Here is a 54983-nt window from a genome sequence, read left to right as displayed (position 1 = left end):
CGTTCGGGCCGAACATCTTTTCGGGCCGCATCTGGGGCTCAGAGCCGAAGCGCGGCGACGTGGTGGTGTTCAAGTTTCCGCCGGATCCTTCTGTCGATTATATCAAGCGCGTCGTCGGCCTGCCGGGCGACAAGATCCAGGTCAAGGATGGCCAGCTCTTCATCAACGACGTGGGCGTGCCGCGCGTCAAGGTCGGGCAGATCGACAACCGCGACATCACCGAGGAGAACGGGCCGGTCGATGTCTATCGCGAGACGCTGCCGAACGGCGTCAGCTACGACACGCTCGACCTGACGCAGGCTTCGATCGGCGACAATACCAAAGAGTTCAAGGTGCCGCCCGGTCACTATTTCATGATGGGCGACAATCGCGACAACTCGTCGGACAGCCGCTTCACTGTCGGCTTCGTGCCGGACGAGAATTTGGTCGGCCGCGCCAACCTCATCTTCTTCTCGATCGGCGGCAGCGCCAGCCCGCTCGAAATCTGGAAATGGCCGTCGCAGATGCGCGCCTCGCGCCTGTTCCATTTCGTCAATTAGGACCATGGCGGCGACGAAACGGCTGACCGCCGATGCGCTCGCCGAGGCGCTCAAGGAGCGCACCGGCCACAGTTTTGGCGACCACCAGCGCCTGCAGCGGGCGCTGACCCATGCCAGCGCTCGCGGCAGTCATGCCGGCGTCGACTACGAACGTTTCGAATTCCTGGGCGACCGTGTTCTCGGCCTTGTCGTTGCCGATATGCTGCTGGCGGCATTTCCCGACGCTGCCGAGGGTGAGCTGTCGCTCAGATTGAACGCCCTGGTCAACGCCGAGGCCCTGGCGGAAATCGCCGATGAGATCGGCCTGCCGGAACTCATTCGCGCCGGTTCGGACGTACGTGGCCTCGATGGGCGCAAGCGCGTCAATCTGCGCGCCGATGCATTGGAATCGCTGATTGCCGTGCTCTATCTCGACGGCGGGTTGGAAGCGGCCCGCGCGTTCATCCACAGATACTGGCAGCCGCGCTCGCAAGCCATTGACGCCGCCCGTCGCGATGCGAAAACCGAACTTCAGGAATGGGCGCATCAGGCGGCAGGCGCAGTGCCGGTTTACATAATCGACAGCCGCGAGGGACCGGACCACGATCCGCTGTTCACCGTCAGTGTCAAGGTCGGCGCCTATCCGCCGGCGACCGGCAGCGGGCGCTCCAAGCGCGAAGCGGAGCAGGCTGCAGCCGCGGCACTTTTGCAGCGGGAAGGGGTCTGGCTCGATCAAGGGAGTGCCGCATGACCGCCACCGAAGCTCCGGCAACAGAAGCGCCCGCTACCCGCTCCGGCTTCGTCGCGCTGATTGGCGCGCCCAATGCGGGGAAATCGACGCTGGTCAACCAATTGGTCGGCGCCAAGGTGTCGATCGTGACACACAAGGTGCAGACCACGCGCGCCATCGTGCGCGGCATTGCCACCCACAACAACGCGCAGATCGTCTTCGTCGACACGCCGGGCATATTCAAGCCGAAGCGCCGGCTGGACACCGCGATGGTGACCACAGCCTGGGGCGGTGCCAAGGACGCCGATATCGTGCTGCTCTTGATCGATGCCGAGCGCGGCATCCGGGGCGATGCAGATGCCATCCTCGAGCGACTGAAGGATGTCCGGCAGCCGATGGTGTTGATCCTCAACAAGGTCGATCGGGTCAAGCACGAGACGTTGCTTGCATTGTCGGCGGCAGCCAACGAAAGGGTGCCGTTCAAGCGCACCTTCATGGTTTCGGCGCTGACCGGGTCCGGCTGCAAGGACCTGCTCGACTATCTCGCCGAGACCCTGCCGGCCGGACCCTGGTACTACCCTGAAGACCAGATCTCCGATCTTCCGATGCGCCAGCTCGCAGCCGAGATCACCCGCGAAAAGCTCTATCTCAGGCTGCATCAGGAACTGCCTTATTCCTCCCACATAGAGACAGAAAAATGGGAAGAGAAGAAGGACGGGTCGGTGCGCATCGACCAGACAATCTATGTCGAGCGCGACAGCCAGAAGAAGATCGTGCTCGGCCATAAGGGCGAGACGATCCGCGCCATCGGCCAGGCCGCGCGCATGGAGATCGCAGGCATCCTCGAGCAGAAGGTGCACCTCTTCCTGTTCGTCAAGGTGCGCGAGAACTGGGGCGACGATCCCGAGCGCTACCGCGAGATGGGGCTCGAATTTCCGCACTGAGCTATCCAAAGATTTGGCCGATCGGTCGAGCTGTCTGTTGGTCGTCTCAGGATTCTGAGCGGTCCCCAAGTGCCAACGACACACCGTTGGCAAGATGCTCGGCGTCGGACGCGTTTTCGAACGGGATGCCCGTTCTTGCATAGTCGAGCGGTGAGAAATCGGAGCCGTCGGCGTTGATCAGCGCAGCCTGGCGCCTTGCCGCCTGCATGTCGCCGAACTGAGCGTAACAGGCGGCAAGCCGGGTGCGGATCCACGGCGTCGGTCGCGTCGCCAGCTCCAGCGCCTCGGCAGCCGTGCGGTATTCGCCCAGCATGTATAGCGCGAGCGCGCGATCGTACTGATACCAGTGAGGATGCAGCGGGTTGATGCGGATAGCGCGCGCCAGCCAGGCGAGCGCGTCGAGCGGCCGGCCGCGCATCGTCAACAGATGCCCCATCTGCTCGATACAGTCTGCGTCGCCCGGATTGAGCTCGAGCGCGATGCGTAAATGATGCTCGGCCGCCTCGTGGTCGCGCATATTGAGCCGCACCAGCGACTGGATGCGGTGTGCCGTCGCCTGGTCCGGCGACAATGCGATGCCCCGGTCGGCCAGGTCGCGGGCCTTCGTCAGCACGGCGTCGCTGATGGGTCCGAATTCGCTGTTAAGCACATGCGACAGCGCCAGATAGGTGTAGGCGAGGCCATAGGCCGGGTCCCTGACGATAGCAGCCTCGAAAAACGCTGCTGCTTGTTTCAGTTCGCTTTGCGCCGGATCGCGCAGCAAGGCGACGCCGCGCAGCACCAGTTCATGGGCGGCGAGGCTGGTTACCGGCTGCCGCGAGGCACGTTGCAGGCCGGCATTGTTCACCCGAACCAGCAGCCGGCCGACGATCTTTTCGACGATCTCCTGCTGGATGGCGGACAGCCCGGCGTAATCGGCCTGGTAGCGATCGCCCCAGAGCTGGGAAGCGCTGGCTGCGTCAACGAGATTGACCGCACAGACGATGCTGTCTGCCTGCCGCCGCACCGAGCCCTCGACGACATAGTTGGCGCCGATGCACGAACGCACGACAGGCCATTCGCCAGGCGAATAGGACGCAAACGAGAAGCTCGAGTTGCGCGCCAGCACCGTCAACGTGCCGAAGCGGGCGAGGCCATTGATAATGTCTTCGGCAATACCATCGACGATCGGTTCGTCGGCCGGATCGGCGCCGTCATTGCGGAATCTGAGCACCGCCACGATCGGCTGGGCGCCGGGTTCGGGCACCGGCTCGATTTCAGGGATCAGCATGTAGCCGCGCTTCGATACGGTCCGTATCGTTTCCTCGCCGAGCACCTTGCGGATCTCGCGAATCGACTGCGTCAGCGAATCCTCGGTGACGAAAACACCCGGCCAGACCGCATCCATCAATTCCGACTTCGGCACCACACGGCCGATATGGCGGGCGAGATGCGTCAGCAATGCGTAGGCTTTGGGCCGCAGGAAGACCGGCTGTTCGGCCCGACCGAGCGTACCTTTGCCCAGATCGAGCGTGAAACCGCCAAACTGAAAAACCTGGTCAGTGGCCGAACCCGCCATCGAAACGGCCCGCTCCCTGAAGCCGTGCCTGTATTGGCCTACGGCTGGAGGGCTAGGTCAAGATCTGTCGCCGCCGAAAGCGGCGCTTTGGATTTGGACGCCGCAAATTAGACGGCGCCAGCAAGGGCGGGCTGCGTTGCCGGCCTGCGGACGAAGCTCTCGGTGCCGTAGACGGCAACGATCGCGATCGCAGCCACCGCCCAGATCGCAACACCGATCCATTGCTGCTGCACATGGTCGGCGTCGATGAACGCCTTGCCCAGGAAGCGCACGCTGTTCTGATGGGTGACATGCATCAGAATGGCGAGAAGCACACTGCCGGTGTTCTGATAGAGCCAGGTGAACACCACTGCCGCCAGCACGACGTTGATCGTGCCGTAGAGGCTGAGATCGCCGACCAGGCCGAGCGGAAAATGCCAGATCGCCCAGATCGCGCCGAGGATCAGGCTTCCGGCCAGCGCCGAATACTTGGTCAACAGACGCGGTGTCGCAAAGCCGCGCCATCCCGGCTCTTCGCCGAGCGGGCCGCTGAAGACCGCATAGAGCGCGATGATCGGCAGTATCTCAGTGACGGCTGGAATGTTGCCCCAGGCCGGCGTCGCCGAGCCGAACAGCGGATTGACCAGGATCGAGGCAAGCTGCGTGCCCAATGGCAGGCTGAATGCCACCAGATACCATAGCGGAGATACCCGCCACTTCACCATGGAAGCGAGAATGGCCTTGACCGAAGCCCAGCCTCCGGAAAGGGCGGCGATGACGAATCCGGACACCATCGGGCCGAAGGTAAACCAGGGAATGCTATCGCCATTCGACAGGTAGAATGGGATGAAGGCAAACCAGGTCAGGGCAAGCGCCAACGAAAAGAAGGCAGCCAACTGATGCTGCCGCACCAGGCGCAGGAAAGAAGTCATTTCGGGCCTCTCACGGGCAGATGACAATGGGAGGTCGCCGGGCTGCCCAATCGGTCGACTTGCATCTTGAATAGCCGGCCGAATCATTCCGGGACGCTATGCGCCGACCACCTCGGTCGACCCGTTTCTTATTGGCACCGGCGCTACGCGAAATCCTGAGCGGGTTCTGAGAAATTTCCGATATTTCATGCAGAACCGGCCAGTCAGACCGGTTGGAACGCCTGCCGACACTGCGGTCGTCCCGCGTTCCCGTTCGTCTCTCCGTCATACACCCTGCCTCGCGGCGTCAAATACAAGGGCGACTGGGGTGCGATCACCGCGGTCGGCGCCTATAACAGCACGTCGGAAGAATGGGCCGGAAAAGCTCGCCTCGACGTCAAGCCGATTACTGACCTGACCCCGTTCGTGATGGCAGGCTACGGCAGCGACAACGTCGCGAAGAACTTCTATAAGCCTTGGGCGGGCAACTTTGCCGTCTGGGGCGGCGGCAGCTACGCCGTCAACAAGAAGACCTCCTTGAACGCCCAGGTCTCCTATACCGACGACAAAGACTTCGCTGTTGCGGCCAATGTCGCCTACACCATCGTTCCTGGCTACACGATCACCGCCGAAGTCGATTATTACGACAATTTGGAAGCCGACGATGCCGACGCGATCGGCGGCATCTTCCGCTTCCAGCGCTCGTTCTGATCAAACGACGATCTCGCAGAAACGGCCCGTAGCGATACGCTACGGGCCGTTTTGCTTTGCGGCGGACAAGTCGCTCATCTTGATTTCGCCATCCAACCGGTGACAAGCTCTCGTCATGGAATGGCGCGACGAGGGAATCATTCTGGGCACCCGCAAGCATGGCGAAACCAGCGCCATTCTCGAGGTGATGACGCGCGTGCATGGCCGCCATCTCGGCCTCGTGCGCGGCGGCCGTTCGCGCAAACAGCAGCCGGTCTTGCAGCCCGGCAATCGCGTCGACCTGTTGTGGCGGGCGCGGCTCGACGAGCATCTCGGCACCTTCCAGGTCGAGGCGATCGAGATGAACGCCGCCCGGCTGATGGACAGCGCCGTTGCCGTCTACGGCCTGCAGACGATGGCCGCGCATTTGCGTCTTCTGCCCGAGCGTGACGCCCATGGCGGCCTTTACGAGACGCTTGCAGTGATGATCGCTCATCTCGACGATGCCGATGCCGCAGGCGAGCTGGTGGCCCGCTTCGAGCTGCTGGTCCTCGACGAACTCGGTTTCGGCCTCGATCTCAGCCAGTGTGCGGCGACCGGCACCAGGCAGGATCTTGCCTATGTGTCGCCGAAATCCGGCCGCGCCGTGTCGCGGGCGGCGGGCGCGCCCTGGCGCGACAAGATGCTGGCGCTGCCTGCCTTCCTGCAGCGCGGCTCCGGGCTGCGCGCCGATCCGGCGGCGATCGAGGACGCCTTCCGGCTGACCGGCTTCTTTTTGACCCGCCATGTCTACGAACCGCGCGGCATCGAGCCTCCCGGCGCCCGCGCCGGGTTTCTCGCCGCCTTGCGCAAGCATCATTCACCCGGCCATGAATCCGGCAAGGCGAGCGCCGCAGAAACCGCCGGGGAGACCACCAGATGAGCGACGTTGAACCTTATCCCGGCAACGTTTCGCCGCTCGGCCCTGGCACAAGGGCGGCACGCTGGCGGTTTCGGAAGCGGCGCTGAAGGATGTCAACGGCAAGCTGCTGGCTTTGGGCGCTGAAACATGCTCGATGTTTCCGGCGGCCAATCTGGTGGCACGTTGAATGGACCGGCCGTTTGGCCGCCGCATTTGAATGTCACTGAACATTGAATGTCAGTGACAACTGGCCTGGTTTGGGGGAACCGCCATGTTTGAAAGCCTGATTGGCCTCGTCGCCATCATCGCGCTGTTCGTCATCATTTCACGCCAGCAGAGCCGTATCGGCCTGATCGAGCGCGAGCTTGGCGCCTTGCGCAGCCTTGTGCTTTCGGGCATGCCTGCGCTGCCGCCGCAAGCCAAAGAACCGGCAGCAAACGACAGCAAACCGGCGGATGCTGCAATACCGCTTGCGGCCGCAGCCGACCTGGCATCGCCAGGGACCGCAGCGGTCGCATCGGCCACAGAGGCCGAGGCCGATACCGCGGCGCCATCCGCGCCGGAGTCGGCGCTACCGGCGGCCGCGGCGAAGCCAGCTCGCCAGTCCGACGTCGAAACGGCTCTCGGTACTCGCTGGGCGGTCTGGGTCGGCGGCATCGCGCTGGCGCTGGGCGGCCTGTTCCTGATCCGCTACACCATCGAGGCCGGCATTTTCGGGCCGCGCGTGCGGCTCGCCATGGCGGCGGCACTCGGGCTGGTGCTGGTCGCCGGCGGCGAGTTCATCCGGCGCACCGGCTTCAGGGTGCCGGTGCAAGGTGCCGCCGGTGCCTATATCCCGGCAATCCTGACGGCGGCCGGCGCTTTCATCCTGTTCGGTACCGTCTACGCCGCGTACAGCATTTACGGCTTCATCGGCCCGACGCTCGCTTTCACGCTGCTCGGCGCCATCGGGGTGGCGACGATCGCGGCAAGCCTGGTCCACGGTCAGGCGCTGGCCGGCGTCGGCCTGCTCGGTGCCATGGTGACGCCGCTGCTGGTCGCCTCGCAGGCGCCCAATCCGTGGGCGCTGTTCGGCTATCTGGCGATCGTGCTCGTCGCCACCGGCGTCATCGCCCGTATCCGCGACTGGAGGCCTTTGATGGCCGCTGCCTTCGTCGCCACCGGCATCTGGACCATCTTCTACATGACCGAAGCGCCGGGGACGAACCTTTCCGTCATCCTTTTTATCGACGGGGTGACACTGGCCGTGCTCGCCTTCGTCTGGCTTGGCCGCCGCGACGAAACGGTCGCCGGCAGCGGCTTCGATTGGCCGTCGATCGCGCCGGGCTCCTTCGTCGGGCTTTCGGCGCTGGCCCTGTTCGTCGATCCGGCCTTCGCCGCCATCCGCGGTGCATTGCCGGGTGCCGCTCTTGTCGCAGCCCTGGTGGCGGTGGCGCTCTATCGGCCGCGGGCGCTGGCACTGCTGCACGCCGCCGGGCTGGCGACGATACTGGTCTATCTCGGCATCATTCCGCCGACCACGATCGCTTCCGATTTTTCGGGCGGCGCTCTTGGCGTCGACGGCATGCCGGTTGTGGCGTCCGATGCCTTGATGCTCAGGGTCGGCATCGTTCTCGGCCTGGTCTTCATCGGCCTCGGCTTTTGGGCAGCGCGCCGTTTTGCGGCCTATGGCTGGCTGCGCGCCGCCACATGGGCGGCCTGGAGCGCTGTCGCGCCACTGGTCATCCTGCTGGCGCTCTGGTCTACCTTCGGCAATCTCGACCGTGACCTTGCTTATGCGGCGGTCGCAGCCGTTTTGGTCGGCGTCTTCGTCGCCGGCGGCGAGTGGATAGCACGCGGCGAAGCGCCGCCGCTGACCGGCGGCGCTGCCGTCTCCTTCGCGCTCGGCGGCGCGGCGATTGCCGGCCTGCTGATGCTGCACATGGCCTTTGGTTCCGGCTGGACAACCATCCTGCTCGGAGCAGCCGCCGCCGTGCCGGCGCTGGCGACGCGCTGGCGTAGCTATCCGGTGCTTGGCTGGATTTCCGTTGGTGCGGTGATTGCAGTGCTTGGTCGCGCTGCCTTCGACCCGACCATCGTCGGTGCCGAGTTCCTGTCGAAGACGCCGGTGTTCAACTGGCTGCTGCTTGGATATGGCGTGCCGGCGCTCGCTTTCGGCTTTGCCGCCTGGCAGCTTGCCCGAACTACCAACGGCCGACCGCGCTTTGCCATGGAGGCCGGCGCGGCGCTGTTTTGCCTGCTCACCGTCGCCATGCTGGTGCGCCATGCCATGCATGGCGGCGTCATCGATACGGCTGCTGCGACGCTTGCCGAACAGGCGATCTACACGCTGATCGCCATCGGTGCCGGTGCCATCCTGGTCGCTATCGACATGCGCTCGCCAAGTCAGGTGCTGCGTTACGGCTCGATTGCAGCAGGCGTGGTCTCGGTCGCCTTCATCGTCCTCCAGCATTTTCTGGCGCTGAACCCGTTGCTGACGGATGAATCGACCGGCAGCATTCCGGTGTTCAACCTTCTGTTCCTCGCCTACCTCTTGCCGGCGGTCGCGGCAGGCGCACTGGCACTCTATTGCCGTGACAAGCGGCCGCAATGGTATGCGGCGATGCTGGCGGTGGTGGCGGCGGTGCTCGCTTTTGCCTATGCCACGCTGTCGGTCAGGCGCCTGTTCAAGGGTGAGTTCATCGGACTGTGGAGCGGTCTCGGCCAGCTTGAGACCTATACCTATTCGGCACTGTGGCTGGTCATCGGCGTGGTGCTGCTCACCGCCGGTGTCTGGCTGAAGTCCCAGGTGCTGCGCATAGCGTCGGCGGCGCTGATCTCGATCGCCGTGCTCAAAGTCTTCATCTTCGACATGTCGGAACTGGAAGGCGTGTTGCGGGCGCTGTCCTTCATCGGCCTCGGCGCGGTGCTCATCGGCATCGGCCTGTTTTATCAGCGGCTACTGACAAGGGCGGCGAGGGAGGTAAACTAGGTCGTCCACTGCAAGAAGGTTCCAGCCTGGAGGACAGCGCGTTGCTAATAAACGACATAGCTACGATCGGCATCATCACGGCAGGCCCTGGGGGACCAATCGAAGGCTTCAAGGAGGGGCTGAGAGAACTGGGATTTGCCGAAGGCCGGAGCATTCGGTTTGAGCAGCGATCGGCCAATGGTGATTTGGGCAGGCTTCCCACCCTGGCGACGGAACTGGTTAGACTGAACGTCGACCTTATCGCTGTGATCGGGGCGGTAACCGCGCGTGCGGTCCAAAAGGCGACAACGGAGCTCCCCGTCGTTTATTCTGTCGTCGTCGATCCGGTCAGTGATGGCCTCGCCGCAAGCCTGGAGAAGCCCGGCGGCAACATGACAGGAGTAACCAGCTTCGATCCAAACCAGGCGCGGACGCATGTCGAGTTGTTGCGAGCCGTCTTACCAGCGCTCTCCCGCATCGCGATCTTGAGCGATCAGGGGGTGTCCGATTGCCTGTCAGCCTCCAATGCTGGGGCAATACAAGAATTTGGGCTGAACCCGCAGGTTCTCCGCATTATAGGGCCTCAGCCCGATCTTGACGGCGCTTTTGCAGCGATGGATCGCGAGCTGGTCGAAGCGCTCATCGTCCTCGAGGAGCCGATAATTGCAGCACTCCGCGCAAGAATCGCGGAGCTTGCCCTTGCGCGTCGCTTGCCAACCATCTTCGCGCGGGAGCAGATCGATGCGGGAGGTCTGTTCTGCTACGGCACCAGCTTGCGAAGCGCAACATATCACATGGCACTGTGCGCGAAGAAGATTCTTGATGGCAAGAGCCCCCGCGACATACCAATTCAGACTTTGTCCCAGCACGAATTGGTGGTGAACTTGCAGACCGCGAGAAAGCTCGGTCTAACGGTGCCTTCAAATATAGTAAATAGAGCGGTGCGTGTGATTGGATAGTACTGCGGCCGCTGACCCGCAGCAAGGGAGACATAGGATCAAATGCACTCTATATACGAGACCCCGAAGTGGATGCTTTAGCGACTATGTTGCAGCGCCAGACGGACGCTCCAAGCAAAACGGAGGCGGTGCGGAACGCGCTTGGGCACGAACTCGAACGCAATCGCACCAATGTGCCGCTTCGCGACCGGATTGCCAGGCTGCAAGCCGAGGCGGTGAGGATCGGCCTGCCCAATCCTGACTTCGATATGAAGAAATTCACAGACGAGATGTGGGAAGACTGACGTTTGTCGACGCGCCGCTATTCGTCACCACACATTTCTTTCAACTTTCGGATGCAACCCGGGAATAAACCTGCCACCGGCAGCGTTATTCGGTTGCTTGGGTGACCGGGGCGGCGGACCGCTTCGCGCTGGCCGCTTGCGCCGCGCTGCAAAGGCGCGTTCAATCACCACGGACAGGGGCTCCAGAACCAGCGGTCATGGACGAAAAGAAGGCAGCAATCCTGGGTGAAATACCGCGTCTGCGCCGCTATGCACGCTCGCTGTTGCGCGACCGCGATTCCGCCGACGATCTCGTCCAGGATTGTCTCGAGCGGGCGCTTGTGCGGCTCGACAATTGGCAGACAGGAGAAAGCCCCAGGAGGTGGCTGTTTACGATCATGCACCATTTGTTCATCGACCAGATGCGCAAGGTGAACCGGCGCGGCGAGGCGGCGATGCTGCCGCTCGAGACAAGCGAGGCGCAGGCAGCACCCGCCGAGCAGGTCGAGAGCATCGCCTCGCGCGAGATCGTCGACGCGCTGCAGGCGATCAGCCCTGACCGGCGCGCGGCACTTGTGATGGTCGCCATCGAAGGGTTTTCCTATGCCGAAGCCGCCAACATCCTTGGAGTGCCCGCCGGCACTTTGATGTCGCGCATCGCGCGCGGGCGTGACGAACTGCGAGCGCTGCTGGATGATACCGCGCGCCGCCGCTCGATAAGGATCGTTGAGAAATGAGCCGGCGCGATTTCTCCGAACGCGACATCCACATGGCTCTCGATGGCGAGTTGCCGGGCGACGAGCGGACGGCCTATGAGGCATGGCTCGAGGCCAATGCCGAGATGAAGGCCAAGAGCGCACGCTACGCCGCCGACCGGGAAGCGTTGCGCGCAGCCTTTAATGGCGTGCTGGACGAACCCGTGCCGGTGCGGTTGAGCAAGGTGGTGCTTGGCGAGGCGCCGGTGGTCAGAGTATCGCCGTCGCGCTCGCGTTGGTGGCTTGCGGCCGCCGCTGCCGCCATCCTGGCGATTGGCGGTGCTGGCGGCTACCTTGCCGGCATCGGCCGCCTCGGCCTGGAAAATACCGCCGAGGACCAGCTTGCCGAAGAGGCGATCGCCGCCCACGTCATCTATGCCGCCGAAACGCGGCATGCGGTGGAAGTGCCGGCAAGCGACAAGGATCATTTGCAGAGTTGGTTGTCGAACCAGGTGGGTCTGAAGCTCGTCGCGCCGGATCTGGCGGCGCAAGGATTCCAACTGGTCGGTGGCCGGCTGCTGCCCGCCGGCCAGGGCAAGGCCGCGATGCTGCTTTACGAGGACGTCAAGGGCGAGCGCATATCGCTCTTCGTCACCGCCGAATCGGCAGCCAAGGCCAAGGGCACCTATGGGGAGGACGATGGTCCTGAGGCCGTCTATTGGCTGGACAAGGGTTATGGCTGCGCCGTCGTCGGCTCGCTGCCGCGCGAGCAACTGGCCGCAGTGGCCAAGAGCGCCTATGGCCAGCTTTTGGCGGGCTTGCAAAGCTGAGCAGGCTCTCGCTCTTCCGGAGCCGCGCCGTTGCCTAAACACGGAGGTCGTTCAAAGCCTTTGCGCGACCTGCCTGCCGTCAAAACTGTCACAATTCGGCCCTAATCGAGGTGCGATAGCGCTTGCTGAATGCTGGCACTTCGGCTGGTGTGACCGATGTTTAGACTAGGGCCGTTTTCCACAACCCAATCGAGGTTTTCTGAGCCCGCATGCCTGCCGAGATTCGCAAGGCCCGCGCGTCCGACGTCGATGACCTCGCCGCCATCGAAAAAGCCGTTTTCTCGAGCGATCGCATTTCTCGCCGCTCCTTTCGCCAACTGATCGAACGCGACACCGCCGAGCTGCTGGTTGGCGAAAGCGATGGCCGCGTCGCCGGCTACGCAGTCGTGCTGTTTCGCAAGGGCAGTGGCGTCGCGAGGCTTTATTCGATCGCCGTTGGTCCATTTTTCGGCGGCCGTGGCGTTGGCCGGCTGCTGCTGGAAGAGGCCGAGGCCGCCGCTTTCGAGCACGGCCGCATGATGCTTCGTTTGGAAGTCCGCGAGGACAACCCGCGCGCGATCCAGATCTACGAGCAGAGCGGCTACCGCAAGATCGGCCGCGAGCCGGACTATTACGAGGATGGCGCCACGGCGCTGCGCTATGAAAAGACCTTGCGCGGCGACATTCCGGTGGCCACCGAAGTGCCGTTTTATCAGCAAACTTGCGAATTCACTTGCGGACCATGCTGCCTGATGATGGCGATGGCTTACTTCGGCCCCGGATTCGTGCCGGATCCGGTGATGGAAATCAGGCTGTGGCGTGAGGCGACGACCGTTTTCATGATGTCGGGGCCGGGCGGCTGCGAACCGTTCGGGCTTGCCGTCGCCGGCTATGAGAGCGGGCTTGCTGCTGAGATCTATGTCTCCTTCTACGGCGCGCTGTTCCTGCAGTCGGTGCGCAGCGAGGACAAGCGCCGCGTCATGGAGCTGGCGCAGGTCGACTTTCGCCGCCGCGCGGAACTTTACAGCATCCCGGTGAATTACCGTTCATTCGGGCTTGACGACATTCGCACCGCGATCGCAGAGGGAAAACTGGTGCTGGTCCTGATCAGCGGCTTCCTGATGTTCGGCAAGAAGGTTCCGCACTGGGTATTGGCAATCGGTGACGACGGCGATCATATCCTGATCCACGACCCCTGGGTCGAGGACGAGCGGCAGGAGACGATCCTCGATGCTGCCAACATTCCCGTGCCTTACGGCATCTTCATGAACATGGCGCAATTCGGCCGCGACGGATTGCGCGCCGCCATCACTCTCGGAAAGCGCGATAGCCAATGACCTGGGTCATCCTTACCGGCCGGCAGAACGATCTCGACCAAGTGGCGACGCCGCACAAGATCATCACCAATCGCGACTACCTTGCCCATCCGGCACTGTTTCGCGGTCAGCGGCCGAAGGTCATCAACCTGTCGAACAATTATGGCTACCAGAGCCGCGGCTATTACGCGTCGCTGCTTGCAGGTTCGCGTGGCCACAAGGTCATCCCGACGGTCGAAACGATGATCGACCTGTCGGAGCGCAAGCTCTATGAGCACGCGTTGCCGGAACTCGAACTCGCACTCAACAAGTGCCGCAAGGACCTGGGTGGCGCTTTTCCCCAGAAGGTCTGCATCTTCTTCGGCATCGGACCATCCAGGATCTGGGACCGCTTCGCAAAACTTCTGTTCGACTGGTTCCGTGCCCCGGCGCTCGAGGTCCACATCAGGGACAGCGCCGAATGGGCCTCGATCCGCAAGATCGGCTTCCATCCCCTGGCCAGGATGACCGAGGACGAGGAAACGCACTTTCTCCAGTGCCTGGAGACCTACACCAACCGCGAGTGGCGCGACACCAAGGGCCGCACGCCGGCGCGCTACACTTTCGCCACGCTGGTCGACCCGCATGAGGAACTGCCACCGTCGGAGATTTCGTCGCTGCGCCACTGGGCCAAGATCGCTGAAAAGATGGGCGTCGAAATCGAGCCGATCACCAAACGGGATCTGGCCAAGCTCGCCAACTACGACGCGCTGTTCATCCGCGAGACCACTTCGATCTCCAACCACACCTACCGCTTTGCCCGCCGCGCCCAGCAGGAAGGCATGCCGGTCATCGACGATCCGCTGTCGATGATCCGCTGCACCAACAAGGTCTATCTCAACGAGCTGATGACCTACAACAAGGTACCGGTGCCGCCGACGGTGATGATAGCCGGTACCTCGGACTTGGAACTTGCGGCGCAGACGCTGGGCTTCCCCCTGGTGCTGAAGATCCCGGACTCCTCGTTTTCGCGCGGCGTCAAGAAATGCGGCACCTTCGACGAGCTGAAGACGCTCGCAACCGAATGGCTGGAGGATTCCGACCTCCTGATCGCGCAAAAATTCATTCCGACGGAATATGACTGGCGCGTCGGCGTCCTCGGCGGCCAGCCGTTGTTTGCCGTCCATTATCTGATGGCCAAGAAACATTGGCAGATCGTCAATCACAAGGCCAACGGCAAGCCCGACCAGGGCGGCATCAAGACCTTCACCCTGAAGGAAGCGCCGGCCCATGTCGTCGAGACGGCGGTGAGCGCGGCGCGCTGCATTGGCGACGGCCTCTATGGCGTCGACCTCAAGGAAACCAGGGACGGCGTCTTCGTCATCGAGGTCAACGACAACCCCAACCTCGACCACGGCTGGGAAGACTCCGGCGAAAAAGACGAGGTCTGGGTGCGGCTGACGCAGTGGTTCCTGGAGCGGCTGGACCGGCCGGGGCGATAATATCCGAACTGAGGGGAAAAAGATGCTGTTCTTCGTAACCGAGGATTTTCGCGGCTGCGACCGCAAGGAGATCTACCGCCGTTTCCGCGACCAGGGCCGCCTGAAGCCGGACGCGCTTCTCGTGCACCACAGCTGGATCGCAGCGGATATGAGCCGCTGCTTCCTGCTGGTGGAGGCCGATGACATCACGCTCCTGCAGCGGTGGGTCATCGAATGGGCCGATCTGGTCGAATTCGAGATTGTTCCTGTGGCGACGAACAAGGATATGGTTGAGGCATTGAGCGGGCACCTCTGACCCGGCAAGAAACCTCCTGGTTCGCCACACCTGAATTCCGCCTTCTCTATCAAGGAATTAACACGCGAATCGAGCGTCATCTCAAGGAGATCTAAGCCGGTTGCCCGCGCTTCCGCGAGACTGTCGCACTTAGCCGGACTGCCGGATCGTCGCGCTCGACTTCACCAGCCGATTAATGTCCGACGCCTTTGACGGCACGCCGATCAAATAGCCCTGGGCCTCGACACAACCCTCCTTTTGCAGGAATTCAAGCTGCGCTTCGGTCTCGACACCTTCGGCGGTGACGGTGATGCCCAGCTGTGCGCCAAGCCCGATGATGGTGCGCACGATCGCCGCGGTATCGCGACTGTCGATGTCACGGGTGAACGAGCGATCGATCTTGATCTTGTCGACGGGAAAGCGCCTGAGGTAGCCCAGCGAGGAATAACCGGTGCCGAAATCGTCCAGCGCGATGCGGACGCCCAGATCGCGTAGCTGCCTGAGTGTCTTGAGCACCAGATCGCTCTCGTCCATCAGCACCGTTTCGGTGATTTCCAGTTCAAGTCGGTTGGCCGGCACGCCCGAGAACGCCAGTGCCGAAATGACGCTGCGGGCAAAGGTACCGCTTTTGATCTGCACGGCGGAGACATTGACTGCGATGCGCCAAGCCGCCCAGCCTGCCGCGGTCGTGCAGGCTTTTCGCAGCGCCCATTCTCCGAGCGGCACGATCAGCCCGGTCTCCTCGGCGGCCGGAATGAAGTCGTCCGGCCGCACCAGGTCGCGCACCGGCGATCGCCAGCGCATCAAGGCTTCGGCGCCGACGATCTCGCCGGAGGCGATGTTCATGATCGGCTGGAAATCCAGCTCGAATTCGCGGCGCGACAGCGCTGCCCTGAGATCGATTTCGAGCGCCCGGCGTGCCCGCACCATCGCGTCCATGGCCGGTTCGAAAAAGCGGTAGAGGTTGCGCCCTTCGCTCTTTGCCCGATAGAGCGCCATATCGGCATTTTTCAGCAAAGTCTCGGCGTCCTTGCCGTCATTCGGAAACAGCGCGATGCCGAGACTGATGCCGACACGCATGTCGTGTCTCTTGTCGCGAAACGGCTTTCCGATGATCTCGACTATGCGTTTGGCCAGCTTTTCCGCGTCGCCCGGGCTTTTGAGATTGAACAGGATGATGACGAATTCGTCGCCGCCGAAGCGGGAGACAACGTCCGTTTCATTGCGCAGGCACCGTTGCAGCCGTTCGGCCACGCATTTCAGCAGCCAGTCGCCGGCGGGGTGACCCCAAGTATCATTGACTGCCTTGAAGTGATCGAGGTCGAGCGAGAATATCGCCAGCGATCCGTCTCTCGTCTCGCTCAGGGCTTGGTCGAGCCGTTCGCGAAGCATCGAGCGATTGGGCAGGTTGGTCAGTGTGTCGTGGTGCGCAAGATGGGTCATGCGCTCTTCCACACGCCTGCGCTCGGTGACGTCGTCGAACGTCGCGACCCAGCCGCCGCCGCTCATCGGCCGGCGCGCAACCAGCAGCGTCCTGCCGTCGGCGAGATGGCGATGCGTTACGTGTGTTTTCCCCGCCCGCAGGCAGGCTTCGATTTGCGAGATTTCGCTGTCGGGGTCGAGCTTTGTGTAAATGCCCAGTTCCAGCAGCCGCTTGAACGCATCACGGTGGCTCATGCCAAGCGGGAAGTCGGCGGGCCTGACATGATAAAGTTCCAGGAAACGTTCGTTGCGCACGATCAGCTTGCCGTCCGCATCGTACATCAAAAGGCCTTGCGACATGTTGGCAAGTGCTGCGTCAAAACGGCGGTGCTGCTCCTTCAACTCCTGCTCGGCGCGCCGTTGCTCGGTTATGTCCTCGTAGATCGAGACCCAGCCACCTGACGCCAGCGGCCGATGCGAAATGTTGACGATGCGCCCGTCTGCCAGCGTTTCCTCATAGGTGGAAGGTTTTGCCTGGTCGATATAGGGCTTGCGGATGGCATAGAGTTGCTCGGCGCTTTGCGAGGCGATGCCGATATCCACGCTGTGCTGGAGGATGTCGAAAAACCGGATACCGGGCCGCACCACTTCGGCGTCGAGGCGAAAGATGCTGATGTAGTTCCTGTTGCAGATGATCATCCGCTCATCGGCATCGAACATGCACAGGCCATGCGACATGTTCTCGATTGCTGCCGAAAAACGCTCGTTCTGCTCGCGCAGTTCGTCTTCGATCCGTCGCGGCAGACCAACGCCTTTGGCCCTCCGTCGGCGCACGGATGAACCAGCCTTGATACCGGCAACGGGCATGAGGCAAGCCTATGGACCATGGTTAACCACGGCACTGTTGTCCCTGCCGGTTAATTTACCGTTTTCAGCCGGCTGGAACGGCAGTCTGGCGTCGCGACTTTTCGATTGCCGCAAACCGTTTGAGAAAGGCATTCTGCGCCCAGGTCACCGAGCGCGGCGTGACATCGAAGCGCTCGGCGTTGAAACCGCGCGGCCTGCCGAAGAACTCGGTCGCCTCTGCCGTCGAAAAACCCGCAAGCAGCGTTGCTTCGAAATAAGCGGCGATCTGATCCGCTCGCTTGATTTCCTTGCGCAGCCCCGCGTCGAGTTCGGCCGGCAGTGAAAAGCGCAGATGGATGGCGCGCTGCAGCCTGATCTCGCAATCCCTGTAGCTGCCGCCCATCACAGATTTGAACGGCGAAATCATATCGCCGATGACGTATTCCGGCGCGTCGTGCAGCAGCGCCGCCAACCGCGCGTCAGCGTCGGCATCCGGCATCAGTTCGCCGACAAGCGTTTCGACCAGCAGCGAATGCTGGGCGACCGAAAAGGCGTGATCGCCTCTGGTCTGGCCGTTCCAGCGTGCGACGCGGGCAAGGCCATGGGCAATATCGGAGATCTCGATGTCGAGCGGCGAGGGATCGAGCAGGTCGAGCCGGCGGCCGGACAGCATACGTTGCCAGGCACGCGGCGGCGCCCCGGCGCGGTCGGCCGCCATCAGGCGTCCTCCGCGCCGACGGCTTCCTGCGGAAAGCTGAATTTCGCCCAGGACGGAATGGCGAGCGACACGGCGACTTCGCCAGCCAGGATCGGCAGGCCGGCGTCGAGCGCTGCCTTGACCCGGTCGATGCGGGCAATGGCAAGGCCTGTCGTGCCGGCGGTAGAGCCAAGCGTGCCGACTGGTCGCCCCGCCACGGCCAACTCTGCGCGCGAAGTGGGCAGGGGGCGTTCGGCCGAGACGATCAACACTCGGCGCCTGGCAGTGCCGCGATGCTGCATGCGCGAGACGACCTCCTGGCCGACGTAGCAGCCTTTCTTGAAGCCGACGCCGCCGATCTCGTCGAGCAGCACATCATGCGGAAACGCGTCGCCGAGCTGATAGTCGCTGCCGCTTTCGGCAATGCCATTGGCGATGCGAAAGGCTTGCCATGCGGCAAGGTCGCCGCCGTCTGGGGCGCCACCATAGAAGCGCGTGACGGTAGCATCGACAAACCGCGCATCGGCAAACGGTGCAGATTCAAATTGCGAGGCAGTTGAATGGCTTTCCCATATGACGGTCACAACCGACTGATCTGCCTTGGCAATTTCGACTTTGGCGCGCAACTTGTAGAGCGTCAGCCGGCGCATGAAGTCATCGGTGGTCTCAGCACGGCATTCGAGCCGGAAAATATTTTCGTCAGCGCGCGAGATCAGGAAGTCGAAAAGGATCTTGCCTTGCGGCGTCAGCAAGGCGCCGGGCTTTGCTTCGCCGCGGCCGAGCGCGTCTAGGTCGGTGGTCAGGATGTTCTGCAAAAAGTGTTCGGCATCCGGTCCGGATACGGAAACGAGTGCGCGATCTCTGAGCGAGGCAAAGGGCATGGTGGGAAACGAGCCTGATCTTGCAAAACTATCGGTCATTACGTAAGCCGCTGGCACTTCCCCCGCAAGAGACCGGATCCGCATGGCCCCCCTCTACGATCTCATCCTGACAGGCGGCACCGTGGTCAATCACGACGGCGAGGGTTTTCGCGACGTCGGTATCAATGGTGGGCGCATCGCTGCCATCGGCGACCTCCGCCAGGCATCGGCGGGCGAGACGATCGACTGCCACGGGCTCCATATCCTGCCGGGCGTCGTCGACAGTCAGGTGCATTTCCGCGAGCCGGGACTGGAGCACAAGGAAGATTTGGAGACGGGCTCCCGCGCAGCGGTGCTTGGCGGCGTCACCGCCGTCTTCGAGATGCCGAACACCAATCCGCTGACCACCAGCGAGACAACCCTTGTCGACAAGGTGCGGCGTGCCACCGGCCGCATGCATTGCGACTTTGCCTTCTGGGTCGGCGGGACCCGCGACAATGCAAAAGACGTTGGCGATCTCGAGCGGCTGCCGGGTGCGGCCGGCATAAAAGTGTTCATGGGCTCGTCCACCGGCGACCTGCTGGTCGAGGACGACGAAGGCGTTGCCTCGATCCTGAGGAACACACGCCGCCGCGCCGCCTTTCATTCCGAGGACGAGTTCCGGCTGCGCGAGCGGCTTGGCGAGCGTATCGCGGGCGATCCGTCCTCACATCCGGTGTGGCGCGACGAGATCGCTGCATTGCGCTGCACAGAGCGCCTTGTGCGTATCGCGCGCCAGGTTCGCGCCCGGATCCATGTGCTGCACATCTCGACCGCCGAGGAGATAGGCTTCCTCGAACAGCATAAGGATGTCGCGACCTGCGAGGCGACGCCGCATCATTTGACGCTGAGCGCCGATGACTATGCGCAGCTCGGTACGTTGATCCAGATGAACCCGCCGGTGCGCGCCACGCGTCATCGCGAGGGGATCTGGCAGGGCATTGCGCAAGGCGTTGTCGATGTCCTCGGCTCCGACCATGCGCCGCACACGCTGGCCGAGAAGGCAAAACCTTATCCGGCGTCGCCGTCCGGTATGACCGGCGTGCAGACTTTGGTGCCGATCATGCTGGACCATCTCAACGCCGGCCGGCTGACCTTGCAGCGCTTTGTCGACCTGACCAGCCACGGCCCGCAGCGTATTTTCGGCATCGCCAGGAAAGGCCGTATTGCCGCCGGCTACGATGCCGATCTGACCATCGTCGATCTGAAGCGCCGCGAGACCATCGCCAACGCCCAGCAAGGCTCCAAGGCCGGCTGGACGCCTTATGACGGCAGGCAGGTGACCGGCTGGCCGGTCGGCACCATCGTTCGCGGCCGGCGCGTGATGTGGGAAGGCGAGATCGTCGCGCCGAGCCAGGGCAGGGCGGTGGAGTTTTGCGAGGCGTTGGCGGGCTAAGCTCCCTGCCTCATAAGGGCCAGGCTAAACCACTCAATCCCCAGCAACGAAGAACGTCCATTGTCCGGTCGGCGTGATGCCGACTCGGTAAAAGATGTACGCACCGAACTGCTTCATATCGTCATAGTCGCTGGCGGTGACGATCTTGAACAGCTCGACCCGCTGCCTGGCATCGAGTTTGTCCAGCGGCAGGGCGAAGAAATAGGGCCAGACATAGAGATCCTGCGGCGTGCCGGCATCGACATGGACATAACCGGCACTGAGCACCTCTTCCAGGATGGCGAGGATCTCCTGGCCTTCCGTATCGCCCGAAAGGCCCTTCAGGAAGGCGATCGGGTCGCCCTCGATGTCACCCAGCGACAATTGGGTCATCATGTCTCCCGTGCCGATCAGCGGCCGAAGCTTTTCGATGTCGCCGCTTTTGCACGCCTCGACGATCAGATCGTGCATGCGCCTGACCGGTTCCGGCAACTGGGCCAGGTCGTAGACGACTTCGGGCACAGGCGCGTCCGGATCGACATGCGGATTGGCCATCCCGCCATCGTCCGATGGCCCTTTCGGTTCGGTTTGCTCTGGCTCGTCGGACGGAGTCGGCTGGCGGGCTGGAGGTGGTACCGTGCCGAGCGGGCCGGGCATCGGCACGGTACTTCCAGACGGCGACATGTCGCCGTCCGGCGGCGGCGTGACCGGCGAGGGCAGGTCTTCGCGTTTGATCTCGCTGAGGGCGTGAGCGGGACTGCTCGCAAGAAACAGTGCAAGGGGAATTGTGGCGCAGGAAGCACTAAGCCAAATGCCGAGGACCAGGCCGCGTGGCTTGCCTGATATCGAAAAATTCACCGCCTGCTACTCCCTGGTTCCAGCCCATCCATGTGCCCGGACATGATGTCCGGCGGCGCGCCGTCGTCAAAGAGCCGGGATCAGTGCCGCAGTCTTTCGGGCTCGAAGGCCCCGGCAATCACCTTTTCACGCATGCGATCGAGCAGGGCAAGCGCCGAGGTCTCGCCATTGGCGCGCAGCATTTCGCCGAATGCCGTTTCGAGGGCTGCCTCGGCGATGATTTCCGGCTCGATCCCCGCCGACAATCCTTCTGCCCAGGCTTCGCTGTGACTTTCCACGGCAGTCAGGCGCTTTTCTTCCCTGACCAGCGCGTCGATGTCGTTGACGCCATGTTCCATTGCGATGTCCACCCTTTCAAGCGGTGATCCGTTGGACAGGGATCAAGCTTGAGTTGTCCCTTTTACACGCAGGCGCAAGTAAGTATCTGTAAATGCGACATTTTTTTGGTCGCTGTCTACAAATTCCGTCGCGTCTAGCAAACCTGCATCCGATCCGTTTCAAACTTAGCCGATTAGGTCGGCCAAGGGGACGGAAACCTTCAGTTTGAGTTAATTTCACATCTGCGCGCTAACGTTTCGTTAACATAGTTGCAAAAGTGCAACATTAGGTTTGCACCAAGACCTCAGTCGAGGCAAGCGAAGAAGTGTCGAACGCGTCCGCCGCGACGGCGCCGACCCTTGATGCGGCTTTTCCGGAAGGCGGCTGCCGTCGTCAGTTTCCGTAGCGCGAAGCGATGTCGCGAGACAGCGTCTCGCCTTCCTTCATGTAGCGGCTGATGGCTTCCGTCGCCGAGGCCGTGCATTGCGTATAAGTGCCGCCGAACGACCGGTAGCCGCGGTTGAAGCTGGCGATGAAGCGGGCGCGCCGCTCCGGGTTCGGATTTTCCGATGCGATCAGTTTTTCCATCTCGGCTCGCCACCGATCGCCCTTCTCGCCACACAGATTACGCAGGAAATGCAGCGAGCCGAGCACTTCCGCCAGCCGCATCAGCCCGGGCTCGAACGGTGCTTCGGCGGCAATCGCCGGGCGCGCACCGACAACCACACTGACGGCGAGGCATGCGGCGAGAAACGAAGACGTGCGGCTCATGAGGCTTTGTGCTGGAACAATTTGTCGCCTGCAAGGCGATTCTCTGGCTCACGTCTCGCCGTCTTTTTTGGGACCGAGTAGATCGTCGGCAATTTCAAACACTGCATCGGCGAGCGGCATCGCCATCATTTCGGCCAGCGTATAGAAAGCCGCGGTTTCGGCGTCGTCGCTGGCAACCGCCTCGCCGCCGGCATAATCGGCCCCAAACACCGTCAGCCAGTAGTCGACCGGATGTCCGTCCCCGCTGCCGTCGATGTGGATTTCCCGCAGCGGCCGGTAGCTGCGTGCCTGCAATCCGGTCTCTTCCAGCAATTCGCGCCGTGCTGCCTGTTCCAGCGTCTCGCCGGCTTCGACCTTGCCGCCGGGAAAGGCATAGAGGCCTTGCGAGGGCGGCCTGGCCCGCTTGACCAGCAGCACCGTGTTCTCGCGCACGACGCAGGCCGAGACTGCCGGAATGATCTTGCGTGCTTCCATGGCTCCGGATCGCTCGATTGGCACAGGCCGTTGTGGACCGACCGTCGGCGAACAGCTTTAGCGGTTGCGAAAGGCAGGTTCCATGGCCACTTTCATACGCCACCGATCGAAAGCTGAATTTATGTGCGGACGCTTTGCTTTGACAGCCACTCCGGACCAGACCGCCGCCTTTCTCGGCCTGGCGGAACTTGAGGAGTTTCCGGCCCGCTACAATATCGCGCCGACGCAGCCGGTGCTGATGGCGCTCGCCGGATTGACGCAGGCGCCGGGCTCGAACCTGCCCGACCGCCGCTCGATTCTGGTGCGCTGGGGCCTGATCCCTGCTTGGGTGAAGGATACGCGTAACTTCCCGCTGCTGTTCAACGCGCGTTCCGAGGGGGCTTCGGAAAAGGCGTCGTTTCGCGCTGCCATGCGCCATCGCCGCGCCCTGGTGCCGGCTTCGGGATTCTACGAATGGCACCAAACCGGTGGCAGAAGAGGGCAGCCCTATTGGGTGCGGCCAAGACAGGGCGGGCTTGTCGCCTTCGCCGGGCTGATTGAGACCTATGCCGAGCCGGGCGGCTCGGAAATGGACACCGGCGCCATTCTGACCGCCCACGCCAATGCCGATACTGCCAATATCCACGACCGCATGCCGGTAGTGATCCATCCCGAGGATTTCGCACGCTGGCTGGATTGCCGCACGCTCGAGCCGCGCGACGTGGCCGATCTGCTGAGACCTGCCCAGCCCGATTTCTTCGAAGCGATCCCGGTTTCCGACCTCGTCAATAAGGTCGCCAATACCGGGTCGGAGATTCAGGAGAAGGGCGTCATCGAGCCTGAGCCCAAGAAGGTCAAGCGCCAGAACTCCGGCGCGAACGACAGTCAGATGAGTTTATTTTAGCAAAAGCTACTGTTACTGGTTCGCCGTGAGCGCCTCAATCTTCACCCGACCGCATTCTCAGGCAGCGCGCGGCGAGACGATCTTCTGTGCCGGCTTCTTCTTCTTCGCGGTGTGCAGAAGAGCGGCGACGATTGCTGCCGGACCGATCGCTCGGTAATAGCTGGCGAGCGCCGGTTGCTTGGCACGGCTGGATTCCTGCTTGGGCATTCTTCTCTTCCCTAGTAACGTCTTCGTGTCTGCGTTTGCTGGCCGAATCCGACCAAATCGTGACGCTTGCTGATCTAGCCGGCGAATGTTTCATGACAGTGCCGACATGTTTAATAAAATGTTTCAGTGCCGCATTTCCTGTGATCCAACGATATTTTTGGCGAAGGTAGCGACTTGACGGCAACACCGGGCAAGGCGATAAAGCCGGCCATGAAAACGCCTTTCGCCATTTGTGGCATTTGCATTATCGGCTAGCCTCGCGCTGGTCCTGGACGTTTTCGCCTCATCTCCTCCAAGATTGGACAAACGCCCCGGCCAGCAGGCTGGAGCCCGATTTGCGCCTCGGCGTAACTGGCTTCATCCAGAGCACGATCCCAAAGATCATGCTCAACCAAAGTAACGCACCGGGAACGCACGTATGTCTGACGCATCGAAGAGCCTGCGCCTCTACAACACGCTAACGCGGAGCAAGGAGGATTTCTTCCCGATCGATCTGCGCAACGTGCGCATGTATGTCTGCGGCCCGACGGTCTATGACTTCGCCCATATCGGCAATGCGCGGCCGGTGATCGTCTTCGACGTGCTGTTCCGTTTGCTACGCCATCTCTACGGGCAAGCGCACGTCACTTACGTCCGCAACATTACGGACGTCGACGACAAGATCAACGCTCGCGCGCTGCGCGATTTCGGCGGCGAGATTGCATCGGGCAAGCTGTCGCTGAACGAAGCGATCAGGCGGGTCACCGAAAAGACCGCCGGTCAGTTCCACAAGGACGTTGCGGCGCTCGGTTGCCTGGAACCGACGGTCGAGCCGCGCGCCACCGAGTTCGTCGAGCCCAGGCCCGACGGCAAAGTCGACATGATCTTCTTGATTCAACGCTTGATCGAACGCGGCCATGCCTATGTCGCGACTGGAGAAGTCTTGTTCGACACCGCTTCCATGCCGGATTATGGGCAGTTGTCGAAGCGCAATCTCGACGAGCAGCAGGCCGGCGCCCGCGTCGCCGTCGATGCGCATAAGAAGAACCCGCAGGATTTCGTGCTGTGGAAATTGTCTTCGCCCGAGGAGCCGGGCTGGGACAGCCCGTGGGGCAGGGGTCGGCCGGGCTGGCACATCGAGTGCTCGGCGATGTCGGCCGCCTATCTCGGCGAGGTGTTCGACATCCATGGCGGTGGTCTCGACCTGATCTTTCCGCACCACGAGAACGAGATCGCGCAATCGCGTTGCGCCCACGGCACCGAAACGATGGCCAAGGTTTGGATGCACAACGGTTTCCTGCAGGTCGAAGGGCAGAAGATGTCCAAGAGCCTGGGCAATTTCTATTCGATCACCGAATTGCTGGAGGCGGATACCTTTGGCGGCCGCAAATGGCCGGGCGAGGTGCTCAGGCTGGCGATGCTGATGACGCATTATCGCGAGCCGATTGACTTTTCCGTGCGCAAGCTGGAAGAGGCGGAGAATACGTTGCGCAAATGGAAGCGAGCGGCCGATCTGGCGCCGCCGACGGCAAAGCCGGTGCCGGCGGATGTGATCGAAGCGCTGTCGGATGACCTTGCCACCTATGCCGCATTCCAGTTGCTGACGCAGTTGGCTGGCGATGCCGTTGATTTCAACGCTGGTAACGGCAACGCTGCCGCCGAAGACAACGATGCTGCCGCTTCACTGAAGGCATCGCTGTTGTTCCTCGGCTTCGACGTCACAACAGCCAAGGTGGATGAAGACGCCGTTGCCAAGGCGATCGCCCAACGCCTCACGTTGATCGCCGCCAAGAACTGGGCCGACGCCGACCGCATCCGCGACGAGTTGCTGACGCAAGGCATCCAGTTGAAGGACGGCAAGGACCCCGTCACCGGCCAACGCATCATCACCTGGGAGGTAAAGAGATGATCGATCATCTCGGCATCACTGTTTCGGATTTCGATGCCTCGAAGGCTTTTTACGACAGGGCGATGGCGCCGCTCGGCGCCTCGCTGCTTTACATGGTGCCGCAGGAATATACCGGCGGCGCCAAGGTCGGCGGCTACGGCCGCGACCGGCCGGTGTTTTGGCTGCACGCCGGCAAGGACAAGTCGAAGCATCATCAGCATGTCGCTTTCACCGCGCGCAGCCGCGCCGAGGTCGATGCCTTTCACGCCGCGGCAATCGCCGCCGGCGGCAAAGACAATGGCGGGCCTGGCCTGCGCCCGCACTACCATCCGAACTATTATGGCGCCTTCGTCCTCGATCCCGACGGCAACAATGTCGAGGCGGTCTGCCATGCTCCGGAGTAGTGCGCGATGAGCCTCGACAACAGACCGGTGTATACAGGCGGCTGCCAGTGCGGCGCCGTGCGCTTCCGCGTCGAAGGCACGCTCGGCGATGCTTCCGTCTGCCATTGCCGCATGTGCCAGAAGGCGAGCGGCAATTTCTACCTGCCGCTGGTCTCGGTGCGCGGCGCTAGGCTGGACTGGACGCGCGGTGAGCCCAAACGCTTCCGCTCGTCCAACGCGGCTTTGCGCGGTTTCTGCGCCGAATGCGGCACGCCGCTGACCTTCGAACCGCCCGATGGCGTGGCGCTCGCCATCGCCGTATTCGACCACCCCGAGGAGATTGCGCCGACGATCCAATGGGGTGTCGAAGCCAAGCTCCCCTATGTGGACCATGTTCACGAATTGCCCGGTGAGGAAACGATGGCCGACGTCTCGTCTGCCTCCTATCTCGCCGACCTCGTCTCCTACCAACATCCCGACCACGACACCGAACAATGGCCGCCGGAGGAAAAATCATGACCGAAACCGTTCGTACCGGCGGCTGCCAGTGCGGCGCCGTGCGCTTCCGCATCCACGGGGCGCTCGGCCGCCCGTCCATTTGTCATTGCCGCATGTGCCAGAAACAGTTCGGGTCGTTTTTCGGCGCGCTGGTGACAGTGCCGAGTGACGGCGTCGAATGGGTGCGCGAGGAGCCGAGTTACTTTCAGTCGTCGGTCAACATCGATCGCGGCTTCTGCGCCCGCTGCGGCACACCGCTGACCTACCGCCAGCCCGGCGCGCTGGAGATCGCCATCGGCGCCTTCGACGACCGTTCCGATCTGGCGCCGCAGATCCAGGTCAACTACGCCGCTAGGCTGCCTTGGGTCGAGACGATCTTCGACGCGCCGATCCATGACGACCCGGATTTCTACGCGCGACAGGAATCCATCATCTCCTTCCAGCATCCCGATCACGAGACGGCCAACTGGCCGCAGCAGGGCCTGAAATTATGAGCAGCGAATTCCGTACCCTCTATCCCGAGATCGAGGCTTTCGAGTCCGGCATGCTCGACGTTGGCGATGGCCATCAGGTCTATTGGGAGCGCTCCGGCACCAAGGGGGCCAAGCCGGCTGTATTCCTGCATGGCGGGCCGGGCGGCACCATTTCGCCAAAGCACCGGCGGCTGTTCGACCCGAAGCTCTACGACCTCGTTCTGTTCGACCAGCGCGGCTGCGGAAAATCGACGCCCAATGCCTCGCTCGAAGCCAACACCACCTGGCACCTGGTCGCCGACATCGAGCGCCTGCGAAAAATGTGCGGCTTCGACAAATGGCTGGTGTTCGGCGGCTCGTGGGGTTCGACGTTGGCGCTGGCCTATGCCGAGACCCACCCCGAGCAGGTCAGCGAACTGGTCGTGCGCGGCATCTATACGCTGACCCGCGCCGAACTCGAATGGTACTACCAGTTCGGCGTCTCGGAGATGTTCCCCGACAAGTGGGAGCGGTTTTTGGCGCCCATTCCGGAGGCTGAGCGCGGCGACATGATGGCCGCCTACCGCAAACGGCTGGTCGGCAGCGATCCTGTGGCGCGGGTCGAGGCCGCCCGCGCCTGGAGCCTGTGGGAGGGCGAGACGATCACGCTGCTGCCGGAACCGGAAACCAGCGGTCCCTTCGGCCAGGATGATTATGCCCTGGCTTTCGCCCGCATCGAGAACCACTATTTCGTCCATGCCGGCTGGCTGGAAGAGGGACAGCTGCTGCGCGATGCATGGAAGCTTAAGGATATCCCGGGTACCATCGTTCACGGTCGCTACGACATGCCGTGCCCCGCGCGCTATGCCTGGGCGCTGCACAAGGCGTGGCCGAAAGCGGACTTCCATCTGATCGAAGGCGCCGGCCACGCCTACTCGGAGCCGGGCATCCTCGACAGGCTGATCCGCGCAACGGACAAGTTTGCCGGGAAATGACCATGGCTCGCGAGCGCCTTTATCTGTTCGACACCACGCTGCGCGATGGTCAGCAGACGCCGGGTATCGACTTTTCCGTCGAGGACAAGATCGCCATCGCCAAGCTGCTGGACGAGTTCGGCATCGACTACGTCGAGGGCGGCTACCCCGGCGCCAATCCAACCGACACCGCCTTCTTTGCCGAGCGTCGCACGGCCGATGCCAAATTCGTTGCCTTCGGCATGACCAAGCGGGCAGGCGTGTCGGCTTCGAACGACCCCGGCCTCGCGACGCTGATCCAATCCAAATCTGATGCCATCTGCTTCGTCGCCAAGAGCTGGGACTACCACGTCCGCGTCGCGCTCGGCTGCACCAATGAGGAGAACCTCGAGGCGATCAAGACCTCGGTCGAGGCGGCGCTCACTGCCGGCAAGGAGGCGATGGTCGACTGCGAGCATTTCTTCGATGGCTTCAAGGCCAACCCCGATTATGCGCTGGCCTGCGCCAGAACGGCTTATGAAGCCGGCGCGCGCTGGGTGGTTCTGTGCGACACCAATGGCGGCACCCAGCCGTCCGAGGTGCGTGCCATCGTCGAAAAGGTGATCGCCGCCGGCATACCGGGCGACCATCTCGGCATCCACGCCCATGACGACACCGGCCAGGCGGTGGCGAATTCGCTTGCCGCCGTGGAGGCCGGCGTGCGCCAGATCCAGGGCACGCTGAATGGCATCGGCGAGCGCTGCGGCAACGCCAATCTGATCTCGATCGTGCCGACATTGGCGCTGAAGCCGGCCTTTTCGGGCCGCTTTGCTACAGGCATTTCGGCAGAGGCGTTGACCGGTATATCGCGTCTGTCCCGCGCCTTCGACGAGTTGCTGAACCGCGCGCCCGAAGCGCAGGCGCCCTATGTCGGCGCCTCCGCTTTCGCCACCAAGGCCGGCATCCATGCCTCGGCGCTGGCCAAGGAGCCGGCGACCTACGAGCATGTGCCGCCAGAGACTGTCGGCAACCGCCGCCGCGTCATGGTTTCGGACCAAGGTGGGAAGGCCAATTTCCTCGCCGAGCTGAAGCGGCGCGGCATCGACGTGCCCCGGGATGACCATCGCCTCGACGCTCTGATCGCCGTGGTCAAGGAACGTGAGGCGGAGGGTTACGCTTACGAAGGCGCCGACGCCAGCTTCGAGCTTCTGGCGCGCAAGATGCTGCATGGCCTGCCGGAATTCTTCCGCGTCACCTCGTTCCGCTGCATGGTCGAGCGCCGCTTCGACGCCAACGGCCAGCTGAAGACGGTCTCGGAGGCGATTGTGAAAGTGCTGGTCGAGGGCGAGGAGAAGATGTCGGTCGCCGAAGGCCATGGCCCGGTCAACGCGCTCGACATTGCACTGCGCAAGGATCTCGGCAAATTCCAGAGCGAGATCGCCGATCTCGAGCTGGCCGACTTCAAGGTGCGCATCCTCAATGGCGGCACCGAGGCGATCACCCGCGTGCTGATCGAATCGCATGACGGCACCGGCGCGCGCTGGTGGACGGTCGGCGTCTCCGAAAACATCATCGATGCTTCGTTCCAGGCGCTGATGGATTCGATCGTCTACAAGCTGATGAAGAACCGCGACATGGCGGGATTGGCGGCGGCGGAGTAAAGAAATGGGCTACTCGATAAGCTGGGTCGCATTCAAAGGTCTGCCACTCGCGAAGGCAGCGCTGGCTTTCGGTCTGGCTCAGAGCGGACAATCGGACGAAGCTTTTGATTTTGCTTACAATGGCGCGACGGTTGGTCAAAATTGGTCGGTCGTCCTTTTTAATGACGTGAACATACATCTGGTGGACGAGAAGCGCCTAGCCAACCTTTCGACGGGCAGGGATATGGTCGTTGTTCACAATATCGATGCGGTCATGCTGCAATGGGCCGAACAGTGGCGCGACGGGCACGAAGTCTGGAGCATACAACACACCAGCGCAGACGGTGCACGCAACTTGGAAGCGACAGGAAACCTTCCAACCTGTTTCGAGGAGATCCGCCGCGCCCGCTTCGCAGATCAGGATCGTGAGGACGCAGGTGCTGCCGCCATAGACTTTATCGCAGATATTCCGCTCGAGGTGGCAGAATGCGTGACCGGCTTTCGTCACAACACCGTTGGAGTGGAATTCATGGAACTAGTGCCTGCGCCCGGCGAAACCAAATGAGTGCGGGCTTCGCGCATTTCAATGAAATGGTGAAAAACGCCGGGTTCTTGAACCATCAGCGAGACTCCATTGATCCATCAGAAATTTGCGATGGTTTTGACAGGGCGGCTGGCGCATAGCGTTGGGCCATGACCGCCCAAGCAATGCAAATCGAAGCCGACACCAAAGCTCGTCGCGGTTTTCTGCTGGCGCTTGGCGCCTACCTCCTTTGGGGGCTGCTGCCCTTCTACATGAAGGCTGTCGCGCATCTGCCGCTGGCCGAAGTCATCGCCCACCGCATCGTCTGGTCGGTGCCGATCGCGGCCGCTGTCCTGGTCTGGGCCGGTCGCACTGCCGATTTCAAAGCGGCAGTTCGTTCGCCGCGCATCATTTCGATGGCGGTGCTGACGGCGGCGCTGATCTCGGTCAACTGGGGCATCTATGTCTGGGCGATCGCGGTCGGCCGCACCATCGAGACCGCGCTTGGCTACTACATAAATCCGCTGGTCAGCGTCGTTGTCGGCGCGCTGCTGCTCGGCGAACGGCTCGACCGCCTGCAGGTCGTGGCGGTGGTGCTCGCGGCAATCGCCGTCGCGGTGCTGACCATCGACGCCGGCAAGCTGCCTTGGGTGTCGCTGGTGCTGGCCTTTTCCTTTGCCGCCTATGCCTTCTTCCGCAAGACGCTGCCAATCGGCCCGAGCCAGGGCTTCCTGCTTGAAGTGCTGCTGCTGTCGGTGCCGGCGCTCGGCTACATCATCTTCCTGATCGCCACAGGACAGGATCATTTCGTCTCCAGCTCGTTGAACGACACCGCCTTGCTGATCGGCTGCGGGCCGGTCACCGCCGTGCCGCTGCTGTTGTTTGCGTTCGGCGCCAGGCTGCTGCGCCTCTCCACCATCGGCATCATGCAATATATCGCGCCGACCATCGTCTTTTTGATCGCGGTGCTGATTTTCGGCGAACCCTTCGGCACTGTGCAGGCCATAGCCTTCGGGCTGATCTGGGCGGCGCTGGCGATGTACTCCTGGTCGATGTTTTCGTCGGTGCGCAAGACCGTCGCCGCATCCGCTCGAGCCGTGTAACGAAGAAAGGCGGCTGGCCGGTCATTGCGGATTTAAGGAAGGCAGTAGGGAAGTGGATAGACAGGCGCGGTCTGGAACGTCTTGTGTTTCACTATTCACTATTCACTATTCACTCTACATCTTATCAATCACCGACTGTACGCCCTCCGTCGGAGCGTCGACGGACGATCCCGCCACCATGATGGCGGCGACGATTGCTTCCGGATCCTCGACCACCAGCGGCTTCACCCGTTGCGCCGTGTGGATGAAGCCTTCCGTTGCCATGTGGTCGAGCAGCGCTAGCATCGGATCCCAGAACCCCCCGACGTTACCGAAGACGATCGGCTTGCGGTGGTGGCCGAGTTGCGCCCAAGTCATGATCTCGACGATCTCCTCGACCGTGCCGATGCCGCCGGGCAACGCCACAAAGGCGTCGGATTTCTCGAACATCCTATGTTTGCGCTCATGCATATTGTCGGTGATGACGAGCTCGTCGAGCCGGTTAAGCGCGGTTTCGGTCGCCTCCCGGTTGATCAGAAAACGTGGAATTATTCCGGTTACCTTGCCGCCGGCCTTTAATGCCCCTTCAGCGACGGCACCCATGATCCCTTTAGTGCCACCGCCATAAATCAGACGCAGGCCGGACTTGGCGATCGAGCGGCCAAGCAGATGTCCGGCCTTGATATAAGTTTCATCTCGGCCCGGGGACGAGCCGCAATAGACGCAGACAGATCGAATCGTGTTCATGTTATGATTGGTGATAGGGACTATTGGCATGGTCAAGCCCTGGGGCGGGCTTTTTCTTGTCGGATTTGGTAAAACAGGCTAGACCGAATTAGGTGGCTAAGGGGCAGGGAAACATGGCAATTAATCCGTTGAAGGCGTTTTTGTTCGCGGCTGGCGGCTCTGTCGCCGCGGCGGGAACCGCCTATCTATCGGGCGCGCTCGACCCGTATCTCAATTCTACCCGGCCTGCGGAGGTCGCGGCGCTGACGCCGCCGGCTTCGAAACCGGTCGCTCCGGCGACCGAGGGGCGGCTGCCGCCTGCGCCCGCGGCGTCCACCGATGCGGCAGCGCCCGCTGCGGCGACCGCAGCAGGTGCAATCGTGCCGACCTTCGACATCGTGCGCGTCGAAAGCAACGGCTCGATCGTCGTCGCCGGCAATGCGGCGCCCAACGCCAAGGTCGAGATTCTCAACGGTTCGACTGTGCTCGGCTCGACGGTCGCCGGTCCCGACCGCGCCTTTGCCATTATTCTCGACGATCCGCTGAAGCCCGGCGACTACACGATCACGCTGCGCTCGACGGCTGGCAATATCGTGACCGCCTCGGCGCAGACCGCCGTCGTTTCGATCCCCCGGAATTCCACCGGCCAGGTGCTGGCAATGGTCGAGGAGCCGGGCAAGCCGTCCGAACTGCTCACTGTTCCGGCCCCTGAGGCAAAATCTGATGCCGCGCTGCCTGCCACTGGCACCGAACTGCCGGCCGCCGCCGCGCCGGCCGCCATTGAAGCCGCACCGGCTCCGGTGGCGCCCGCCACACCAGCAGCGCCTGCTGCTCCCGCGGCGGAGCCCAAGATCGTCGTCGAAGCCGTCGAAATCGACGGCAACAAGATTTTCATTGCCGGCGTCACTGATCCCGGCCGCAAGGTGCGCGCCTATGCCAACGATATCCTGCTCGGCGACGCGAAGACCTCGCCCGACCGCCACTTCCTGGTCGAAGCGACACGTGACATCCCGGTCGGCACCTACACCATCCATGTCGACGCGCTCGACGCCGACGGCGTGAGGGTGGTGGCCCGTGCCGCCGTGCCGTTCGAGCGCGAGCCAGGCGAGGCGGTTGCCGCCGTGGCACCGGCCGGGCCGAAGCCTGCCGGGATAAAACCGGCCGAGCCGAATGCGCCGGCGACCGAAGCCGCGCCGACTACACCGGCAACAGCCGCCGAAACGCCGGCAACCACCCCCACTCCTGCCACCGAGGCTCCGGCCGAAATGGCCGCGACAACGCCTTCGGGCGAAACTCCCGAGACCGTCGCTCCTAAGCTCGAACATGCCGATGGCGCAGTCATTATCCGCCGCCATGACACGCTGTGGCGGATTTCGCGGCGAGTCTATGGCCAAGGCATGCGCTACTCGACCATCTATCTCGCCAACCAGGACCAGATCAGCAATCCGAACCGCATCTGGCCGGGACAGGTGTTCAAGGTGCCGGAGAAATCGAAGGAAGGCGAACCCGCCGATCTCAAGGCAATGGGCGACCAGATGACGACGGCGCCAGCCAAGACCGAGTAGCCGTTCTGCCCATCAGGATAGCTTGCGGCAGGGCCAGTCATCGTTTATCGCCGATGCACGATGATCGAATCTCCCCCCGTAATGGACCGACGCCGGGCGGCAGATGAACGCGCGCCGGCCAACTGCACGCCGGCCAACTGCACGCCGGATAGCCGCGCTGTCGCTGTCCTGCTCGCGGCCCTTTCGCATCCGGCGCGGATCGAAATTCTCAAACACCTTTCCGCCAGCCGTTCCTGCTGCTGTCGCGAGGTCGTCGAGCATCTCGATCTGGCGCAGTCCACCGTTTCCCAGCATTTGAAGATCCTGGTCGAGGCCGGGCTGATCCGCTTCGAGCCTGACCGCCAGCGCTCGCGCTATGAGCTCGACCGCGCCGCGCTCGCCGATGTTTCGGCATCGCTGGCCGCGCTGGTCGATTCCTGCTGCTCCGGCCGCTAAGACATAAAAGGTAAACAAGAATGGCCGAGAAAACCGTTTCCGCCGATTCCGGCTCGACCTTCAGAACGTTGCGCAATCTCTGGCCCTATATGTGGCCGGCCGACCGCGCCGACCTGAGGGCCCGGGTGGTGTGGGCCACCGTGCTGCTGGTCGTCGCCAAGCTGACCCTGGTGGCCGGACCCTATTTCTTCAAATGGGCGACCGACGCTCTGGCCGGCGATAGCAAATCGCCGCCGCCGCTGCCGGCCTTTCTGCTGGCGCCGGTCATGCTGGTCGTCGCCTACAATGCCGTGCGGCTGGTGCAGCTCGGCTTCAACCAGCTGCGCGACGCCCTGTTTGCACGGGTCGCCCAGCATGCCGTGCGTCGGCTCGCCTTCCGTACCTTCGTGCACATGCACGAATTGTCGCTGCGCTTCCACCTCGAACGGCGCACCGGCGGACTGTCGCGCGTCATCGAGCGCGGCACTAAAGGCATCGAGACGATCGTCCGGTTCACCATGCTGGCGACTGCGCCGACGATCGTCGAATTCGCGCTCACCGCCGGCATCTTCGCCGTCACCTATGGCTGGCTGTACGTCTTGGTGATCGCGGTCACGGTCTGGCTCTATGTCTGGTTCACCGTCAGGGCGAGCGATTGGCGTATTTCGATCCGCCGCGAGATGAACGACAGCGACAATGAAGCCAGCACTAAGGCGATCGATTCGCTGCTCAACTACGAAACAGTCAAATATTTCAACAACGAAGCCATGGAGGCCGAACGCTTCGACCGTTCCACGGCGCGCTATGAGGTGGCTGCGACCAGGACCTGGACCTCGCTTGGTTGGCTGAACTTCGGCCAAGGCGTGATCTTCGGCATCGGCATGACCGTCGTCATGGTGCTGTCGGCACTCGAGGTGAAGGCAGGCACACAGAGCGTCGGCGACTTCGTCTTCGTCAACGCCATGCTCATGCAGCTTTCGGTGCCGCTGAATTTCATCGGCATGATCTACCGCGAAATCCGCCAAGGCCTGACCGACATCGAAAACATGTTCGATCTGCTCGACGTCAAGCGCGAGATCGTCGATCGGCCAGGCGCCAAGCCACTGGTCGTCAGCGCCGGCAATGTCGAGTTCCGTGACGTGCATTTTTCCTACGACGCCAACCGCAAGATCCTGAAGGGTATCAGCTTCGAGGTGCCAGCAGGCAAGACGGTGGCCATTGTCGGTCCCTCCGGAGCCGGAAAGTCGACCATTTCGCGGCTTTTGTTTCGTTTCTACGATATCCAACGCGGCAAGGTTCTGATCGACGGCCAGGACATTCGCGACGTGACGCAGGAGAGCTTACGCGCCGCCATCGGGATGGTGCCGCAGGACACGGTGCTGTTCAACGATACCATCGCCTACAACATCCGCTACGGCCGCATCGGCGCCAGCGAAGAGGATGTGCGCAAGGCGGCAGAACTGGCCCAGATTGGACCGTTCATCGAGCGGCTGCCCGACGGCTATCGCTCAATGGTGGGCGAGCGCGGGCTGAAACTCTCCGGCGGCGAGAAGCAGCGGGTGGCGATTGCCCGCACCATCTTGAAGGCCCCGCCGATCCTGATGCTCGACGAGGCGACTTCGGCGCTGGACAGCCACACCGAGCAGGAGATCCAGGCGGCACTCGACCTGGTCAGCCAGGGCCGCACCACCCTCGTCATCGCCCATCGGCTGTCTACAGTGATTTCCGCCGACGAAATCATCGTCCTGCAGGACGGCCGGATCGCCGAGCGCGGCACCCATGCCGCCTTGATGGCCAAGCGCGGCCTTTATGCATCGATGTGGGACCGCCAGCGCGAGGCAAGCGAGGCCGAGGAGCGGCTACGCATTGCCCGCGAAAGCGACGAGTTCGGCGTCGTCGTCCGCCGCCGCACCTCGGAGGTGAGCTGAAAATTTGTGCTTGACCTCAACTTAAGTTGAGATCGTAGGCCGTTTTGGATCGCAGCAAGATGCGTCGTTCAAAAACGGAGACAATCGACATGAATGGGATAAATCAGGCAGGTAGCGGCGGCAGCGTATTCCGGGTGGACAAGTTTGTCGTTCCAGCCAACGCCCGCGAGGAGATTCTTGCCAAGGTCCGAATGACGCATGAATTGCTGCGCCAGCAGCAAGGGTTCGTCCAGGATTTCCTGCTTGAGCAATTCTCGGGGCCGGGCGAGTTCAACCTCGTGACCATTGTCGAATGGGAAGGGCAGGCCGCTGTCGACAAGGTCGTGCCGATCATCAAGGCTGCGCATGAGCGCAGCGGCTTCAATCCTCAGGAGACCATTGCGCGACTTGGCGTCAAGGCCGATATTGCCAACTATCAGCGGATTCCCGGGATGTAAGCTCTCTACGGCCAGCCGGCGCCCGGCGCAGTAGCGTCGACGCTGAGCACTTGGCCGGTACGGGCATCGCTGATCATATGTTCGAAGCCGCGCCATTCGGCGGCGACGATGAACAGCGTTTTTCCCTCGCTGCCGCCGAGCATGCAGGCAAAGCAGCCGCGGTCGACATCGACGCTTTCGAGCATCGCGCCGCCCTCGCGCACCCGCACGCAATGCCGGTTCGGAACATCGGCATACCACGCCGCACCTTCGGCATCGAGGCAGATGCCGTCGGGAAAACCGTTGCCGAGATTGGCCCAGACCCTGCGGTTGGAAAGGCCACCATCGGCAGCGATGTCGAAGGCGGTCAGCCGGTTGGCGTGGGATTCGGCAACGATAAGCGTCTTGTTGTCAGGCGTCACCGCCATGCCATTGGCGAAGGCGAGGTTCTCAGCCACCTGCTGAACCGAGCCGTCAGGCGCGACCAGCACGATGGCGCCGGGGCCGAAATGCTGGCCGGGACCCGGAGCAGGCCCACCACCATTGACATAAATGTTGCCGCGTCCATCGACGACGATCTCGTTCCACGGGCTCTTTGATAGTTGTCTCAGATCGGCATGGGTGACCAATGTCCCGTCTGCCTCCTGCCTGAGGATCAGCCCTTCGCGGCCGGAGACGACAAGCAGGCGCCCGTCCGGCAGCCAGTCAATGGAATAGGGCAGGGTGGCCGGCACGGTGAGCACGATCTCACTGTTGCCTAGGGCTTCAACGGCGATGATCTGGCCCGTACCCCAGTTGCAGAACCACAGCCGGCCATCATGCCAGCGCGGCGACTCGCCGAAGGCCAAGCCGTTCATCACCACTTGCACTTGCCTAGCTGCTGATTCCTGCATGGGCCGAGAACCTCCGGGTTTGCGCAAATCGTCATGGCCGAAAAGGCCGATGAGAGGCGCTGTCTTGCCAAGGACGGGCGAGAGTGCTGCGTTCCGACAATGAGGATGGCGACGGCGTCGTTTATATTTGACCTGAGTAGCCGCACGGAACCGCGCGATGCGCCGTGCGCCTTCAGTCATTCTTCTTCAAAAAGTATAACCGGCCGGTGCTTGCGGACGGGAAAGTCAAATGCAAGAATCACGTTGGCCCGCAGAAATCCTGTTGTGGCAAGCAGGAAGGGCGTTTGGCGTGTTTGAAAGATTTTCCAGCTGGGCTAAGAAGAAATTTCAGCGATCAGCGACCATTTCACCGACTCGGTCCAAGCAGTCATTCCCAGGCAAGCCATCATCTTCGGTGATCGTGCCGCGCTCAGTCGTGGAAGACGCGGCCGACAATCCTTTCGGTCTCATTGTAGCCGTCAGAGAATTCGTCGAAGCCATGGTCTCGCAAGGCCTTTACCGTTCCACGGAAATCAGCCACAAGGCAATGCAGGCCTGTCATGCCGATGACTATTTGGCTGAGGTCAACAATGGCGGCCATAGCCAGTTCATCTATAATTCTGGCGAAGAACTCGACACCGTCATTGCCGACGCACGCACCGCCCTCGCTGAGATGGGCGCGCACGGACAACTGGCGACTTTGGACCAAATGGCTGCCTGGGTCGCGGAGCACCCCGAGGAGACTGAGGAACAGACAGGCTTCGAAGGAGGTACTGACGATAAGCTCAGTACTCTCGACCGTCTATTCTACCAAGCCGATCAGGCCGCATCGATGCTCGCTTTATCGGCGCGCTGGATAAACTCGTGGCCTGAACTCGCAATCGTTGAGGATGCCGACTACCGAGAAGCCATTCATCAGCTGGCCGTGACCAATCCCCGGCGCCAGCCGAGGCTACTCCATCGTTCTGTTGGCAAGCTGGTCAATCAAATGACGGGCTGGCGTGATGTCGGCGTCGGCCTTGCATGCGCCGAGGCGCCTAGGCCCGAGGTCAAGCTGGCGCTCGGCATGGCAAGGGTGCTGGACGTCGAGGGCGAAAAACTGTTGGCTTTTCAGCTGCGCACCAATGCCAAGGAGCCGCGTCTAGCCGTCGCCACGCCCACGCATGCGGCCGTCTATGAATATATCGCCCCGAAGGATCCGTCCGTCGCGCGTCCAGGCGAGAATCCATTCGCTGCCGGCGCCCCGCGCGTCGGCAAGAGACTTGCCCGTGTTGAAGCGCAGGCAATAGAAACGGTGCTCGAATTGGCCGCAGCCTATCATGCGCCGGTCGCTGTCGACCTCTTGCTACGCAGGGCCGGGTTCGATCCGACCGAAGCAATTGTCTCGGCGAACTCGGTCGTGGCCAGGGAAGGCGACACGGTTGTGAACTGGGTGGTTATGGCCGACGGGCACGTATTCTTCCTCCAGTCGACCCCGAACGGCGCCGAGCTGCGCGGCAGCCACGAAGAGAGCCTGGCGGAGGCCGATCGGCGCGAGCTCGACGAGTATTTCGACCAAGCGGCGGCAGCGGGTGCCTGAGTGGATTTCGCTTGGTCGTTCTGAGAGACGGCGGCGCGACCGCCAAACCCTCAACCGCCCCCATTGTCGCGTTGCGACCGCGGGGTGTTTCCGCTATTGAGGCCGGACTTGGAACCAAGGTTGTCCTGATCCCATGAGCCTCGTTGACACGATCAAGAATGCGTTCGTTCCGATCCATCGCGAGGGTTATCCCTTTATCGCTGCGTTCGGCGCGGCGACGCTCTTTCTTGGCTATTTCTCCTCGACCCTGTTCTGGATCGGTCTCATCCTGACAGCCTGGTGCGCCTATTTCTTCCGCGATCCCGAGCGTGTCACGCCGATCGACGACCGGCTGGTTGTCAGCCCGGCCGACGGCATCGTCTCGGCGGTTGGCCCGGCCGTGCCGCCGCGCGAGCTTGGCCTCGGCGGCGGCGAAATGACCCGCATCTCGGTATTCATGAATGTCTTTTCCTGCCACGTTAACCGCTCTCCGGTGCGTGGCCGCATTTCCAGGATCGAGCATCGGCCAGGAAAATTCCTCAACGCCGAACTCGACAAGGCAAGCACCGAGAACGAGCGCAACGGGTTGGTCATCGAAAGCCCCAATGGAACGGTCGCCGCAGTGCAGATTGCCGGCCTGGTGGCGCGGCGCATCGTCTGCTGGGCCGAGGCCGGCGGCGCCATCGGCACCGGCGAGCGCTTCGGGCTGATCCGCTTTGGCTCGCGCGTCGATGTATTCCTGCCCTCCACCGCGACGCCGCGTGTTGCCGTCGGCCAGACCGCGGTTGGCGGTGAGACGGTGCTGGCGGAATTCGGCGGCGTTGCTGCAACGCCGCTCGTGCGGGTGTCCTGACCGGTGGCGCCGCCGTTCAAGAAATTCGAGGCGCATGGCGGCGGTGGCCCGCGCATTCGCGAAATCCCGATGCGCATGGTGCTGCCCAATCTGGTCACGGTGCTTGCCATCTGCGCTGGCCTGTCCGGTATTCGCTTCGGCTTCGAGGGCCGCTTCGAGCCAGCGGTGGTGATGGTGCTGCTCGCCGCCTTCCTCGATGGTATCGACGGCCGTCTGGCGCGAATGCTGAAGGCGACTTCCAAATTCGGCGCCCAAATGGATTCGCTGGCCGATATCGTCAATTTCGGCGTGGCACCGGCGCTGGTGCTCTATGCCTTTCTACTCGACAGGGCAGGTTCACCGGGCTGGATCGCCGCACTGCTGTTCACCATCGCCTGTGGGATGAGGCTTGCCCGTTTCAACGTGCTCGACGAAGAGCTCGACCGTCCGCAGTGGCAGACCGAATATTTCGTCGGCGTGCCGGCGCCGGCGGGTGCGGTGTTGGTGATGCTGCCGCTCTATCTGTTCTTCCTCAGGCTTGGGCTTGAACCCAGCCGCCTGGCGGCCTTCATTGCCACCGGCTTTACAATATTGGTGGCGTTCCTGCTGGTCAGCAGATTGCCCGTCTATTCCGGCAAGAGCGTCAGGATACCGGGCGACAGGGTGCTGCCGATCATTCTCGCAGTCGTTCTCTACGTCCTGCTTTTGATGACTTATCCCTGGTATACGCTGACGGCCTCGGTTGCCGGCTATCTGGTCTTCTTGCCGTTCAGCGTGCGCGCCTATTCGAGACGCGCCAAGCGCGAAGGCGAGAAGGTGCTGTCGTCGGACATTGGCTGACGGATTTTGACTTGGGAGCGGCTCGCAGAGCACGCGGCGCTGTGGAACGCACCTCAAAAACCCGTTTTCGGAACTTGCTGGGCGGCCAGACCGTTTGTGTTGGTAGGTCCGTTTGAGCGGCTGGTCGTGATACGTCGTCAACGTCGCGCAAGCTGCCGCATCGGGCAGAACCATCGGAAACGAGGAGAAATGGCTGTTATCCTCATCGGCGCGTTACTGACTGTCGCCGGCCTCGTCTATATGGCGGTTGCGGCCATCTTGCGCGGGCGGCTCAGTGAGCCGGCCGCTGTCTCCACCGCGCCGGATAGTCCGACGCCCAATCTCGCAACACCAGGTCCGACGCTGGAGCCGCGGCAGCGCGGGCTCCGTTTTCTCGGCCTGTCGCAGAACTGGCCGGGCCTGCTGATGATGGCCGTCGGCGTCATTCTGCTGTTGTCGGTGGTGGTCCTCTAGAGTTTTCGACAGCAAACCTCAGGCGGCTGCGCTCAGTCCCAGCCTCTCGAGCGCCAGCTTTCTAGTCGAGACATAGTCGGTCTTGCCGGAGCCCAGCACCGGGATCTCTTCGACCTTGACGATGTCGTTCGGCACCATCAGTTCGGCCGCCCCGGCTTTTTTGCCGAATTCGCGCAATTCGTCGGGATCCGCATTGTCGGCGGTGGTGACCAGAACGAGGCGCTCGCCGCGCCGCTTGTCCGGCACTGCCACCACGGCGTGATGCTCTTCCGGCCACAGCGACTGCACCAGCATCTCGACCGCACCAAGTGATACCATCTCGCCGGCTATCTTGGCGAAGCGCTTGGCGCGGCCGCGAATGGTGATGAAGCCTTCGCGATCGACCGAAACGATATCGCCGGTGTCGTGCCAGCCTGCGAGCGGCTGCAGCTCGCCCGGCCTATCGGCGGTCATGTAGCCCATCATCAGGTTCGGCCCGTCGAGCCACAGCCGGCCGGCGTCGCTGATGCCTTCGACCGGTTCGAGTTTCATGCGCATGGCCGGCAGCAGCCGCCCGACCGTTCCGTCGCGGCCGTGGATGGCAGTGTTGACGGCAACCACCGGTGCGGCCTCGGTCAAGCCAAAACCTTCGATAATCTCGGCCTGGAAGCGCCCGCGGTAAACCCGGCGCGTCTCCGGTTTCACCGCCTCGGCACCGGCGACGACGAAGCGCAGGCTGGAAAAATCGTCGTCCTTGGCGGTGCGGGCATAGTTGGCGAGGAACGTGTCGGTGCCGAACATCACCGTTGGCCGGACCTTGCGCGCCACCTCCGGAATAATTTTGTAGTGGAGCGGTGACGGGTAGAGGAACAGCTTTACTCCGGTGACCAGCGGCAGGATAGTGCCGCCGGTCAACCCGAACGAGTGGAACACCGGCAGCACGTTGAGCAGGATGTCGGCCGGCGAGATGGTAATGCGGGCTTCCGCCTGCATCGCATTGGCAAGAAGGTTCCGGTGCGACAGCACCACGGCCTTGGGCGTGCCTTCCGAGCCGGAGGTGAACAGGATCACCGCCGGCTTGGCCGCATCCTGGCGCTGCAGCGGCCAGCGCCACAGCAAGGCGGCTGCGGCCTTGTCCAGCACGGTCACGCTTGCGCGAAGATCCTCCAGCCACAACAGTTTCGCCCCGCCTTTTTCCACCGCCTCGACGATGTCGGCGAGATTGGCCTTTTCGACAAAGGCGCGTGAGGAGACCACGGTGCGGATCATCGCCGTGCGGACGGCGGCGGTGACGCTGGCCGGGCCGGCGGTATAGTTGATCATTGCTGGCACCCGCGCAGCCGACAAAAGTCCGACGAACGACAGCACGACGCCATTGGCGTTGGGCAGGAGCAGCCCAACCGCTTCGCCCGGCGCTGTTATTGCCTCGAAGCGGTGGCCCAAAACCCTGGCGCCGATGAACATTTTCCGGTAGCTCAGCGCGCCACCAATGACGTCCTCGACAATTGGATGGGAAGCGCCAACCCGGTCGGCGGCATCGCGCATGGCAAGAAACAGGCCGCGATCGAGATCGTTGCCGAAAAGCCTGGCCTCAGCGAAGCGATCGAACAACGCATTTGTGTTGGAGGCCTGATCGGGATTCCGCGCCACCAGCTCGGCAATGGTCATCGGCTCCAGCACGCTGATCGACAGCTGCGGAAACCAGTGGCGGGGCGCCTTGTCCGCTGGCGTCAGTGAAGCCGGCAGGCTGCGTGCGCCGGCAACGAAGATCGGCACGATGCGCGCGTCGGCCTGCATGGCGATACGGGTGATGGCGCGAAACAACCGAAACGACTTGACGTCGGGCTCGACCGCATCCGGCAGGTAAACGGCGAGCCGGCCCTTGCCCTTCAGCACCCGCACCAATCTGCGGCTGACGAAGACATGCTCGGCGTTGAAGGCGATGGTGCGGCCGAGCTCACGCCACGGCTCCAGCCACGGCGACCTGGCCGAAGCCTGGTCGAGGATGTGCAGCGTGTCCTCCGGCAGCAGCGACAGCATCAGCGCCGGCTCGATGCGTGACTGATGCCAAACGACGTAGATGACCGGGGCCGCCGACTTGCGGGCAATCTTGATGCGCTCGTCGCTGATCCGGTAGGCGAGCTTGAACGGCACGTAGAGCAGCGCCTGGCTCAAACGCAGGCCGAGGCGGAACGTCTCCACCACGCCGATCAGCAGCCAGGCCGCGACAAGACCCGCAAGCAGCGCCAGTGTCAGGATCATCGCCGCATCTCCCAACAATCTCACGTCACGGCTCTTCAGTGGCCGCTTCGGGTGAGAACCTAGCCGAAGTTGGATCAACGTCAATGCGGCTCCATTTTCCTTTTTCTCCTGTCATCACTGGATTCGGCTGCCTATCGCAGCTACGCCGCTTTCATCCTTCCGCTGATGAAGCGGAATTCCTGCGTTTTGCCGCCAAAGCCATAGGCCGCCGCAGGTACTTCATGCACGAGGGCGTAGCTTTCCTCATGCACCTTGCCCAGAAGCCGGCCGAATGCGGCAAAAATTGCCTGCAGATACGCCTCCAGCTCGAGCTTGGTGTTGGTGCCGTCGACAACCTTGATGTCGAGCCAAGCCGTGTTGGCGCCATGCTCGGCCAGCGACTTGCCGCCGGCGAACCAGTGCTCGGGGTCGTGATAGGAAATGGCAACAGCTGTAATCGTTGCGTCTTTGCGCAGATGCATGGCCGTCAGTTCAGTTACCTCCTTGGCAATGGCGGCTGACAAACCGGTGTCGGGTTTGCCGGTAACGCTGACATTGATGATCGGCATGTTTCTTCTCCTCGGCTTCAAGCGGCGTCTCTTCGCCGTCGAGAAAATCATGCCATCGTCCTTTGATCAGAAAAATCGAATTGTTTTTGATAAACACTTTGATATTATCGAATTATGCAGGTGTTCGATCCCGACCTCCTCAAGACTTTCCTCGCTTTCGTCGATGGCGGTTCCCTGGCGCGGGCCGCGTCGATCGTCGGTCGCTCGCCGTCCGCAGTGACCGCGCAGATGCAGCGGCTGGAGGATGTTGTCGGCGAAGCGCTGCTGGTGCCGCAGGGGCGAGGACGCGGTCTGACGCCGGCAGGCGAGGATCTGGTCGGCCACGCGCGTCGCATCCTTGCCGCGCACCGCGAGGCGTGGCTGGCCCTCAAAGGGGCGCGTGCCGACGGGCGCGTCGCCATCGGTACCACGCAGGACTTCGCCGACAGCGGCTTGCCGCAGCTTCTCAGGGCTTTCGCTGTCAGCCATCCGCGCGTCAGGATCGAATTGCGCGTCGGCCGTTCCGCCGAACTGGCGCAGGCTTTGCAGGCCGGCACCCTTGATCTGGCCATTGCCATGCGGCAGGTGCCGACACGCGACGAAATCGGCGTGCTCAAGGAACCAATGATCTGGCTTTGCTCACAGAATGGGCTGACCACCCGCCACGACGAACTGCCCTTGGCACTGCTCGATCCTCATTGCGGGTTTCGCGAAGCGGCGACCAGTACACTCGATGCGGCCGGCCGTCGCTACCGTATTGCTGCCGGCAGTGCCAGCCTCGCCGGCCTGCGCACGGCAGTGCACGCCGGCATCGCCTTGACGTTGAGGACGGCGCGCTTCGCCCATTCCGGCATCGTCGAGGCGCCGCGCGATCTTGATCTGCCGCCAGTGCCGGTCGCCGAATTCGCCATCCGCTTGCGTGAGGATGCCGATCGGCCAGCGCAGGATCTGGCCGCGTTGTTCAGCGGCAACCTAGCCTTGGCCAACTGAGCCAGCAAAGAAAAAGCCGACCTTGCGGTCGGCTCTGAGTAGGACGGGCCGAGGGGTTTGGGGGGACTTGGGGTGGCCCGTCGCAGCCATAATGACTGAGCCCTATGATGGTTCCATGACTTTTCAAATTTATTTTGAGGAACGGACTTCTCGTGATCGGACCGCCAACTCGCCCTCGGACGCGGCGAGGATTGGTCATGCATCCGCTGCGCGCTGCCTGGCCATCAGCCAGTCTCGGCCGGCGTGAGCGAACACCGCGCAAAGCACGATGGCCCCGCCGAGCATGCTGGCTGCCGGCGGGATCTCCGCGAGGAACAGGAAGGCAAACAGGATCGCGAATGGCACTTCGGCCGAGCCCAGCAATCCTGACTCGGCCGCCGGAATAAGCCGGGTGCCCTCCGTCCACAGGATCGAGGCCAGCGCGAACGAGGCGCCGAAGGTGGCTAGAAGCACAGCGTCCCTGGCCGAGACGGCCAGCGGCTCGGCGATGAGCCAGCCGAGCACGAACAGGAGGAACGCCGACACGGCACCCGCCCACACCACCGGCGTGTCGCGGAAGGCCCGCACCATGATCATGTAGAGCGCGCTGCCGATCGTCATCAGCAGCGCCAACCCGTCGCCGAACAGATGGCCGGTGCCGAAGCCGGACCAGACCATGATCGCCACACCGCACAGTGACACGGCGGCGGCGGCAAGCGTCTGCAGCCGGAACGGCTCGCGGACCAGCATGAAGGCAAGCAGCGCGGTGACGAAGGGTGCGGTGGCGTAGATGATCGCGACATTGGCGACGAAGGTGAACTTGAACGCCGAGATGAAGGCGATGCTGGCGAGCGCGCCCTCGATCGCCAGCAGCCAGCCGCGCCAGCCGAGCCGCAGGCTGTCGCGACCGCCGGAGCGCTGGCGACGCCATAGCACATAAAGGCTGATCAGGATCGAGCCGACGAAGCCGCGCCAGCAGGTGATGGTCAGCGGGTCGGCATGGATCGATTTGGTCAGCACGCCGGTGAGGCCGAAGACGGCCGCCGATGCCGAGACCAGGATGATGCCGAGGGTACGTTCGCGGGCGCTTTCCACTGTGCCTGACATGTCCAGCGATTCCGTCATTTTACCAGCTTACGCTGCCCCGTCCTGACACCATAGTGTCAGCTTGATCGAGGCGTCGTGCATCGAAACAGCAGACGGCAGCGCCGTTGAACAGGATGCCCGCAAGAACCCTTTCGCGGGTTTCCAGGGTGGCGATATCGGCCATATGTCCGGCGGCCTTACGAATGTGTTGCGAGAGAGGGTGTGAAGGCGTTGGATGTCGGGCATCCGTATCGTCAGGCTATACGGGCGAAACCCTGCCAAGCGCTACGCCAGCGGGGACTTGCGTTTGGGGCAGGCGACACCGCCGTTAAGCGGCGAAGCCAGACAACTATGGGAGAGAAATGAAATGGACGCGATCGCATTGAAGGCCATGCAGGCGCCGCTGAAGGAGGCCTATCGCGACGACGCCTCGCGCGCGCTGATTACCCTCAAGGCCAAGGGCTCGATCGACGACCAATCGATCGCCTGCAAGGTCGAGACGGGCAGGGCGATTGCCATTGCCGGGCTGCATCCGGCGACCGGCGGCACCGGGCTCGAACTCTGCTCCGGCGACATGCTGCTGGAGGCGCTGGTGGCTTGCGCCGGTGTCACGCTGAAGGCAGTGGCGACGGCGCTGGAATTCAAGCTTGGGGCCGCCACGGTGGAAGCCGAAGGCGATCTCGACTTTCGCGGCACGCTTGGCGTGGCGAGGGATGCGCCGGTTGGCTTCCGCGCCATCCGGCTGACATTTGGGCTCGACACCGACGAACCGCAGGAGCGCATCGATGCGCTGCTCAAGCTGACTGAGCGCTACTGCGTGGTGTTTCAGACCATCAGCCAGAAGCCGGAGCTGACGGTCAGCGCGCGACGCTGACGATCTCCCCCTTGAGGGTCCCTCAGGGGGAGATGTCGCCGAAGGCGACAGAGGGGTTGTCTCGCGTGAAGTGCCAACCGCTGCAGCAGGCCGAGCGCGGTCGGACCAGCCTGGCCTGTCGGCCATGTCCCCCCAAGGGTCCCTCAAGGGGGAGATCACGTTCTCCTACTGCGCCGACGGCTCCTCGGCGTCGCCCTCGTCGGCGAAGGGCGAGGCGCTCGGCACGCACTGCACCGACCAGCCGGCCGGCGTCGGTTGCTTCTGGTATTCGGTTATGGCGAAGGCGCACTGTTCGCGGGTGTCGAATGTGCTGGGCAGCACGACCATGCCGCCTTGCGGGCCGGCGATCACCAGATACCAGACTAACGCTACGCTCGGTGCCGCCATGAGTATTTCCTCGCTCTGCTTGTTTGGGAGTCGCACGATCCTAGCAACTCCGGCCCAGCGGCGAAAGCTGGGCCAAAGCGCGGCGTTAAGCCACGGCATCACAGCCGCGTGATGTCGGTCGTTTTCCGGCTTTGGTTCAGTTCACCGCAAAACAATAGAACAGGCCGTCGCCGCCGGTGCCCTTCAGCGCCTCCTGGCTGCAGCCACCGCGTGACGCATGCGAGGAATTCCACGATTTGGCGGCTGCCGAATCATCGAGGCCGGTACGATCATGATGACCCATCATCGCCACACCTTCTGCTCCGCTCAGCGTCCAGTCGCCGCAGGTCTGGTCGGCTATTTTCGTGCCGTCCGGCTTGGAGCCGGTCAAAACGTCGTGCCGGTTGGGCGTGTCGCCGCGGCCGTTGACCATTTGGCCCTTTTCGTCGAGTGCCGTCTGTTTGGTGATGGCGTTGGCATCGCTATGCAGGGAAGCGACATCATCGGCGATCTTGACGCCCTTGGCGTTGAACCACGGGCCTTTGCCGATACGGTCGCGTGCATCGGTATCGCTGGTCGAGAGATAAGCGCGCCATGTCTTGCCGGTAACGCCCGCGGCTTCGGCCAGTGAACTACAATGGGCGTCGGCGCCGGCCACACCGCCGAGATCGGCGCCTTTGCCGGAGCCGACGCTGGTGACGAAAAAGCTCATCGTTGCCTCCTGCGACGACGTGGCGCCGATAACTGCAAGCAGCGCGGTGGCAGTCAAGAGAAGCAGTCTCCGCATATGGTCCTCCGTTCCTCGAATTGTGGCACCCGAACAACGTTGGTGCCGGCGCAATTCTTCCGGCAAAATGCGATGTGTGGCTACTCCGGCTGCCGGTAGGCGACAAAGCGATTGTGCTTGGCCTGGAAGATCAGCCCGGTCTCCTTGAGCATAGGGCTGGCCAGCGGCACGATACGCTTGGCGATCTCCGAAGGGTGCGGCAGTGTTTCAGGATCCTCGCCGGGTACGGCCTGCGCCCGCATCGCGGTGCGCGTTGCCCCGGGATCGGCGGCATTGACCCTGAGCGGCAGGTTTTCGGTCTCATGCGCCCATGAACGCGTCATGGCCTCGACCGCCGCCTTCGACGCCGCATAAGGCGCCCAGAAGGCGCGTGCGGAGTGGGCAAGGCTGGAACTCAGCACGATAGCACGGCCGGCATCGGAAAGCCTGAGCAGCGGGTCGACCGAGCGGATCAGCCGCCATGTTGCGGTGACGTTGATGGTCATCACCTTCTCGAAGGTCTTGGCCTCGACATGGCCGATCGGGGCGATGACGCCGAGCACAGCGGCGTTGGCGACCAGTATATCGAGCTTGCCCCAGCGCTCGTGGATGGCGCCGCCCAGCCGGTCGATCCCCGCCATGTCGGCAAGATCGAGCGGGACCAGCGTCGCCTGTCCGCCACCTGCCTTGATCTGGTCGTCGAGTTCTTCCAACCCGCCGACGGTGCGAGCAACCGCAATCACATGCGCACCGGCAGCGGCAAGCTCCCTGGCGATGAAATAGCCGATACCGCGCGAGGCGCCGGTGACGACCGCGACGCGGCCGGAGAGGTCAAGGCTCATACGATGGATTCCGACAGGCAAGGTGAAACCGCCGTGAGGGGCCAAGGGAGGGAGACAAACGGACCGGCAAGGCCTACGACCCGCCGGCCGCTAACAGCGACAGCGTGCGCACATTGTCGGAGCCTTCGAAATCGGCAAGCCGGGTCGGATACTGGCCGGTGAAGCAGGCGTCGCAGAATTGCGGCTGCTCGTTGTCGCGGCCGGCTTCGCCGACGGCGCGATAGAGCCCGTCTATCGAGAGGAAGCCGAGCGAATCGACGCGGATGAACTCGGCCATCTCCTCCACCGACATGCGCGATGCCAGCAGCTTCGATTTCTCCGGCGTGTCGACGCCGTAAAAGCAGGAGGCGCGCGTCGGCGGCGAGGCAATGCGCATATGCACTTCCTTCGCGCCGGCATCGCGCACCATCTGCACGATCTTCTGGCTGGTGGTGCCGCGCACAATGGAATCGTCGACCAACACCACACGCTTACCTTCGATCATGCGGCGATTGGCGTTGTGCTTCAGCTTGACGCCCATGTGGCGGATCGAATCGCCGGGCTGAATGAAGGTACGGCCGACATAGTGGTTGCGGATGATGCCGAGCTCGAACGGAATGCCCGCGGCCTGCGAGAAGCCGATCGCCGCCGGCGTGCCCGAATCCGGCACCGGCACGACGATGTCCGCCTCGACCGGGCTTTCCAGCGCCAGCTCGGCGCCGATGCGCTTGCGTACTTCGTAGACATTGCGGCCTTCGACAGACGAATCCGGCCGCGCGAAATAGACATATTCGAAAATGCAGAAGCGGGTCTTCTGCGGCTCGAACGGGAACAGGCTTTCGATCCCCTTGCTGGTGACGACGACCATTTCGCCGGGCTTCAAGTCACGCACGAAACGCGCCCCGATGATATCGAGCGCACAGGTTTCCGAGGCGAGGATCCAGGCACCGTCGAGATCGCCGAGTACCAGCGGGCGGATGCCGAGCGGGTCGCGGCAGCCGATCATCTTCTTGGACGTCATCGCCACCAGCGAGAAGGCGCCTTCGACCTGGCGCACCGCATCGATAAAGCGCGAATTCAGGTCGCGCTCCTTGCTGGTGGCAACCAGATGCAAAAGCGTCTCGGTATCGGAGGTGGAAGAGAAGATGGCGCCTTGCTTCTGCAGCGCGCGCTGCACGGTCATGGCGTTGGTGAGATTGCCGTTGTGGGCGACGGCAAAGCCGCCATCGGCAAGTTCGGCGAAGAAAGGCTGGATGTTGCGCAGGCCGGAGCCGCCGGTGGTGGCGTAGCGCGTGTGGCCGATGGCACGGTTGCCTTGCAGGCTGTCGATGACACGCTGCTTGGTGAAGGTGTCGCCGATCAGGCCGACATGGCGTTCGACATGGAATTGGGTGCCGTCGTAGGAAACGATGCCGGCCGCTTCCTGGCCTCGATGCTGCAACGCATGCAGGCCGAGGGTTACGATGGCTGCGGCGTCCTGCCGGCCGAAAATGCCGAACACGCCGCATTCGTCGTGGAAATGGTCGTCGGCTTCGGCGGAAAGCACGTCGTCTGCGTCTGCCATTGGGGGCTCAAGCTCCGCTAAAGTCGCCATATAAGGTCATAGCGCATCGAAAGCAACGCACGTGGTGCGGCGTTCACATGATCGTCAGTCTTGATGCCTCGCCAAGTCTGCAGATTGGCAAGTCTGTCGAAATCAGTTTGCCGGCGCCGGGTTTGCAGGTGCCGGCGTCGCGGGCGCATTGTCGGCCGGTGGCGCGTCGCTGTCATCGGGTGCCGGAGCGGTGGCGTCGTCGCCGGCGGCAGGTGCTTCCGCTGCAGGCGCGTCTGGGGCCAGAGGCGTCTCGGTGGCTGGCTGATTCGGATTGAGCTTGTTGAGGATAGCGTTTTCCGGATCCTCGGGCAGCAGGCTTTCGAGCTTGGCGCCGATCGATTCGAGCAGCGGCTTTGACTTGGCGTTGGCAATCCAGCCTGGGGCCTTGGCGCCGGCCAGCCAATTGAAGAAAAGCAGCGCAACAGCGACGACCAGGATACCGCGCGCCGCGCCATAGAGGAAGCCAAGTGTACGATCGAGCGCGCCGATCCTGGAATCGATGATCCAGTCGGCGAGCTTCATGGTGATGACCGAAACGACGATCAGCGCGACAATGAAGACGATACCGGCGGCCGCTGCCATGGCGGCCTTTTCGTTGTCGATATAGGGCTGAATGTAAGGCAGCACCGGCTTGTAGAAGAAGAAGGCGGCCGCTGCAGCGGCTGCCCAGGAGATGATCGACAGGATCTCGCGCGAAAAGCCTCGAACCATGGCGAGCATCGCCGAGACCAGGGTGAAGCCGACGAGAATTCCGTCAAGCAGCGTAATCGGCATGTTTTCGCCCCACTCCGATCTCTTTTTCGCGGCTCGACGAGCCGCATCACTCTCGCTCGTCGACGCGGCTGCGCCGTGAGCCGGCTATGCGCGCCACGAGATCGGCAAGCTCGGTGGGCTGGAAAGCGCCGGCTCCGATCCCCCCGACCCCATTACCACCGACAAGTTCCTCGCTGCCCAAGGGCAGAACCGCGCTTCCGAAACCCAGCTTTTCGGCTTCCTTGAGGCGCTGCTGCGCGTGCGCAACCGGCCTCACCGCACCCGAAAGGCTGATTTCGCCGAAATAGACGCAATCGGCGGGAAGGGCAAGACCGGTGAGCGAGGAAACCAGTGCCGCCGCCACTGCCAGGTCGGCCGCCGGCTCCGAAATGCGGTAGCCGCCGGCAACGTTGAGATAGACGTCGTGGGTGCCGAAGCGGACGCCGCAATGAGCTTCCAGAACCGCCAGGATCATCGATAGCCGGGCACCGTCCCAGCCGACGACGGCGCGGCGCGGCGTGCCCAGCGTCGACGGCGCCACCAGCGCCTGGATCTCGACCAGCACCGGCCGTGTGCCCTCCATGCCGGCGAAAACCGCGGCACCCGGCGACTTCGCATGGCGCTCGCCGAGGAAAAGCTCGGACGGGTTGGCGACTTCCCGCAAGCCCTTGTCCGACATTTCGAAGACGCCGATCTCGTCGGTTGGCCCGAATCGATTCTTGACCGTGCGCAGGATACGGAAGTGGTGGCCGCCTTCGCCCTCGAAATAGAGCACCGCGTCGACCATGTGCTCGACGACGCGTGGGCCGGCGATCTGGCCCTCCTTGGTGACATGGCCGACCAGAACGATCGCCGCCCCTGTGGATTTTGCGTAGCGGATCATCGCCTGGGCCGCAGCACGCACCTGGGTCACCGTGCCGGGCGCCGAATCGGCCATGTCGGTCCACAGCGTCTGGATCGAATCGAGAATGACCAGATCCGGCCGCTTGCCATCGGCGATGGTGGCGAGGATGTCCTCGACATTGGTCTCGGCGGCGAGCTCGACCGGGGTGTCGGCGACGCCGAGCCGCTGGGCGCGCAGCCTGATCTGGGCGACCGCCTCTTCACCCGAGACGTAGACGATGCGGTGGCCCTTTGCCGCCAGCGCGGCCGCGGCCTGGGTGAGCAGCGTCGACTTGCCGATGCCGGGATCGCCGCCGACCAGCAGCGCCGAGCCGCGCACGAAGCCGCCGCCTGTGGCGCGGTCGAGCTCGCCGATGCCGGAGACAATGCGCGGCGCATCCTCGATGTCGCCGGACAGCGTCGTCAGCACCACGGCGCGGCCCTTGCGCGCATTGCGGGTGTTGGCCGGACCCGAGCCTATGCCGCCGGACGTGCCTTCCTCGACCAGCGTATTCCACTCGCCGCACGCATCGCATTTGCCGGCCCAGCGCTGATGCACCGAACCACAATTCTGGCAGATGAACTGGACGCGCGATTTGGCCATCAGCGTCGCGTCGCTTGCCAATTGCCGAGGCTCGGCGATCCGGCCCACCCCCCTCTGTCCTGCCGGACATCTCCCCCGCAAGGGGGGAGATTGGCTGTCATCGACGCTGTCGCCAATCTCTGATGTCGCAGGAAGAGAGCCGGCGGCAAAACTGCCGATCTCCCCCCTTGCGGGGGAGATGGCCGGCAGGCCAGAGGGGGGTGTGACGGAGCGCGACGGTTGGTCAAAAAGCTACTCGAACCGATCCGGCAAATGATGCTCCTCGGCAAGGTCCGAGAAGCGGGTGAATTCGCCCTGGAAGGCGAGGCTGACCGATCCCGTTGGACCGTGGCGCTGCTTGGCGACGATGACCTCGGCCTTGCCGCGCATCTCGTTCATCTCGTGTTCCCATTTGATGTATTCGTCGGTGCCCGGCTTCGGCTCGCGGTTCTTCAGGTAGTATTCCTCGCGGTAGACGAACAGCACCACGTCGGCGTCCTGTTCGATGGAGCCCGATTCGCGCAGATCCGAAAGCTGCGGGCGCTTGTCGTCGCGGCTCTCGACCTGGCGCGACAGCTGCGACAGCGCAATGATCGGCACCGCCAGCTCCTTGGCCAGCGCCTTGAGCCCGGTGGTGATCTCGGTGATCTCCTGGACGCGGTTTTGCGATGATTTCGCGCTCGATCCCTGCATCAGCTGGATATAGTCGATGACGATGACGTCGAGGCCGCGCTGGCGCTTCAGGCGACGTGCGCGGGCGGACAGCTGAGCAATGGAAATGCCGCCGGTCTGGTCGATGAACAGCGGGATTTTCTGCATGGTCTGCGAGCAGGCGACGAGCTTTTCGAAATCCATCTCGCTGATCTCGCCGCGGCGGATTTTCGACGACGGGATTTCGGTCTGTTCGGAGATGATGCGGGTGGCCAGCTGTTCGGACGACATTTCGAGCGAAAAGAAGCCGACGACGCCGCCGTTGGCCGCTTTGAACGAGCCGTCGGCCTGCTGCGCCGGGACGTAGGCCTCGGCGATATTGAAGGCGATATTGGTGGCGAGCGAGGTCTTGCCCATGCCGGGGCGCCCCGCAATGATGATCAGGTCGGACGACTGCAGGCCGCCCATGCGGCGGTCGAGGTCGCGCAAGCCGGTGGCGACGCCCGACAGATGCCCGTCGCGCATATAGGCGGCATTGGCCATGTCGACGGCGGTCTTGACGGCGTCGGTGAAGCTCTCGAAGCCGCCATCATAGCGGCCGGTCTCGGCCAACTCGAACAGGCGCCGCTCGGCATCCTCGATCTGGTCGGAGGGCGACATGTCGACCGGCGCGTCATAGGCGATGTTGACCATGTCCTCGCCGACGGTGATCAGCGCGCGCCGCGTGGCCAGATCGTAGATGGCGCGGCCATAGTCGGTGGCGTTGACGACCGTGACGGCCTCGACCGCCAACCGCACGATATATTGCGCCACCGTCATGTCGCCGACCTTCTCGTCGGCCGGCAGGAAGGTCTTCAGCGTGATTGGCGTCGCGATCTTGCCCATGCGGATGAGCTCGGCCGCGACCTCGAAGATCTTTCTATGCAGCGGCTCGTAGAAATGGCCGGGCTTCAGGAAGTCGGAGACGCGGTAGAAGGCATCGTTGTTGACCAGTATGGCGCCGAGCAGCGCCTGCTCGGCCTCGATGTTGTTCGGCGCCTCGCGATAGAGCGGTGTTTCCGCCACGCCGAATTTTCGTGCTGCCTCTGCCATGATGTCCCCGGTCCTGATCCCCGGTCTCTCGATATCAGAACGAGACAAGTCGGTGATGACTTATCTGCATCAGTCCCCAACCAACCAACTTTGATGCCCGCGATTCACAGCCAGGTTCTTTCGGTGGAAAGAATCTCAATTGACTCGAATCAAGATGGCGAGCCTAGCCGTTCTTGGGCGAGAACAAAACAGGAAAATAGCTGCCGGTCATTCCGGCAAGGCATCACCCCAGTCCAGTCGCCGTGCGGCCTTGAACGCCCCTCCATCGCGCCTGGTGAACAGTCGCTCGGCAGCACTCCCATCCTGTTGGCAAAGCTTCAGCAAGGCCTTGCCGGAGCCCGACTTCGGCGGTGCGATCACTCGCGCTCGAGGCGGAGCGGCCGGATGGCGGGAAGCCGCGACAAAGATGAATTTCTCGTCCTCCCACGGCACCTCGGCATCCTTGGCCAGACGGTGCAGGCGCGAGCGGGCGACGCGGCGGGCGAAATGGCACCAGTCGGGAGCGACGAGCGGGCAGGGCGCCTCATGCGGGCAGGGCGCAAGCACGTGCGCCCCCGTATCGATCAGCTGCCGCCGCACGGCAAGAATACGCTGCCAGCCGGCCGGCGTGCCCGGCTCGACCACCAGCAGCGTGTCGGCGGTGAGCTGCCAGAGCCGGTCGACGAGTTTTGCCAGCGATGCCGGCGCGATCTCATCCAGCACATAGGCTGAAGTCACAAGCTCGGCCGGCTCCAGATCGACCAGGTCGACGGTGACGTCGCCGGTCCGCCAGGCGGTCCTGGCCGTGATCGCATCCGCGGCAAGTGCTTCGCCGACCCTTCGCACGGCGGCGCCGGCCTCGAGCAGCACCGCCTGTTGGAGATCCGGCCAGAGATTGATTGTGGCCCAAAGCACCGTGCCAGGGCCGGCGCCGACATCGAGCAGCGTTCTCGGAGCATAATCGGGCCGCGCCTCGCTTACCGCGTCGAGGCTGGCGCGGATGGCAGCATAAGTCGCCGGCAGCCGCGTTGCCAGATAGGCCTTCACCGCCATGTCTTCGGCCATGTGC

General features: G+C 63.0%; 56 protein-coding genes (2 of these 56 cut by a window edge). 33 read left to right on the top strand and 23 right to left on the bottom strand.

The window, feature by feature from the left end:
• The 3 genes in view from lepB to era are tightly spaced (at most 4 nt apart) and all read left to right on the top strand, a layout consistent with a single transcriptional unit that may run on beyond the window.
• Window positions 1–539: the 3' portion of a signal peptidase I gene (gene lepB, locus NKH98_RS22165; RefSeq protein WP_352508500.1), read on the top strand. It extends 211 nt beyond the left edge of the window; only the last 539 of its 750 coding nucleotides appear in the window; its start codon lies off the left edge, out of view; the stop codon is at window positions 537–539.
• 4 nt (window positions 540–543) lie between these two features.
• Entirely contained in the window at window positions 544–1269 is a 726-nt protein-coding gene (gene rnc / locus NKH98_RS22160) for a ribonuclease III (protein WP_352802396.1), read from the top strand.
• Entirely contained in the window at window positions 1266–2192 is a 927-nt protein-coding gene (gene era / locus NKH98_RS22155; RefSeq protein WP_023677765.1) for a GTPase Era, read from the top strand. The genes rnc and era overlap by 4 nt, the downstream gene beginning before the upstream one ends.
• 46 nt (window positions 2193–2238) lie before the next feature.
• On the opposite strand, the gene NKH98_RS22150 is transcribed toward era, so the two are convergent.
• On the bottom strand, window positions 2239–3750 hold the full coding sequence (locus tag NKH98_RS22150) for a winged helix-turn-helix domain-containing tetratricopeptide repeat protein (RefSeq protein ID WP_352901657.1): 1512 nt from the start codon (window positions 3748–3750) through the stop codon (window positions 2239–2241).
• A 107-nt stretch (window positions 3751–3857) separates the two neighbouring features.
• Window positions 3858–4661, bottom strand: coding sequence for a CPBP family intramembrane glutamic endopeptidase (locus tag NKH98_RS22145; RefSeq protein ID WP_352901654.1), 804 nt, complete (start codon window positions 4659–4661; stop codon window positions 3858–3860).
• A gap of 180 nt (window positions 4662–4841) precedes the next feature.
• Between NKH98_RS22145 and NKH98_RS22140 the strand changes: the two genes are divergently transcribed.
• The 10 genes from NKH98_RS22140 (at window position 4842) to NKH98_RS22095 (ending at window position 14999) form a co-directional block, all read left to right on the top strand.
• Window positions 4842–5351: a porin gene (locus tag NKH98_RS22140; RefSeq protein WP_352901686.1), complete on the top strand. Its 510-nt coding sequence runs from the start codon at window positions 4842–4844 to the stop codon at window positions 5349–5351.
• 115 nt (window positions 5352–5466) lie between these two features.
• Window positions 5467–6252, top strand: coding sequence for a DNA repair protein RecO (gene recO / locus NKH98_RS22135; RefSeq protein ID WP_254820197.1), 786 nt, complete (start codon window positions 5467–5469; stop codon window positions 6250–6252).
• Between the two features lie 250 nt (window positions 6253–6502).
• Window positions 6503–9202 (top strand): DUF2339 domain-containing protein, encoded by a 2700-nt coding sequence (locus NKH98_RS22130; protein WP_352901651.1) that lies wholly within the window; start codon window positions 6503–6505, stop codon window positions 9200–9202.
• A gap of 41 nt (window positions 9203–9243) precedes the next feature.
• Window positions 9244–10140 carry an ABC transporter substrate-binding protein gene (locus NKH98_RS22125; RefSeq protein ID WP_352901648.1) on the top strand — a complete coding sequence of 299 codons (897 nt, stop codon included), beginning with the start codon at window positions 9244–9246 and terminating at the stop codon, window positions 10138–10140.
• Between the two features lie 32 nt (window positions 10141–10172).
• Window positions 10173–10424 (top strand): type II toxin-antitoxin system VapB family antitoxin, encoded by a 252-nt coding sequence (locus NKH98_RS22120; RefSeq protein WP_352901683.1) that lies wholly within the window; start codon window positions 10173–10175, stop codon window positions 10422–10424.
• Between the two features lie 197 nt (window positions 10425–10621).
• Window positions 10622–11140 carry a sigma-70 family RNA polymerase sigma factor gene (locus NKH98_RS22115; RefSeq protein ID WP_254820200.1) on the top strand — a complete coding sequence of 173 codons (519 nt, stop codon included), beginning with the start codon at window positions 10622–10624 and terminating at the stop codon, window positions 11138–11140.
• Window positions 11137–11928, top strand: coding sequence for an anti-sigma factor family protein (locus NKH98_RS22110; protein ID WP_352508511.1), 792 nt, complete (start codon window positions 11137–11139; stop codon window positions 11926–11928). The genes NKH98_RS22115 and NKH98_RS22110 overlap by 4 nt, the downstream gene beginning before the upstream one ends.
• 209 nt (window positions 11929–12137) lie before the next feature.
• Window positions 12138–13244 (top strand): peptidase C39 family protein, encoded by a 1107-nt coding sequence (locus tag NKH98_RS22105; protein ID WP_254820202.1) that lies wholly within the window; start codon window positions 12138–12140, stop codon window positions 13242–13244.
• Entirely contained in the window at window positions 13241–14704 is a 1464-nt protein-coding gene (locus NKH98_RS22100; RefSeq protein WP_352508512.1) for a RimK family ATP-grasp domain-containing protein, read from the top strand. The genes NKH98_RS22105 and NKH98_RS22100 overlap by 4 nt, the downstream gene beginning before the upstream one ends.
• A 22-nt stretch (window positions 14705–14726) precedes the next feature.
• Complete coding sequence (locus NKH98_RS22095; protein WP_254820204.1) at window positions 14727–14999, top strand: DUF3303 domain-containing protein; 273 nt, start codon at window positions 14727–14729, stop codon at window positions 14997–14999.
• Window positions 15000–15128: 129 nt separating this feature from the next.
• Here NKH98_RS22095 and NKH98_RS22090 read toward each other — a convergent pair whose 3' ends face one another.
• From NKH98_RS22090 to ygfZ, 3 genes are all read right to left on the bottom strand, one after another.
• The gene (locus NKH98_RS22090) at window positions 15129–17267 is read right to left on the bottom strand and encodes a putative bifunctional diguanylate cyclase/phosphodiesterase (protein WP_352901645.1); all 2139 of its coding nucleotides are present in this window, start codon (window positions 17265–17267) and stop codon (window positions 15129–15131) included.
• A 64-nt stretch (window positions 17268–17331) separates the two neighbouring features.
• Window positions 17332–17964 (bottom strand): HD domain-containing protein, encoded by a 633-nt coding sequence (locus tag NKH98_RS22085; protein WP_023677753.1) that lies wholly within the window; start codon window positions 17962–17964, stop codon window positions 17332–17334.
• Complete coding sequence (ygfZ, locus tag NKH98_RS22080; protein ID WP_352901681.1) at window positions 17964–18824, bottom strand: CAF17-like 4Fe-4S cluster assembly/insertion protein YgfZ; 861 nt, start codon at window positions 18822–18824, stop codon at window positions 17964–17966. The genes NKH98_RS22085 and ygfZ overlap by 1 nt, the downstream gene beginning before the upstream one ends.
• A gap of 82 nt (window positions 18825–18906) precedes the next feature.
• Between ygfZ and NKH98_RS22075 the strand changes: the two genes are divergently transcribed.
• Window positions 18907–20238: a dihydroorotase gene (locus tag NKH98_RS22075; RefSeq protein WP_352480333.1), complete on the top strand. Its 1332-nt coding sequence runs from the start codon at window positions 18907–18909 to the stop codon at window positions 20236–20238.
• A gap of 33 nt (window positions 20239–20271) precedes the next feature.
• Here the strand turns inward: NKH98_RS22075 and NKH98_RS22070 are convergent, their stop codons facing one another.
• The 4 genes from NKH98_RS22070 to NKH98_RS22055 all read right to left on the bottom strand — a co-directional run bounded on the left by NKH98_RS22070 (window position 20272) and on the right by NKH98_RS22055 (window position 22638).
• Window positions 20272–21075, bottom strand: coding sequence for a hypothetical protein (locus NKH98_RS22070; protein ID WP_352901642.1), 804 nt, complete (start codon window positions 21073–21075; stop codon window positions 20272–20274).
• 80 nt (window positions 21076–21155) lie between these two features.
• The gene (locus NKH98_RS22065) at window positions 21156–21413 is read right to left on the bottom strand and encodes a hypothetical protein (RefSeq protein ID WP_008874920.1); all 258 of its coding nucleotides are present in this window, start codon (window positions 21411–21413) and stop codon (window positions 21156–21158) included.
• Between the two features lie 373 nt (window positions 21414–21786).
• Window positions 21787–22164, bottom strand: a complete 378-nt coding sequence (locus NKH98_RS22060) for a TIGR02301 family protein (RefSeq protein WP_023677748.1) — start codon at window positions 22162–22164, stop codon at window positions 21787–21789.
• A gap of 48 nt (window positions 22165–22212) precedes the next feature.
• Window positions 22213–22638 carry an NUDIX hydrolase gene (locus NKH98_RS22055; RefSeq protein WP_254820209.1) on the bottom strand — a complete coding sequence of 142 codons (426 nt, stop codon included), beginning with the start codon at window positions 22636–22638 and terminating at the stop codon, window positions 22213–22215.
• Between the two features lie 121 nt (window positions 22639–22759).
• Between NKH98_RS22055 and NKH98_RS22050 the strand changes: the two genes are divergently transcribed.
• Window positions 22760–23521, top strand: a complete 762-nt coding sequence (locus NKH98_RS22050; protein ID WP_352901679.1) for an SOS response-associated peptidase — start codon at window positions 22760–22762, stop codon at window positions 23519–23521.
• Window positions 23522–23578: 57 nt separating this feature from the next.
• On the opposite strand, the gene NKH98_RS22045 is transcribed toward NKH98_RS22050, so the two are convergent.
• Entirely contained in the window at window positions 23579–23728 is a 150-nt protein-coding gene (locus NKH98_RS22045) for a hypothetical protein (RefSeq protein WP_352901639.1), read from the bottom strand.
• 418 nt (window positions 23729–24146) lie between these two features.
• Here NKH98_RS22045 and cysS point away from each other — a divergent pair, with 418 nt between their 5' ends.
• The 8 genes from cysS (at window position 24147) to rarD (ending at window position 31147) form a co-directional block, all read left to right on the top strand.
• Window positions 24147–25616: a cysteine--tRNA ligase gene (gene cysS / locus NKH98_RS22040; protein WP_352901637.1), complete on the top strand. Its 1470-nt coding sequence runs from the start codon at window positions 24147–24149 to the stop codon at window positions 25614–25616.
• Window positions 25613–25999, top strand: a complete 387-nt coding sequence (locus tag NKH98_RS22035; RefSeq protein ID WP_254820212.1) for a VOC family protein — start codon at window positions 25613–25615, stop codon at window positions 25997–25999. The genes cysS and NKH98_RS22035 overlap by 4 nt, the downstream gene beginning before the upstream one ends.
• 6 nt (window positions 26000–26005) lie before the next feature.
• Window positions 26006–26497, top strand: a complete 492-nt coding sequence (locus tag NKH98_RS22030) for a GFA family protein (protein WP_352901634.1) — start codon at window positions 26006–26008, stop codon at window positions 26495–26497.
• Window positions 26494–26970 carry a GFA family protein gene (locus NKH98_RS22025; protein ID WP_352448982.1) on the top strand — a complete coding sequence of 159 codons (477 nt, stop codon included), beginning with the start codon at window positions 26494–26496 and terminating at the stop codon, window positions 26968–26970. The genes NKH98_RS22030 and NKH98_RS22025 overlap by 4 nt, the downstream gene beginning before the upstream one ends.
• A complete protein-coding gene (gene pip, locus NKH98_RS22020) occupies window positions 26967–27923 on the top strand; it encodes a prolyl aminopeptidase (protein WP_352901632.1) in 957 nt (318 codons plus the stop codon). Before NKH98_RS22025 ends, pip begins: the two co-directional genes overlap by 4 nt.
• Entirely contained in the window at window positions 27920–29542 is a 1623-nt protein-coding gene (gene cimA, locus NKH98_RS22015; protein WP_352901629.1) for a citramalate synthase, read from the top strand. The genes pip and cimA overlap by 4 nt, the downstream gene beginning before the upstream one ends.
• A gap of 4 nt (window positions 29543–29546) precedes the next feature.
• Window positions 29547–30086 carry a hypothetical protein gene (locus NKH98_RS22010; protein WP_352901626.1) on the top strand — a complete coding sequence of 180 codons (540 nt, stop codon included), beginning with the start codon at window positions 29547–29549 and terminating at the stop codon, window positions 30084–30086.
• 128 nt (window positions 30087–30214) lie between these two features.
• Entirely contained in the window at window positions 30215–31147 is a 933-nt protein-coding gene (gene rarD / locus NKH98_RS22005; RefSeq protein ID WP_352901623.1) for an EamA family transporter RarD, read from the top strand.
• Window positions 31148–31261: 114 nt separating this feature from the next.
• On the opposite strand, the gene NKH98_RS22000 is transcribed toward rarD, so the two are convergent.
• Window positions 31262–31873, bottom strand: a complete 612-nt coding sequence (locus NKH98_RS22000; protein WP_254820219.1) for an LOG family protein — start codon at window positions 31871–31873, stop codon at window positions 31262–31264.
• Window positions 31874–31986: 113 nt separating this feature from the next.
• Here NKH98_RS22000 and NKH98_RS21995 point away from each other — a divergent pair, with 113 nt between their 5' ends.
• The 4 genes from NKH98_RS21995 (at window position 31987) to NKH98_RS21980 (ending at window position 36196) form a co-directional block, all read left to right on the top strand.
• Window positions 31987–33417 carry a LysM peptidoglycan-binding domain-containing protein gene (locus NKH98_RS21995; protein WP_352901621.1) on the top strand — a complete coding sequence of 477 codons (1431 nt, stop codon included), beginning with the start codon at window positions 31987–31989 and terminating at the stop codon, window positions 33415–33417.
• A gap of 81 nt (window positions 33418–33498) precedes the next feature.
• The gene (locus NKH98_RS21990) at window positions 33499–33852 is read left to right on the top strand and encodes an ArsR/SmtB family transcription factor (protein WP_502894292.1); all 354 of its coding nucleotides are present in this window, start codon (window positions 33499–33501) and stop codon (window positions 33850–33852) included.
• Window positions 33853–33872: 20 nt separating this feature from the next.
• Window positions 33873–35759: an ABCB family ABC transporter ATP-binding protein/permease gene (locus tag NKH98_RS21985; RefSeq protein WP_352901615.1), complete on the top strand. Its 1887-nt coding sequence runs from the start codon at window positions 33873–33875 to the stop codon at window positions 35757–35759.
• Between the two features lie 89 nt (window positions 35760–35848).
• A complete protein-coding gene (locus NKH98_RS21980; protein ID WP_352647426.1) occupies window positions 35849–36196 on the top strand; it encodes an antibiotic biosynthesis monooxygenase in 348 nt (115 codons plus the stop codon).
• A 5-nt stretch (window positions 36197–36201) separates the two neighbouring features.
• On the opposite strand, the gene NKH98_RS21975 is transcribed toward NKH98_RS21980, so the two are convergent.
• Window positions 36202–37068 carry an SMP-30/gluconolactonase/LRE family protein gene (locus NKH98_RS21975; RefSeq protein WP_352705374.1) on the bottom strand — a complete coding sequence of 289 codons (867 nt, stop codon included), beginning with the start codon at window positions 37066–37068 and terminating at the stop codon, window positions 36202–36204.
• A 400-nt stretch (window positions 37069–37468) separates the two neighbouring features.
• Between NKH98_RS21975 and NKH98_RS21970 the strand changes: the two genes are divergently transcribed.
• From NKH98_RS21970 to NKH98_RS21955, 4 genes are all read left to right on the top strand, one after another.
• Window positions 37469–38626 carry a DMP19 family protein gene (locus NKH98_RS21970; RefSeq protein ID WP_352901611.1) on the top strand — a complete coding sequence of 386 codons (1158 nt, stop codon included), beginning with the start codon at window positions 37469–37471 and terminating at the stop codon, window positions 38624–38626.
• Window positions 38627–38759: 133 nt separating this feature from the next.
• Window positions 38760–39458 (top strand): phosphatidylserine decarboxylase, encoded by a 699-nt coding sequence (locus tag NKH98_RS21965; RefSeq protein ID WP_352705371.1) that lies wholly within the window; start codon window positions 38760–38762, stop codon window positions 39456–39458.
• A 3-nt stretch (window positions 39459–39461) separates the two neighbouring features.
• The gene (locus NKH98_RS21960; protein WP_352705369.1) at window positions 39462–40277 is read left to right on the top strand and encodes a CDP-alcohol phosphatidyltransferase family protein; all 816 of its coding nucleotides are present in this window, start codon (window positions 39462–39464) and stop codon (window positions 40275–40277) included.
• A 189-nt stretch (window positions 40278–40466) separates the two neighbouring features.
• Window positions 40467–40730 carry a hypothetical protein gene (locus NKH98_RS21955; RefSeq protein WP_254820228.1) on the top strand — a complete coding sequence of 88 codons (264 nt, stop codon included), beginning with the start codon at window positions 40467–40469 and terminating at the stop codon, window positions 40728–40730.
• 18 nt (window positions 40731–40748) lie between these two features.
• On the opposite strand, the gene NKH98_RS21950 is transcribed toward NKH98_RS21955, so the two are convergent.
• Both NKH98_RS21950 and NKH98_RS21945 read right to left on the bottom strand, forming a co-directional pair.
• On the bottom strand, window positions 40749–42971 hold the full coding sequence (locus NKH98_RS21950) for an AMP-binding protein (protein WP_352901607.1): 2223 nt from the start codon (window positions 42969–42971) through the stop codon (window positions 40749–40751).
• Between the two features lie 140 nt (window positions 42972–43111).
• Window positions 43112–43519 carry a tautomerase family protein gene (locus NKH98_RS21945; RefSeq protein WP_254820229.1) on the bottom strand — a complete coding sequence of 136 codons (408 nt, stop codon included), beginning with the start codon at window positions 43517–43519 and terminating at the stop codon, window positions 43112–43114.
• Window positions 43520–43633: 114 nt separating this feature from the next.
• Between NKH98_RS21945 and NKH98_RS21940 the strand changes: the two genes are divergently transcribed.
• Window positions 43634–44488: a LysR substrate-binding domain-containing protein gene (locus tag NKH98_RS21940; RefSeq protein WP_352901602.1), complete on the top strand. Its 855-nt coding sequence runs from the start codon at window positions 43634–43636 to the stop codon at window positions 44486–44488.
• Window positions 44489–44683: 195 nt separating this feature from the next.
• Here the strand turns inward: NKH98_RS21940 and NKH98_RS21935 are convergent, their stop codons facing one another.
• Window positions 44684–45574 carry a DMT family transporter gene (locus NKH98_RS21935; protein WP_352901600.1) on the bottom strand — a complete coding sequence of 297 codons (891 nt, stop codon included), beginning with the start codon at window positions 45572–45574 and terminating at the stop codon, window positions 44684–44686.
• A 346-nt stretch (window positions 45575–45920) separates the two neighbouring features.
• Between NKH98_RS21935 and NKH98_RS21930 the strand changes: the two genes are divergently transcribed.
• Window positions 45921–46427 (top strand): OsmC family protein, encoded by a 507-nt coding sequence (locus NKH98_RS21930; RefSeq protein WP_352479222.1) that lies wholly within the window; start codon window positions 45921–45923, stop codon window positions 46425–46427.
• Window positions 46428–46592: 165 nt separating this feature from the next.
• Here NKH98_RS21930 and NKH98_RS21925 read toward each other — a convergent pair whose 3' ends face one another.
• From NKH98_RS21925 to NKH98_RS21890, 8 genes are all read right to left on the bottom strand, one after another.
• On the bottom strand, window positions 46593–46814 hold the full coding sequence (locus NKH98_RS21925; protein WP_254820234.1) for a hypothetical protein: 222 nt from the start codon (window positions 46812–46814) through the stop codon (window positions 46593–46595).
• 136 nt (window positions 46815–46950) lie between these two features.
• Window positions 46951–47580, bottom strand: coding sequence for a hypothetical protein (locus tag NKH98_RS21920; protein ID WP_352705359.1), 630 nt, complete (start codon window positions 47578–47580; stop codon window positions 46951–46953).
• 80 nt (window positions 47581–47660) lie between these two features.
• Entirely contained in the window at window positions 47661–48401 is a 741-nt protein-coding gene (locus NKH98_RS21915) for an SDR family NAD(P)-dependent oxidoreductase (RefSeq protein ID WP_352901596.1), read from the bottom strand.
• A 73-nt stretch (window positions 48402–48474) separates the two neighbouring features.
• A complete protein-coding gene (gene purF, locus NKH98_RS21910) occupies window positions 48475–49944 on the bottom strand; it encodes an amidophosphoribosyltransferase (protein ID WP_352479226.1) in 1470 nt (489 codons plus the stop codon).
• A gap of 132 nt (window positions 49945–50076) precedes the next feature.
• Window positions 50077–50748, bottom strand: coding sequence for a CvpA family protein (locus tag NKH98_RS21905; RefSeq protein ID WP_254820238.1), 672 nt, complete (start codon window positions 50746–50748; stop codon window positions 50077–50079).
• A 46-nt stretch (window positions 50749–50794) separates the two neighbouring features.
• Window positions 50795–52213 (bottom strand): DNA repair protein RadA, encoded by a 1419-nt coding sequence (gene radA / locus NKH98_RS21900; protein ID WP_254820239.1) that lies wholly within the window; start codon window positions 52211–52213, stop codon window positions 50795–50797.
• 231 nt (window positions 52214–52444) lie between these two features.
• Window positions 52445–53935, bottom strand: a complete 1491-nt coding sequence (locus NKH98_RS21895; protein WP_352901593.1) for a replicative DNA helicase — start codon at window positions 53933–53935, stop codon at window positions 52445–52447.
• Window positions 53936–54142: 207 nt separating this feature from the next.
• Window positions 54143–54983, bottom strand: the 3' portion of a protein-coding gene (locus tag NKH98_RS21890) for a small ribosomal subunit Rsm22 family protein (protein WP_352901591.1). 128 nt of this gene lie beyond the right edge of the window; 841 of the gene's 969 nt are visible here — the last part of the coding sequence; its start codon lies off the right edge, out of view; its stop codon occupies window positions 54143–54145.

The organism is Mesorhizobium sp. M0833 (genome assembly GCF_040319905.1).
GTDB lineage: Bacteria > Pseudomonadota > Alphaproteobacteria > Rhizobiales > Rhizobiaceae > Mesorhizobium.
This window is presented reverse-complemented; position numbering and strand designations above follow the sequence as displayed.

Excerpts from the sequence above, each read along its gene's own strand:
- NKH98_RS22030 (WP_352901634.1), top strand. The coding sequence starts at position 26,006 with ATGAGCCTCGACAACAGACCGGTGTATACAGGCGGCTGCCAGTGCGGC.
- ygfZ (WP_352901681.1), bottom strand. The coding sequence starts at position 18,824 with ATGCCCTTTGCCTCGCTCAGAGATCGCGCACTCGTTTCCGTATCCGGA.
- NKH98_RS22110 (WP_352508511.1), top strand. The coding sequence starts at position 11,137 with ATGAGCCGGCGCGATTTCTCCGAACGCGACATCCACATGGCTCTCGAT.
- NKH98_RS22115 (WP_254820200.1), top strand. The coding sequence starts at position 10,622 with ATGGACGAAAAGAAGGCAGCAATCCTGGGTGAAATACCGCGTCTGCGC.
- NKH98_RS22000 (WP_254820219.1), bottom strand. The coding sequence starts at position 31,873 with ATGAACACGATTCGATCTGTCTGCGTCTATTGCGGCTCGTCCCCGGGC.
- NKH98_RS21945 (WP_254820229.1), bottom strand. The coding sequence starts at position 43,519 with ATGCCGATCATCAATGTCAGCGTTACCGGCAAACCCGACACCGGTTTG.
- NKH98_RS22105 (WP_254820202.1), top strand. The coding sequence starts at position 12,138 with ATGCCTGCCGAGATTCGCAAGGCCCGCGCGTCCGACGTCGATGACCTC.
- NKH98_RS22145 (WP_352901654.1), bottom strand. The coding sequence starts at position 4,661 with ATGACTTCTTTCCTGCGCCTGGTGCGGCAGCATCAGTTGGCTGCCTTC.
- NKH98_RS21995 (WP_352901621.1), top strand. The coding sequence starts at position 31,987 with ATGGCAATTAATCCGTTGAAGGCGTTTTTGTTCGCGGCTGGCGGCTCT.
- NKH98_RS21935 (WP_352901600.1), bottom strand. The coding sequence starts at position 45,574 with ATGTCAGGCACAGTGGAAAGCGCCCGCGAACGTACCCTCGGCATCATC.
- NKH98_RS21915 (WP_352901596.1), bottom strand. The coding sequence starts at position 48,401 with ATGAGCCTTGACCTCTCCGGCCGCGTCGCGGTCGTCACCGGCGCCTCG.
- NKH98_RS21980 (WP_352647426.1), top strand. The coding sequence starts at position 35,849 with ATGAATGGGATAAATCAGGCAGGTAGCGGCGGCAGCGTATTCCGGGTG.
- rnc (WP_352802396.1), top strand. The coding sequence starts at position 544 with ATGGCGGCGACGAAACGGCTGACCGCCGATGCGCTCGCCGAGGCGCTC.
- cysS (WP_352901637.1), top strand. The coding sequence starts at position 24,147 with ATGTCTGACGCATCGAAGAGCCTGCGCCTCTACAACACGCTAACGCGG.
- purF (WP_352479226.1), bottom strand. The coding sequence starts at position 49,944 with ATGGCAGACGCAGACGACGTGCTTTCCGCCGAAGCCGACGACCATTTC.
- NKH98_RS21955 (WP_254820228.1), top strand. The coding sequence starts at position 40,467 with ATGGCTGTTATCCTCATCGGCGCGTTACTGACTGTCGCCGGCCTCGTC.
- NKH98_RS22010 (WP_352901626.1), top strand. The coding sequence starts at position 29,547 with ATGGGCTACTCGATAAGCTGGGTCGCATTCAAAGGTCTGCCACTCGCG.
- NKH98_RS21990 (WP_502894292.1), top strand. The coding sequence starts at position 33,499 with ATGGACCGACGCCGGGCGGCAGATGAACGCGCGCCGGCCAACTGCACG.
- radA (WP_254820239.1), bottom strand. The coding sequence starts at position 52,213 with ATGGCCAAATCGCGCGTCCAGTTCATCTGCCAGAATTGTGGTTCGGTG.
- cimA (WP_352901629.1), top strand. The coding sequence starts at position 27,920 with ATGACCATGGCTCGCGAGCGCCTTTATCTGTTCGACACCACGCTGCGC.
- NKH98_RS21975 (WP_352705374.1), bottom strand. The coding sequence starts at position 37,068 with ATGCAGGAATCAGCAGCTAGGCAAGTGCAAGTGGTGATGAACGGCTTG.
- NKH98_RS22025 (WP_352448982.1), top strand. The coding sequence starts at position 26,494 with ATGACCGAAACCGTTCGTACCGGCGGCTGCCAGTGCGGCGCCGTGCGC.
- NKH98_RS22045 (WP_352901639.1), bottom strand. The coding sequence starts at position 23,728 with ATGCCCAAGCAGGAATCCAGCCGTGCCAAGCAACCGGCGCTCGCCAGC.
- NKH98_RS22150 (WP_352901657.1), bottom strand. The coding sequence starts at position 3,750 with ATGGCGGGTTCGGCCACTGACCAGGTTTTTCAGTTTGGCGGTTTCACG.
- recO (WP_254820197.1), top strand. The coding sequence starts at position 5,467 with ATGGAATGGCGCGACGAGGGAATCATTCTGGGCACCCGCAAGCATGGC.
- NKH98_RS22055 (WP_254820209.1), bottom strand. The coding sequence starts at position 22,638 with ATGGAAGCACGCAAGATCATTCCGGCAGTCTCGGCCTGCGTCGTGCGC.
- NKH98_RS21940 (WP_352901602.1), top strand. The coding sequence starts at position 43,634 with ATGCAGGTGTTCGATCCCGACCTCCTCAAGACTTTCCTCGCTTTCGTC.
- rarD (WP_352901623.1), top strand. The coding sequence starts at position 30,215 with ATGACCGCCCAAGCAATGCAAATCGAAGCCGACACCAAAGCTCGTCGC.
- NKH98_RS22050 (WP_352901679.1), top strand. The coding sequence starts at position 22,760 with ATGTGCGGACGCTTTGCTTTGACAGCCACTCCGGACCAGACCGCCGCC.
- NKH98_RS22060 (WP_023677748.1), bottom strand. The coding sequence starts at position 22,164 with ATGAGCCGCACGTCTTCGTTTCTCGCCGCATGCCTCGCCGTCAGTGTG.
- NKH98_RS22100 (WP_352508512.1), top strand. The coding sequence starts at position 13,241 with ATGACCTGGGTCATCCTTACCGGCCGGCAGAACGATCTCGACCAAGTG.
- NKH98_RS22035 (WP_254820212.1), top strand. The coding sequence starts at position 25,613 with ATGATCGATCATCTCGGCATCACTGTTTCGGATTTCGATGCCTCGAAG.
- NKH98_RS22090 (WP_352901645.1), bottom strand. The coding sequence starts at position 17,267 with ATGCCCGTTGCCGGTATCAAGGCTGGTTCATCCGTGCGCCGACGGAGG.
- era (WP_023677765.1), top strand. The coding sequence starts at position 1,266 with ATGACCGCCACCGAAGCTCCGGCAACAGAAGCGCCCGCTACCCGCTCC.
- NKH98_RS21925 (WP_254820234.1), bottom strand. The coding sequence starts at position 46,814 with ATGGCGGCACCGAGCGTAGCGTTAGTCTGGTATCTGGTGATCGCCGGC.
- NKH98_RS21895 (WP_352901593.1), bottom strand. The coding sequence starts at position 53,935 with ATGGCAGAGGCAGCACGAAAATTCGGCGTGGCGGAAACACCGCTCTAT.
- NKH98_RS22065 (WP_008874920.1), bottom strand. The coding sequence starts at position 21,413 with ATGGAACATGGCGTCAACGACATCGACGCGCTGGTCAGGGAAGAAAAG.
- NKH98_RS22075 (WP_352480333.1), top strand. The coding sequence starts at position 18,907 with ATGGCCCCCCTCTACGATCTCATCCTGACAGGCGGCACCGTGGTCAAT.
- NKH98_RS22085 (WP_023677753.1), bottom strand. The coding sequence starts at position 17,964 with ATGGCGGCCGACCGCGCCGGGGCGCCGCCGCGTGCCTGGCAACGTATG.
- NKH98_RS21985 (WP_352901615.1), top strand. The coding sequence starts at position 33,873 with ATGGCCGAGAAAACCGTTTCCGCCGATTCCGGCTCGACCTTCAGAACG.
- pip (WP_352901632.1), top strand. The coding sequence starts at position 26,967 with ATGAGCAGCGAATTCCGTACCCTCTATCCCGAGATCGAGGCTTTCGAG.
- NKH98_RS22095 (WP_254820204.1), top strand. The coding sequence starts at position 14,727 with ATGCTGTTCTTCGTAACCGAGGATTTTCGCGGCTGCGACCGCAAGGAG.
- NKH98_RS21950 (WP_352901607.1), bottom strand. The coding sequence starts at position 42,971 with ATGATCCTGACACTGGCGCTGCTTGCGGGTCTTGTCGCGGCCTGGCTG.
- NKH98_RS21905 (WP_254820238.1), bottom strand. The coding sequence starts at position 50,748 with ATGCCGATTACGCTGCTTGACGGAATTCTCGTCGGCTTCACCCTGGTC.
- NKH98_RS21920 (WP_352705359.1), bottom strand. The coding sequence starts at position 47,580 with ATGCGGAGACTGCTTCTCTTGACTGCCACCGCGCTGCTTGCAGTTATC.
- NKH98_RS21965 (WP_352705371.1), top strand. The coding sequence starts at position 38,760 with ATGAGCCTCGTTGACACGATCAAGAATGCGTTCGTTCCGATCCATCGC.
- NKH98_RS22130 (WP_352901651.1), top strand. The coding sequence starts at position 6,503 with ATGTTTGAAAGCCTGATTGGCCTCGTCGCCATCATCGCGCTGTTCGTC.
- NKH98_RS21930 (WP_352479222.1), top strand. The coding sequence starts at position 45,921 with ATGGACGCGATCGCATTGAAGGCCATGCAGGCGCCGCTGAAGGAGGCC.